The organism is Salinivibrio sp. IB872 (assembly GCF_001995345.1).
GTDB classification, from domain to species: Bacteria; Pseudomonadota; Gammaproteobacteria; order Enterobacterales; family Vibrionaceae; genus Salinivibrio; species Salinivibrio proteolyticus.
The window spans coordinates 1-57671 of record NZ_MUFO01000016.1 but is presented as its reverse complement, the minus strand read 5'-3'; the positions used below and the strand labels follow the sequence as shown (position 1 = coordinate 57671).

The 57671-nt window shown below is 48.6% G+C and carries 57 protein-coding genes, 3 tRNA genes and 2 pseudogenes (1 of these 62 running past the window's edge); 26 read left to right on the top strand and 36 right to left on the bottom strand.

Features of this window, described 5'->3' with window-relative positions:
- The 8 genes from BZJ18_RS08635 to thrS all read right to left on the bottom strand — a co-directional run.
- Window positions 1-408 carry the 5' portion of a PhzF family phenazine biosynthesis protein gene (locus tag BZJ18_RS08635; protein ID WP_077456128.1) on the bottom strand. The gene continues 396 nt to the left of window position 1, outside the view, so only the first 408 of its 804 coding nucleotides appear in the window; its start codon is at window positions 406-408; its stop codon lies off the left edge, out of view.
- Complete coding sequence (locus tag BZJ18_RS08630; RefSeq protein WP_077456127.1) at window positions 405-695, bottom strand: hypothetical protein; 291 nt, start codon at window positions 693-695, stop codon at window positions 405-407. Before BZJ18_RS08630 ends, BZJ18_RS08635 begins: the two co-directional genes overlap by 4 nt.
- On the bottom strand, window positions 692-1636 hold the full coding sequence (locus BZJ18_RS08625) for a phosphotransferase enzyme family protein (RefSeq protein ID WP_077456126.1): 945 nt from the start codon (window positions 1634-1636) through the stop codon (window positions 692-694). Before BZJ18_RS08625 ends, BZJ18_RS08630 begins: the two co-directional genes overlap by 4 nt.
- Before the next feature lie 61 nt (window positions 1637-1697).
- Window positions 1698-2108, bottom strand: coding sequence for a hypothetical protein (locus BZJ18_RS08620; protein ID WP_077456125.1), 411 nt, complete (start codon window positions 2106-2108; stop codon window positions 1698-1700).
- A 255-nt stretch (window positions 2109-2363) separates the two neighbouring features.
- Window positions 2364-2717: a 50S ribosomal protein L20 gene (gene rplT, locus BZJ18_RS08615; protein WP_069587639.1), complete on the bottom strand. Its 354-nt coding sequence runs from the start codon at window positions 2715-2717 to the stop codon at window positions 2364-2366.
- A gap of 38 nt (window positions 2718-2755) precedes the next feature.
- Window positions 2756-2950: a 50S ribosomal protein L35 gene (rpmI, locus tag BZJ18_RS08610; RefSeq protein ID WP_069587638.1), complete on the bottom strand. Its 195-nt coding sequence runs from the start codon at window positions 2948-2950 to the stop codon at window positions 2756-2758.
- 95 nt (window positions 2951-3045) lie between these two features.
- Entirely contained in the window at window positions 3046-3591 is a 546-nt protein-coding gene (infC, locus tag BZJ18_RS08605; RefSeq protein ID WP_069587637.1) for a translation initiation factor IF-3, read from the bottom strand.
- Between the two features lie 3 nt (window positions 3592-3594).
- Window positions 3595-5523: a threonine--tRNA ligase gene (thrS, locus tag BZJ18_RS08600; protein WP_077456124.1), complete on the bottom strand. Its 1929-nt coding sequence runs from the start codon at window positions 5521-5523 to the stop codon at window positions 3595-3597.
- Window positions 5524-5775: 252 nt separating this feature from the next.
- Here thrS and hutC point away from each other — a divergent pair, with 252 nt between their 5' ends.
- From hutC to BZJ18_RS08575, 5 genes are all read left to right on the top strand, one after another.
- Window positions 5776-6480 carry a histidine utilization repressor gene (gene hutC, locus BZJ18_RS08595; RefSeq protein WP_077456123.1) on the top strand — a complete coding sequence of 235 codons (705 nt, stop codon included), beginning with the start codon at window positions 5776-5778 and terminating at the stop codon, window positions 6478-6480.
- A 104-nt stretch (window positions 6481-6584) separates the two neighbouring features.
- Window positions 6585-8561 carry an imidazolonepropionase gene (hutI, locus tag BZJ18_RS17690; RefSeq protein WP_077456122.1) on the top strand — a complete coding sequence of 659 codons (1977 nt, stop codon included), beginning with the start codon at window positions 6585-6587 and terminating at the stop codon, window positions 8559-8561.
- Window positions 8562-8563: 2 nt separating this feature from the next.
- Window positions 8564-10252: a urocanate hydratase gene (gene hutU / locus BZJ18_RS08585; protein WP_077456121.1), complete on the top strand. Its 1689-nt coding sequence runs from the start codon at window positions 8564-8566 to the stop codon at window positions 10250-10252.
- Window positions 10253-10262: 10 nt separating this feature from the next.
- Complete coding sequence (gene hutH, locus BZJ18_RS08580) at window positions 10263-11801, top strand: histidine ammonia-lyase (RefSeq protein ID WP_077456120.1); 1539 nt, start codon at window positions 10263-10265, stop codon at window positions 11799-11801.
- 199 nt (window positions 11802-12000) lie between these two features.
- On the top strand, window positions 12001-12873 hold the full coding sequence (locus tag BZJ18_RS08575; RefSeq protein ID WP_077456119.1) for a fructosamine kinase family protein: 873 nt from the start codon (window positions 12001-12003) through the stop codon (window positions 12871-12873).
- Between the two features lie 43 nt (window positions 12874-12916).
- Here BZJ18_RS08575 and srlR read toward each other — a convergent pair whose 3' ends face one another.
- The 6 genes from srlR to srlA all read right to left on the bottom strand — a co-directional run bounded on the left by srlR (window position 12917) and on the right by srlA (window position 16924).
- Window positions 12917-13684, bottom strand: a complete 768-nt coding sequence (gene srlR / locus BZJ18_RS08570; protein WP_077456118.1) for a glucitol operon DNA-binding transcriptional repressor SrlR — start codon at window positions 13682-13684, stop codon at window positions 12917-12919.
- Between the two features lie 73 nt (window positions 13685-13757).
- Window positions 13758-14111: a transcriptional regulator GutM gene (locus tag BZJ18_RS08565; RefSeq protein ID WP_077456117.1), complete on the bottom strand. Its 354-nt coding sequence runs from the start codon at window positions 14109-14111 to the stop codon at window positions 13758-13760.
- Window positions 14112-14165: 54 nt separating this feature from the next.
- Window positions 14166-14945 (bottom strand): sorbitol-6-phosphate dehydrogenase, encoded by a 780-nt coding sequence (gene srlD, locus BZJ18_RS08560; RefSeq protein ID WP_077456116.1) that lies wholly within the window; start codon window positions 14943-14945, stop codon window positions 14166-14168.
- 18 nt (window positions 14946-14963) lie between these two features.
- Window positions 14964-15329: a PTS glucitol/sorbitol transporter subunit IIA gene (locus BZJ18_RS08555; protein WP_077456115.1), complete on the bottom strand. Its 366-nt coding sequence runs from the start codon at window positions 15327-15329 to the stop codon at window positions 14964-14966.
- A 12-nt stretch (window positions 15330-15341) separates the two neighbouring features.
- On the bottom strand, window positions 15342-16355 hold the full coding sequence (gene srlE / locus BZJ18_RS08550; RefSeq protein ID WP_077456114.1) for a PTS glucitol/sorbitol transporter subunit IIB: 1014 nt from the start codon (window positions 16353-16355) through the stop codon (window positions 15342-15344).
- Between the two features lie 17 nt (window positions 16356-16372).
- Window positions 16373-16924 (bottom strand): PTS glucitol/sorbitol transporter subunit IIC, encoded by a 552-nt coding sequence (srlA, locus tag BZJ18_RS08545; RefSeq protein ID WP_077456113.1) that lies wholly within the window; start codon window positions 16922-16924, stop codon window positions 16373-16375.
- Between the two features lie 325 nt (window positions 16925-17249).
- Here srlA and BZJ18_RS08540 point away from each other — a divergent pair, with 325 nt between their 5' ends.
- The 4 genes from BZJ18_RS08540 to BZJ18_RS08525 all read left to right on the top strand — a co-directional run bounded on the left by BZJ18_RS08540 (window position 17250) and on the right by BZJ18_RS08525 (window position 20904).
- Window positions 17250-18224, top strand: a complete 975-nt coding sequence (locus BZJ18_RS08540) for a KpsF/GutQ family sugar-phosphate isomerase (protein ID WP_077456112.1) — start codon at window positions 17250-17252, stop codon at window positions 18222-18224.
- Window positions 18225-18324: 100 nt separating this feature from the next.
- Window positions 18325-18969, top strand: coding sequence for a hexitol phosphatase HxpB (gene hxpB, locus BZJ18_RS08535; protein ID WP_077456111.1), 645 nt, complete (start codon window positions 18325-18327; stop codon window positions 18967-18969).
- Between the two features lie 187 nt (window positions 18970-19156).
- Window positions 19157-19360 carry a CPXCG motif-containing cysteine-rich protein gene (locus BZJ18_RS08530; protein ID WP_069587628.1) on the top strand — a complete coding sequence of 68 codons (204 nt, stop codon included), beginning with the start codon at window positions 19157-19159 and terminating at the stop codon, window positions 19358-19360.
- A gap of 173 nt (window positions 19361-19533) precedes the next feature.
- The gene (locus tag BZJ18_RS08525; RefSeq protein ID WP_077456110.1) at window positions 19534-20904 is read left to right on the top strand and encodes an MATE family efflux transporter; all 1371 of its coding nucleotides are present in this window, start codon (window positions 19534-19536) and stop codon (window positions 20902-20904) included.
- Window positions 20905-20962: 58 nt separating this feature from the next.
- On the opposite strand, the gene BZJ18_RS08520 is transcribed toward BZJ18_RS08525, so the two are convergent.
- From BZJ18_RS08520 to BZJ18_RS08490, 6 genes and pseudogenes are all read right to left on the bottom strand, one after another.
- Complete coding sequence (locus tag BZJ18_RS08520; RefSeq protein WP_077456109.1) at window positions 20963-21622, bottom strand: HAD family hydrolase; 660 nt, start codon at window positions 21620-21622, stop codon at window positions 20963-20965.
- A 2-nt stretch (window positions 21623-21624) separates the two neighbouring features.
- Entirely contained in the window at window positions 21625-22644 is a 1020-nt protein-coding gene (locus tag BZJ18_RS08515; RefSeq protein ID WP_077456108.1) for an ABC transporter ATP-binding protein, read from the bottom strand.
- Window positions 22644-23429 carry an ABC transporter permease gene (locus BZJ18_RS08510; RefSeq protein WP_077456107.1) on the bottom strand — a complete coding sequence of 262 codons (786 nt, stop codon included), beginning with the start codon at window positions 23427-23429 and terminating at the stop codon, window positions 22644-22646. Before BZJ18_RS08510 ends, BZJ18_RS08515 begins: the two co-directional genes overlap by 1 nt.
- A 2-nt stretch (window positions 23430-23431) precedes the next feature.
- A pseudogene (locus BZJ18_RS08500) lies at window positions 23432-24148 on the bottom strand (ABC transporter permease).
- On the bottom strand, window positions 24145-24966 hold the full coding sequence (locus BZJ18_RS08495) for an alkaline phosphatase family protein (RefSeq protein ID WP_077456104.1): 822 nt from the start codon (window positions 24964-24966) through the stop codon (window positions 24145-24147). Before BZJ18_RS08495 ends, BZJ18_RS08500 begins: the two are co-directional and overlap by 4 nt.
- Before the next feature lie 12 nt (window positions 24967-24978).
- Window positions 24979-26064 (bottom strand): ABC transporter substrate-binding protein, encoded by a 1086-nt coding sequence (locus BZJ18_RS08490; RefSeq protein ID WP_077456103.1) that lies wholly within the window; start codon window positions 26062-26064, stop codon window positions 24979-24981.
- Window positions 26065-26275: 211 nt separating this feature from the next.
- On the opposite strand from BZJ18_RS08490, the gene BZJ18_RS08485 reads away from it, so the two are divergent.
- The 5 genes from BZJ18_RS08485 to BZJ18_RS08465 all read left to right on the top strand — a co-directional run bounded on the left by BZJ18_RS08485 (window position 26276) and on the right by BZJ18_RS08465 (window position 28597).
- Window positions 26276-27016, top strand: coding sequence for a UTRA domain-containing protein (locus BZJ18_RS08485; RefSeq protein WP_077456102.1), 741 nt, complete (start codon window positions 26276-26278; stop codon window positions 27014-27016).
- Between the two features lie 150 nt (window positions 27017-27166).
- Entirely contained in the window at window positions 27167-28171 is a 1005-nt protein-coding gene (locus BZJ18_RS08480) for a DUF3080 domain-containing protein (protein ID WP_077456101.1), read from the top strand.
- A 159-nt stretch (window positions 28172-28330) separates the two neighbouring features.
- Window positions 28331-28407, top strand: a tRNA-Val gene (locus BZJ18_RS08475).
- A gap of 23 nt (window positions 28408-28430) precedes the next feature.
- Window positions 28431-28507: transfer RNA gene (locus BZJ18_RS08470), tRNA-Val, on the top strand.
- Between the two features lie 13 nt (window positions 28508-28520).
- A tRNA-Val gene (locus tag BZJ18_RS08465) sits at window positions 28521-28597 on the top strand.
- 170 nt (window positions 28598-28767) lie between these two features.
- Here the strand turns inward: BZJ18_RS08465 and BZJ18_RS08460 are convergent.
- From BZJ18_RS08460 to BZJ18_RS08445, 5 genes are all read right to left on the bottom strand, one after another.
- A complete protein-coding gene (locus BZJ18_RS08460) occupies window positions 28768-29592 on the bottom strand; it encodes a Cof-type HAD-IIB family hydrolase (protein ID WP_077456100.1) in 825 nt (274 codons plus the stop codon).
- A 67-nt stretch (window positions 29593-29659) separates the two neighbouring features.
- A complete protein-coding gene (locus BZJ18_RS08455; protein WP_077456166.1) occupies window positions 29660-30133 on the bottom strand; it encodes an NYN domain-containing protein in 474 nt (157 codons plus the stop codon).
- Between the two features lie 142 nt (window positions 30134-30275).
- Entirely contained in the window at window positions 30276-30440 is a 165-nt protein-coding gene (locus tag BZJ18_RS17370) for a hypothetical protein (RefSeq protein ID WP_198532219.1), read from the bottom strand.
- Between the two features lie 156 nt (window positions 30441-30596).
- Window positions 30597-32345: a formate--tetrahydrofolate ligase gene (locus BZJ18_RS08450; protein WP_077456099.1), complete on the bottom strand. Its 1749-nt coding sequence runs from the start codon at window positions 32343-32345 to the stop codon at window positions 30597-30599.
- 155 nt (window positions 32346-32500) lie between these two features.
- Window positions 32501-34165 carry a methyl-accepting chemotaxis protein gene (locus BZJ18_RS08445; RefSeq protein ID WP_198532218.1) on the bottom strand — a complete coding sequence of 555 codons (1665 nt, stop codon included), beginning with the start codon at window positions 34163-34165 and terminating at the stop codon, window positions 32501-32503.
- Window positions 34166-34413: 248 nt separating this feature from the next.
- Between BZJ18_RS08445 and BZJ18_RS08440 the strand changes: the two genes are divergently transcribed.
- Window positions 34414-35739 carry an ABC1 kinase family protein gene (locus tag BZJ18_RS08440; protein ID WP_077456097.1) on the top strand — a complete coding sequence of 442 codons (1326 nt, stop codon included), beginning with the start codon at window positions 34414-34416 and terminating at the stop codon, window positions 35737-35739.
- Between the two features lie 13 nt (window positions 35740-35752).
- Here the strand turns inward: BZJ18_RS08440 and BZJ18_RS08435 are convergent, their stop codons facing one another.
- Entirely contained in the window at window positions 35753-36694 is a 942-nt protein-coding gene (locus BZJ18_RS08435; RefSeq protein ID WP_077456096.1) for a Gfo/Idh/MocA family protein, read from the bottom strand.
- A gap of 90 nt (window positions 36695-36784) precedes the next feature.
- On the opposite strand from BZJ18_RS08435, the gene BZJ18_RS08430 reads away from it, so the two are divergent.
- The gene (locus BZJ18_RS08430; protein WP_077456095.1) at window positions 36785-37117 is read left to right on the top strand and encodes a DUF3392 domain-containing protein; all 333 of its coding nucleotides are present in this window, start codon (window positions 36785-36787) and stop codon (window positions 37115-37117) included.
- A 98-nt stretch (window positions 37118-37215) separates the two neighbouring features.
- Window positions 37216-38487: a DASH family cryptochrome gene (locus BZJ18_RS08425; RefSeq protein ID WP_077456094.1), complete on the top strand. Its 1272-nt coding sequence runs from the start codon at window positions 37216-37218 to the stop codon at window positions 38485-38487.
- Window positions 38488-38489: 2 nt separating this feature from the next.
- Here BZJ18_RS08425 and BZJ18_RS08420 read toward each other — a convergent pair whose 3' ends face one another.
- From BZJ18_RS08420 to BZJ18_RS08410, 3 genes are all read right to left on the bottom strand, one after another.
- Window positions 38490-39137, bottom strand: a complete 648-nt coding sequence (locus tag BZJ18_RS08420; protein WP_077456093.1) for an esterase/lipase family protein — start codon at window positions 39135-39137, stop codon at window positions 38490-38492.
- 182 nt (window positions 39138-39319) lie between these two features.
- Window positions 39320-40636, bottom strand: coding sequence for a YjiH family protein (locus tag BZJ18_RS08415; protein WP_077456165.1), 1317 nt, complete (start codon window positions 40634-40636; stop codon window positions 39320-39322).
- Between the two features lie 404 nt (window positions 40637-41040).
- Window positions 41041-41883, bottom strand: coding sequence for a hypothetical protein (locus tag BZJ18_RS08410; protein ID WP_077456092.1), 843 nt, complete (start codon window positions 41881-41883; stop codon window positions 41041-41043).
- Window positions 41884-42069: 186 nt separating this feature from the next.
- Here BZJ18_RS08410 and BZJ18_RS08405 point away from each other — a divergent pair, with 186 nt between their 5' ends.
- Entirely contained in the window at window positions 42070-42405 is a 336-nt protein-coding gene (locus BZJ18_RS08405; protein WP_077456091.1) for a DUF440 family protein, read from the top strand.
- 109 nt (window positions 42406-42514) lie between these two features.
- Here BZJ18_RS08405 and emrD read toward each other — a convergent pair whose 3' ends face one another.
- The 5 genes from emrD to BZJ18_RS08380 all read right to left on the bottom strand — a co-directional run bounded on the left by emrD (window position 42515) and on the right by BZJ18_RS08380 (window position 47025).
- Window positions 42515-43726, bottom strand: coding sequence for a multidrug efflux MFS transporter EmrD (gene emrD, locus BZJ18_RS08400; RefSeq protein WP_077456090.1), 1212 nt, complete (start codon window positions 43724-43726; stop codon window positions 42515-42517).
- Between the two features lie 193 nt (window positions 43727-43919).
- Window positions 43920-44381 carry a methyltransferase family protein gene (locus BZJ18_RS08395; protein ID WP_077456089.1) on the bottom strand — a complete coding sequence of 154 codons (462 nt, stop codon included), beginning with the start codon at window positions 44379-44381 and terminating at the stop codon, window positions 43920-43922.
- Window positions 44382-44491: 110 nt separating this feature from the next.
- Entirely contained in the window at window positions 44492-45097 is a 606-nt protein-coding gene (locus tag BZJ18_RS08390; protein WP_077456088.1) for a GTP cyclohydrolase II, read from the bottom strand.
- Window positions 45098-45216: 119 nt separating this feature from the next.
- Window positions 45217-45774, bottom strand: a complete 558-nt coding sequence (locus tag BZJ18_RS08385) for a sugar O-acetyltransferase (protein WP_077456087.1) — start codon at window positions 45772-45774, stop codon at window positions 45217-45219.
- Between the two features lie 3 nt (window positions 45775-45777).
- On the bottom strand, window positions 45778-47025 hold the full coding sequence (locus tag BZJ18_RS08380) for a patatin-like phospholipase family protein (RefSeq protein ID WP_241824937.1): 1248 nt from the start codon (window positions 47023-47025) through the stop codon (window positions 45778-45780).
- 973 nt (window positions 47026-47998) lie between these two features.
- Here BZJ18_RS08380 and BZJ18_RS08375 point away from each other — a divergent pair.
- The 5 genes from BZJ18_RS08375 to BZJ18_RS08360 all read left to right on the top strand — a co-directional run bounded on the left by BZJ18_RS08375 (window position 47999) and on the right by BZJ18_RS08360 (window position 53240).
- Window positions 47999-49486, top strand: coding sequence for a sodium-dependent transporter (locus BZJ18_RS08375; RefSeq protein WP_069587598.1), 1488 nt, complete (start codon window positions 47999-48001; stop codon window positions 49484-49486).
- Window positions 49483-49584, top strand: coding sequence for a MetS family NSS transporter small subunit (locus BZJ18_RS17080; RefSeq protein ID WP_096628241.1), 102 nt, complete (start codon window positions 49483-49485; stop codon window positions 49582-49584). The genes BZJ18_RS08375 and BZJ18_RS17080 overlap by 4 nt, the downstream gene beginning before the upstream one ends.
- A 233-nt stretch (window positions 49585-49817) precedes the next feature.
- Window positions 49818-50537: a response regulator gene (locus tag BZJ18_RS08370; protein WP_069587752.1), complete on the top strand. Its 720-nt coding sequence runs from the start codon at window positions 49818-49820 to the stop codon at window positions 50535-50537.
- Window positions 50527-51975: an ATP-binding protein gene (locus tag BZJ18_RS08365; protein ID WP_077456085.1), complete on the top strand. Its 1449-nt coding sequence runs from the start codon at window positions 50527-50529 to the stop codon at window positions 51973-51975. The genes BZJ18_RS08370 and BZJ18_RS08365 overlap by 11 nt, the downstream gene beginning before the upstream one ends.
- The gene (locus BZJ18_RS08360) at window positions 51975-53240 is read left to right on the top strand and encodes an ABC transporter substrate-binding protein (RefSeq protein WP_077456084.1); all 1266 of its coding nucleotides are present in this window, start codon (window positions 51975-51977) and stop codon (window positions 53238-53240) included. Before BZJ18_RS08365 ends, BZJ18_RS08360 begins: the two co-directional genes overlap by 1 nt.
- Before the next feature lie 9 nt (window positions 53241-53249).
- On the opposite strand, the gene BZJ18_RS08355 is transcribed toward BZJ18_RS08360, so the two are convergent.
- Entirely contained in the window at window positions 53250-54014 is a 765-nt protein-coding gene (locus tag BZJ18_RS08355; protein ID WP_241824938.1) for a DeoR/GlpR family DNA-binding transcription regulator, read from the bottom strand.
- 31 nt (window positions 54015-54045) lie between these two features.
- Window positions 54046-54786 carry a glycerophosphodiester phosphodiesterase family protein gene (locus BZJ18_RS08350; RefSeq protein WP_077456083.1) on the bottom strand — a complete coding sequence of 247 codons (741 nt, stop codon included), beginning with the start codon at window positions 54784-54786 and terminating at the stop codon, window positions 54046-54048.
- 276 nt (window positions 54787-55062) lie between these two features.
- Between BZJ18_RS08350 and ugpB the strand changes: the two genes are divergently transcribed.
- The 3 genes and pseudogenes from ugpB to BZJ18_RS08335 all read left to right on the top strand — a co-directional run.
- A complete protein-coding gene (gene ugpB, locus BZJ18_RS08345; protein WP_077456082.1) occupies window positions 55063-56367 on the top strand; it encodes a sn-glycerol-3-phosphate ABC transporter substrate-binding protein UgpB in 1305 nt (434 codons plus the stop codon).
- A 58-nt stretch (window positions 56368-56425) separates the two neighbouring features.
- Window positions 56426-57307 (top strand): sn-glycerol-3-phosphate ABC transporter permease UgpA, encoded by an 882-nt coding sequence (gene ugpA / locus BZJ18_RS08340; RefSeq protein ID WP_077456081.1) that lies wholly within the window; start codon window positions 56426-56428, stop codon window positions 57305-57307.
- A pseudogene (locus BZJ18_RS08335) lies at window positions 57307-57671 on the top strand (glycerol-3-phosphate transporter); the annotation flags it as partial. The gene ugpA and the pseudogene BZJ18_RS08335, both read left to right, overlap by 1 nt.

The following is a 57671-nucleotide window of genomic DNA, read 5'->3' as shown; positions in this document are numbered from 1 at the left end:
GCTATGTAGACCCAAAGCTTCTAGCCGCGATGGACTTGGCGTTACTTCTGCAAGCTCAGGAACAGGAAATGCCATCGCTATCCCCTCGCGTTTTACGGTCACCTCAAGAGGTCCAGACTGCGTATAAAAAGTGACATTGTCACCCATTTTGACGTCACCACGCTCAGCCAAAACATGTGCTGTGGCGAGTGTGCCATGACCGCAGAGTGCGACTTCTACTGTCGGTGTAAACCAGCGTAAGGACATGGTATCTAAGGCCAGAAATGCCGTTTCAGAGACCGCCATTTCCTCGGCAATAGCCAACATGATTGCTTCATCTAACATGGACGCCGAAATGCACACCCCTGCCGGGTTTCCCTGAAACAATGAAGCACTAAAGGCATCAACCTGATACATATCCACAATCACGATTTCATTCCAAGCCGGCGACGCAGCGAATGATATATTTCCATGATAAAGGTCGTAAAGCCAACGATAGGATCGTGTTGAATGTAATCCTCGATTGCATTGAGATTAATCTGGCGGAATTTTTCAATCGCAGTCTCCGCACAATCAGCAACAATCACATCTCCTTCGATGATCAATCCCTGCTCTAACAGTGCTTCTTTTTCAGCAAGATAGCTGGGGGATTCCTTGATCAAGTAAGTAAACTGGTCACAGTTGTTAGGCTGACAAAAAAAGACGTATTGGTTCATCGTATATCCTTATCGTTTTTGAGGTGGTGAGCGACACGACACCACTGCTGAGAAAAAGGCAGAAAATCCTGATGAGGAATAAAGCGCTTTGCAGCAACATTATTGTGTAAGTACACCTGCTCTAGCGGCCAAATATGATGATCCGCATATATACCCCAAGCTCTGGCTCCATCTATCAGCTCCTCGCCAGTCAATGGTAATTGCGACATATAGCCACCAATAAAGGCACTTGATAGCAGAGGATCCATTTGAAACATATATGCACATGCGCGAATCACATCATAGGCACGTGGCATATTCTGCAATAAATCCCAATCAATCAGCCCTGACACTGCACTATACCTATCGAAAAAGAGATTAGCCTGATGGTAGTCGCCGTGAATTAGCTGACGCTGAGTGGCTATTTTGTATTGGTGCACACCGTTGTTATTCGCTAAGTACTCTTGCTGTTTTTCAGCACGGCGCATTGCCCAGTAGTTGTCAACACTGGTAGGTGCCTGACGAATTCGTTTGATGATCGTTTCCAGTTTGAGTAGCCACGCCTCTTTTTCCCAACTAAGGGTAATAGACGGAAAGGCGCTACCATCATGCTGAACAAGCGCACTATGCACGAGTGCAAGCGCAAAACCCGCCGATTGAGCCTGAACTGACGAGAGTTCACTCACGGATCTCCCATGAGCAGCAGGGTACAAAGCGAAAGATGCACCATTAAATTTGATTAACGTTAACGCTTTGTCCGTGAAGCAGGGAGCAACAACAAACGGCAGCTGGGTTGCTAACGAGCACTGAATCTGATGAGACTGTAAGATTTGATCGTCAGTTAACGTTTGATAGCAGCGTAAAAAGAAAACACGCGCAGCATGAATCTTGTACGTAACATTCACTGCTCCGCATTCAATTTTTTCAATCGACGAACATTGACCGATGTAAGGCCAATGCATTAACAGTCTATGTAAATCTTTAGCATTGATGAGTAGTCCTCCTAGCTCCGAAAATCTGTCATTAACGGCGCGCTTTCACTGCTTCTGCATACAACGCTTTTACTCCATCTCCTAGAACTTCGATTTGAACATCGTCAAAAATCGCCGCATCAAGATATTGCTGTGTTCCTTTCGGCGTGAGCTTTATCGCACCAGCAGGCTTGTTACCGTACATTTTGATATAACGATACATGAGTCCAATCTGCTGGAATAAACCCATGCTGTATTGGGTCATACTCATCACAATCAGCCGACCACCAGGTTTTAATACTCGCTTTGATTCAAGTAGTGCTGCTACCTCAAGTACTACCCCGAGGCTGTCTAACTCAGCAAGTCTCGATTTCACTGTGTCTATAATGGCCTGCCCAACAACGTAGGTATTTCTCTGCTCGAAGCTATCAGAAAATGCTTCCCACTTATTTACAGTTATCATGCCATTACCCTTCTAACCAAGGCCGGAGGCAGATGAAGATTTAATAGCTCAACAAAGCGTCAGTGAAACTTTGCCTACTTAAAGTGCGAAGGCATTATGCAACTTATTATCTAAGCAATATACCACGGTATTTTAGTGAGATGGCGTACCCATCACTCATTTTAATATGCACGAAGTGCAATTATCTAGACACACATCAATAACAAAAAAGGAGAGCCGAAGCTCTCCTTTCTCAGCAATTCTTTACTGTAAAAATTACAGTGAAGCTTTCGCTTTTTCTACCAGCACAGAGAATGCTGCTTTGTCATATACCGCGATATCGGCAAGGATCTTACGATCGATTTCGATAGATGCCTTTTTAAGACCGTTAATCAGACGGCTGTATGACATACCGTTTTGGCGAGCCGCAGCGTTGATACGTGCGATCCACAGTTGACGGAATTGGCGTTTCTTCTGGCGACGGTCACGGTAAGCATATTGACCAGCTTTCGTTACCGCCTGAAAAGCTACGCGGTATACGCGTGAACGCGCACCATAGTAGCCTTTCGCTTGCTTCATTACACTCTTGTGACGTGCACGAGCTTGTACACCACGTTTTACGCGAGCCATTGTGTCTCTCCTAAACTAAATAAACTAAAACTAAAAACTTATGCGTATGGCAGCATGCGAGCTACTTGCGCGGTTTCGCACGCTGGTAGGATCGCGTTTGGACGCAGCTGACGCTTGTTCTTAGTAGTACGCTTAGTCAGGATGTGACGTTTGGTTGCGCGCTTGTACTTGAAGCCACCAGCAGTTTTCTTGAAACGCTTAGCAGCACCTTTGTTGGATTTCATCTTAGACATGATGAATAACTCCGCATTGTGTTAATAACATAGCAATTTGGCGAACAAAACGGCCGCACCTTTCGGCGCAGCCGATCGTTACTTGGAAGCCAAAATTACTTCTTCTTAGGGGCAAGAACCATGATCATTTGACGGCCTTCGATGCGTGAAGGGAAGCTTTCTACTGAAGCGATTTCAGCAGTGTCTTCTTTCAAGCGGTTCAGCACGTCAACACCGATGCTCTGGTGCGCCATTTCGCGACCACGGAATCGGATTGTAACCTTGACCTTGTTACCCTCCTCAATGAAGCGAACCAGGTTGCGTAGTTTTACCTGATAGTCGCCTACATCTGTACCAGGACGGAATTTAACTTCCTTAACCTGAATAGTCTTTTGTTTTTTCTTCTGCTCTTTCGCAGCTTTACTCTTCTCGTAAAGGAATTTGCCGTAATCCATAATACGACAAACCGGCGGCTCAGCGTTCGGACTGATCTCGACCAAATCTAAGCTTTCAGCTTCCGCTTTCGCAAGCGCTTCATCAAAGGGTACGATACCGAGTTGTTCGCCGCTGTCATCAGACAATCGAACTTCTTTGACACCACGAATTTCGTTGTTTAGACGATGAGCGTTCTTCTTTGCCGGGGCTTTTCTTGCGCCTTTAATACCTTATTCCTCCACAATATTGAGTGTTCGATCTTGCACTTCTTGCTTCAATTGAGCTAAGAAATCATCAATCTTGAATTTRCCCAAATCTTTACCTTTACGGGTCCGTACTGCGATTTCACCAGCTTCCATTTCTTGGTCACCACAAACCAGCATATACGGAACACGCTTCAGAGTGTGTTCGCGGATTTTAAAGCCAATCTTCTCGTTTCTCAAGTCCGCAGATGCTCTAAATCCAGCTTTTTGCAGTTTTTTCGCAATCTCTTGCACATAATCAGCTTGGTTATCCGTGATATTCATCACAACCGCTTGCTGTGGTGCGAGCCATGCAGGGAAGTGTCCTGCGTATTCTTCAATAAGAATACCGATGAAACGTTCCAATGAGCCCAAGATAGCGCGGTGGATCATCACTGGCGTATGGCGTTCGTTATCTTCGCCGACATAAGTGGCGCTCAAACGCTCTGGTAGGGCAAAATCGAGTTGCACCGTACCACACTGCCAAGCGCGATCGAGGCAGTCATGCAAAGTAAACTCAATTTTCGGACCATAGAACGCGCCCTCACCTTCTTGAACTTCAAATGGAATATCCATTGAAGTCAGTGCTTGGTTTAAGGCCTCTTCGGCACGATCCCACATTTCTTCTGAGCCAACACGCATTTCAGGACGTGTAGACAGTTTGACTTCAATGTTCTCAAAGCCAAATGTTTTGTAGGTATCGTAAACCATTTCGATACACGCACTTACCTCTTGCTGTACCTGCTCAGGCGTACAGAAGATGTGGGCATCGTCTTGGGTAAAGCCACGCACACGCATGAGACCGTGCAGTGCACCTGAGGGCTCATTTCGGTGGCAGCTACCAAATTCCGCCATACGCAATGGCAGATCGCGATATGACTTCAAGCCTTGGTTAAAGATCTGCACGTGACCAGGGCAGTTCATTGGCTTGAGTGCATATTCACGGTTTTCAGAGTTAGTGGTAAACATGTAGTCAGCGTACTTGTCCCAGTGACCAGAACGTTCCCACAAGATACGGTCCATGATTAATGGGCCTTTAACTTCCTGATAATCGTACTCAGTCAGTTTGTCGCGAATAAATTGCTCAAGCTCACGGAAGATCGTCCAGCCATTGTGATGCCAGAATACCATCCCAGGCGCTTCTTGCTGCATATGGTACAGGTCAAGTTGCTTACCCAGTTTACGGTGATCGCGCTTCGCGGCTTCTTCGAGACGCACTAGGTGTGCTTTAAGTTGCTTTTTATCCGCAAATGCTGTGCCGTAAATACGCTGCAGCATTTTGTTGTCGCTGTTACCACGCCAGTACGCGCCAGCTACGTTCAAAATTTTGAAGTTCTGACAAAAGCTCATATTTGGTACGTGTGGGCCACGACACATATCAATGTATTCTTCGTGGTGGTACAAGCCTGGACGGTCGTCGCGTGATACATTCTCATCCAAGATTTCCATCTTGTATGACTCACCGCGCGCTTCAAACGTATCGCGAGCTTCTTGCCAGCTGACGTTTTTCTTCACAACTTGATATTTGGTTTTTGCCAGCTCTTTCATGCGTTTTTCAATCGCATCGAGATCGTCTTGAGTCAACGACCGCTCAAGATCGATATCGTAATAAAAACCATTGTCGATGGTTGGACCAATCGCCATTTTGGTTTCTGGGAAAAGCTGCTTAATCGCGTGACCTAACAAGTGGRCACACGAGTGACGGATGATTTCTAAACCGTCTTCATCTTTCGCAGTAATGATTTCTAGCTGTGCGTCAGTTTCAATAAGGTCGCAAGCGTCAACACGCACGCCATCTACACGACCGGCAATACACGCTTTGGCAAGGCCTGGGCCAATATCACTGGCAACATCAAAAGTAGAAACGGGGTGGTCAAAAGCACGCTGACTGCCGTCAGGGAGGGTAATTACAGGCATTGATAACAATCCTTCTCAGTGGTGCCACACACCAAGTGGCACATGAATGTATTTCACGGTTTGAGAATAACCGCGCAGAATAAGTAAGCTTCGATTATGAAGATACCGCTTTTGTGATGCAAGTCATCCCCTAAATTAATTCCCTTTTCTTTTCGTCCTTATTAACCCATTTGTGCCTGCCAGTCACTTGATTTTGTTATAAACTTCATCAATGCTCATTTGTATACACAATAAATAACGAAAGGATCACGTATGGCCAAAGCGCCCCGCTTTCAGCAAATCAAAGAYTACATCGTAAATAAGATTGAGCAGCAAGTGTGGCCTGTGGGCGCGCGTATTCCTACTGAGCATGAGCTTTGCGCGCAATTTAATGTAAGTCGCATGACAGTAAATAAAGCGGTACGCGATTTGGTGACCGAAGGCCGGCTAGAGCGTACACCGCGACTAGGCACATTTGTTACGCAACCTAAAGCAGAATCGCCGCTAATGGATATCCGCAACATTGCTGATGAAGTAACGGCGCGAGGCCAAACCTATCGTAGTGATATTCGCACCCTAAAACGGATATCGGCCTCTGCAGATGTCGCGATGCGCCTCGGTGTCATGCTTGGCACGGACGTCTTTTTTAGTGAGATAGTGCACTACGCCGATAATGTCCCTCTGCAGCTAGAGCAACGGTGGGTTAATCCTGCATTGGCCCCCGATTATCTGCATCAAGACTTTAGTCAACACACGCCCAACGAGTACCTGTCGCAGGTATGTCCAGTAAATACCATTGAACACACGGTAGAAGCGATCATTGCCTCGGATTCGGTCCGTCAGGCGCTAGCGATGAAAGCCGACGAGCCGTGCTTGTTGCTGCATAGGAGAACATGGAGCCAACAAACATTGGTCAGTGCGGCACTACTCTACCATCCCGGCACCCGTTACAAGCTGACTTCACGCACCGATCGATAATTAGATCGATTCGATCACAAAACCTTTACATCCCCTCTTGTGCCCAACCACTTATTTGTCTATACATTTGTATAGACATTTAAAGAGGTAGTAAGGCATCACCGATGAGAAAGGTATATACCCACGCCAAATTAGTGACTATGGCCACCGATGTTTATGCATCTGACGGTTACAGCTGCCAAGACAACCAATCTATCGCRGTTGAAGACGGCAAGATTGTCGCCCTTGGACACGACGCTGAAGTGCTGGATTGGCCCTCCCAATCACTGAATGGCAAGTTAGTGACGCCGGGGTTCATCGATAGCCATACCCATTTAGTTTTTGCAGGTAACCGCGCCGGCGAGTTTGAACAGCGCTTAAACGGTGTGCCATATCAAACCATTGCTGCTCAAGGTGGTGGCATTCTGTCGACAGTAAAAGCGACACGAGCAGCCAGTGAGGCAACCTTATTGGAACTGGCTCTACCGCGCGCCAATGCGTTGATACGTGACGGCGTCACAACAATTGAAATCAAATCCGGTTATGGGCTCACGTTAGAAGACGAGCTCAAAATGCTACGTGTCGCGAAATCGATAGACCAACACTTACCGGTCAATGTATCAACGACGCTATTGGCCGCACATGCACTGCCACCTGAATACCGTAATGATGCAGATAGCTACATTGATTTTGTCTGCCACACCATGATTCCGGCTGCGGCAGAACAACAACTGGCAGATGCTGTTGATGTGTTCTGCGAGAATATCGCGTTCAGTGTCGAGCAGGCAGAGCGTGTTTTCGCCGCCGCCAACGCTCATGGCTTAAAAATAAAAGCACATACCGAACAACTTAGCGATCTGGGTGGCAGTGTCGCTGCGGCCAAAGCAGGCGCTTTATCCGTGGATCATATTGAGTATTTGTCAGAGGCCGATATGCAAGTCCTCGCTGAATACGATACCGTTGCGACGCTGCTACCCGGTGCGTTTTACTTTTTGCGCGAAACACAGCAACCTCCTATTGACGCTCTTCGTGAAAACCGCGTCCCTATTGCGCTTGCCACCGACTTTAACCCCGGCACTTCGCCGTTTGCGTCACTCACGTTGAATATGTCGCTCTGGCAAGGACGTACCGATCCTGAAGATGGCGAGCGCGGCCTGCGTTTGCATCAACATATTCAAGCACTGAGTGACGAGAGTCCGAGAGCCGGGACTGTCTTATTTGGCTTTGCGTGTGATGAAGGTGTCGCGCGCAATAAAGGCCGCCAAGGCGCGGCGCTTGCACCCGATGCGATCCGTCAAGCACTCGCGAACCTCGCTTGGCATCAATGCCCACCATTATTTGATGGTGGCACTATCGCCTGTGACGACGGTGACCTTATATTAGCACAGCAAAGCCTAAGCGCACAGATTGCGAATGCCCTTCCCCACCATAATGTACTGACATTGGGTGGCGGGCATGAAACGGCGTGGGCAAGCTTTCAAGGCTTATCCAGTTATTTATCGCGCCACTTATCTGAAAACAACCAACGCGCTCCTAAAATTGGCATTATCAATTTTGATGCGCACTTTGACTTGCGTACGCCCCAAGGGCTGAGTCAGGAAGGTAGCTCAGGGACGCCCTTTGCACAAATTGCACAGTTTTGCCAACAACGAGACTGGCCATTCCATTATGCTTGCTTAGGCGTCAGCCGTACCAGCAATACCCAAGCCTTATTTGATAAAGCAGAGCAGCTTAATTGTTGGGTCGAAGAAGACACCCAGATGCACACTGACGCACTGCCGGCACTCAAAACCAAGCTCACCCAATTTATCCAAGGGTGTGATTATCTCTATCTCACTCTCGACATGGATGTTTTCCCAGCCGCAAGTGCACCCGGCGTTAGTGCGCCTGCCGCTTATGGTGTGCCCGTTCATGTCATCGAGCCTTTGCTCCAACATATCTTTACCGATGCCCACCAGCAGGCCATTCGTATTCCTGTGTGTGACATCACCGAAGTGAACCCAAACTATGACCGCGACCAACAAACCAGCCGCCTTGCCGCACGCATGGCATGGTCAATGTTGCATGCATCGCCAACCCGTATCGACAATCAAGGAGAGTAACCATGACGGATCCACGTTTTGACTCACGGACCATCCAAGCACCAACGGGTACGAAACTAAACGCTAAAAGTTGGCTGACCGAAGCGCCTTTGCGTATGTTGATGAATAACTTACATCCAGATGTCGCCGAACATCCGCATGGACTGGTGGTTTACGGAGGTATTGGTCGAGCCGCACGCAACTGGCAATGCTATGACAAGATTGTCGAGGTGCTAAAGCGCCTGGAAGATAACCAAACTTTACTCGTGCAATCCGGTAAACCCGTTGGAGTCTTTACCACTCATAAAGATGCACCTCGTGTTCTGATTGCCAACTCAAACTTGGTGCCTCATTGGGCAAATTGGGAACACTTTAACGAGCTCGATAAGCAAGGCCTGATGATGTACGGCCAGATGACTGCAGGAAGCTGGATCTACATTGGCTCGCAGGGCATTGTGCAAGGCACTTACGAAACCTTTGTTGCGGTTGCTAAAAAGCACTTTGGCGGCGAAGCCAAGGGACGTTGGATCTTAACGGGGGGTCTGGGTGGCATGGGTGGCGCTCAGCCACTTGCTGCAACCATGGCGGGTTTCTCGATGATTGCGGTTGAGTGTGACGAAAGCCGTATTGATTATCGCCTGCGCACCGGCTACGTCGATCGCAAAGCAACGTCACTCGATGAAGCGCTCGGAATGATTGAAGACGCCAAACAGTCCGGTAAGCCCGTCTCTGTCGGTCTATTAGCCAATGCTGCCGATATCTTCCCAGAACTGGTAGCACGAAACATCATCCCTGATGTAGTTACCGATCAAACGTCAGCGCACGACCCACTGAACGGCTACTTGCCACAAGGCTGGACGATGGAGCAAGCCGTCGCACAACGAAAAGAAAACGAATCTGAGGTCGTCAAAGCGGCAAAAGCATCGATGGCAGTACAAGTTAAAGCCATGCTTGAACTCCAATCTCGCGGCGCGGCAACTCTAGATTACGGCAATAATATTCGCCAAATGGCATTAGAAGTGGGCGTTGAAAATGCGTTCGATTTTCCGGGCTTTGTCCCTGCGTATATTCGTCCTCTGTTCTGTGAAGGTATTGGGCCATTCCGCTGGGCAGCATTATCCGGCGATCCCGAAGATATCTATAAAACTGACCAAAAAGTAAAAGAGCTGATCCCCGATGATCCGCACCTACACAACTGGCTAGATATGGCAAAAGAGCGTATTCAATTCCAAGGGTTACCTGCGCGCATTTGTTGGGTCGGCCTTAAAGATCGGGCACGCTTGGCGTTGGCTTTCAATGAGATGGTAAAAAATGGCGAACTCAAAGCGCCTATCGTGATCGGCCGAGACCATCTGGATTCTGGCTCGGTTGCCAGCCCTAACCGTGAAACCGAGGGTATGATGGATGGCTCTGATGCTGTCTCTGATTGGCCTTTGCTCAACGCGCTACTTAATACCGCATCAGGCGCGACCTGGGTGTCACTTCACCACGGTGGTGGCGTCGGCATGGGCTTCTCGCAACATTCAGGCGTCGTGATTGTCTGTGATGGTACAGATGACGCCCATGCACGTATTGGTCGTGTGCTCCATAACGACCCTGCAACCGGAGTGATGCGCCACGCTGACGCGGGGTATGACATCGCGATTAATTGTGCCAAAGAACAGAACCTAGATTTACCGCTGCTGGATATTCCTAACCAGCCGCTGCGCTAAGGAGAGCAAAATGACCACATTGACGTTACAACCGGGCGAGCTCACGCTTGCCCAGCTACGCCAAGTGAGCCGTGAACCGGTAAAAATTGCATTTGCAGATGACATTGAAGCCACCATGAAAGCAAGCACAGACACAGTTGCAGAGGTCCTTGATCAAGGACGTGTGGTTTATGGCATCAACACCGGGTTTGGCTTGCTTGCCAACACCCGTATCGAACTTGATGATTTGGAAACACTGCAGCGCTCCATCGTATTATCTCACGCAGCTGGCATTGGCGAGTTTATGGACGATGCCACAGTACGATTGATGATCGTGCTCAAAATTGCCAGCCTTGCGCGCGGCTATTCGGGTATTCGTTTTAGCGTCGTCGAAGCGTTGGCAGCACTGATTAATCATGAAGTATATCCCTGTATTCCCAAGAAAGGCTCTGTTGGCGCTTCAGGCGACCTCGCACCTTTGGCGCATATGAGTACTGTTTTATTGGGTGAAGGCCAAGCACGCTACAAAGRCGAAGTGATCTCAGGTGAAGCCGCGCTCAAAATTGCCGGACTGTCCCCGATCACGCTTGGGCCTAAAGAGGGCCTTGCGCTACTTAACGGTACGCAAGCATCCACGGCATTTGCACTAGAAGGCTTGTTTGAAGCCGAAGATTTGTATGCTGCCGCCACTGTGTGTGGTGCCCTATCCGTCGAAGCGGCATTGGGAAGTCGCCGGCCGTTTGATCCTCGCATTCATGCTGTGCGTGGACATCAGACGCAAATGGATGCCGCCGCTGCCTATCGTCATCTACTGGGTGAAACCAGTGAAATTGGCGATAGCCACCAAAACTGTGAAAAAGTACAAGACCCATACTCGCTGCGCTGTCAGCCGCAAGTGATGGGCGCGTGTTTACAGCAAATTCGCCACGCTGCCGACGTATTGACCACCGAAGCCAATGCAGTATCTGATAATCCTTTGGTTTTCCCAGAAGATGGTGACATCCTCTCTGGGGGCAATTTCCATGCCGAGCCGGTGGCGATGGCAGCGGATAACCTCGCGTTAGCCATTGCCGAGATTGGCAGCTTATCTGAACGTCGTATGGCCCTGCTTATCGATAGCAACCTCAGCAAGCTGCCTGCATTTTTGGTTAACAATGGTGGCGTTAACTCGGGCTTTATGATCGCGCAAGTCACCGCCGCCGCGCTTGCAAGCGAAAACAAAACCTTAGCGCACCCAGCCTCGATTGACAGCTTGCCCACATCGGCCAACCAAGAAGATCATGTATCTATGGCTACCTTTGCCGCCCGTCGCCTCAAAGACATGAGCAGTAATACACGTGGGATCCTCGCCGTTGAGTTGCTTTCTGCTTGCCAAGGTATCGACTTCCGAGCACCGCTGAAAAGCTCAGAGAAATTGGAGCAGGCGAAGGCGGAGCTACGTGGCGTCGTGCCTTTTTACGACAAGGACCGTTACTTTGCCCCTGATATTGAAAAAGCAAATGCACTCCTCCAAACAGGCACCTACAATCGTTTGATGCCTGCTGGCGCGTTGCCAAGTTTGCATCAATGATTTGCGCGTTATCTACATAATCTAACCATGAGTGAAACGGCCCTGTCCTAACGAATCGTGTTAACACACGCAGAACTAAGGATTTGGGTCGTTTTTTATATAAAGTGTCGCCATCTCCACAGATATTGGGCGAAATCATAGGCTAATATATAACCAATCGCTGTTACTTCCCCCTGACCTCGATGTAACGGAGTCGCTTATGTGGCATGCACTGTCGGTTCACCTTTCAGATCAACTCAATATTGATTTTGAAATCACAGAAAAAACGCCGGTTTCTGGCGGTGATATTCACGACGCTTATTGTGTCAGTGACGATAAAGCACAGCGGTTCTTCGTTAAAATTAATGAACGCGAATGCCTACCCGTTTTTGAGGCCGAAGCAGAAGCACTGCGACAACTGGCTATCAGTGAACAAATACAAGTGCCACAGGTCCATTATGTTGGCCCGGTGAAAGATCAAGCGGCATTAGTATTAAGTTATCTCCCGATTAAACCTCTCGATGACACCCAAGCCTATCTACTGGGCCAACACCTCGCTCGCCATCACCGTTGGGGCGAACAGGTTGAATATGGGTTTGATGATGATAACTACATCGGCATGACGGAGCAGCGTAACTGCTGGCACCGCAAATGGTGTCAGTTTTTTGCTGAGCAACGGATTGGCTGGCAGTTGCAACTTGCTGCCGAAAAAGGCCTCCATTTCGGCGACATCGAAGCCATCATTCAAGGGGTAAAACTCGCTTTAGCGGGCCACTCTCCCAAGCCATCTCTGTTACATGGTGATTTATGGCATGGCAATGCCGGATTATCGGTGAACGGCCCAGTCGTCTTCGATCCTGCCAGTTACTGGGGCGATCGTGAAACCGATATCGCACTGACGGAGCTGTTCGGCGGCTTCCCCGAAAGTTTCTACAATGGTTATCACGCCGAATGGCCGTTAGATGAAGGCTACCAACGGCGCAAAGACATTTATAACCTTTATCACGTACTCAACCACGTAAACCTATTCGGCGGCGCTTATTTAACGAAAACAGAGCAGTTGCTAGATAAGCTATTTTTAGGAAGCCAATAGGTTGAGGTTTATAGTAAACGTTGCTTTCCTTTAGGTAACTTAACTAGACAATGCGTACGTCTATGCCCTGCTGTGTCAACGTTTTAACATGCTCTGGATCGATGCCAGAATCCGTGATCAGCACGTCTATTTGGTTAATCGGTACAACCACATTAGGGCTACGTCGACCAAACTTACTCGAATCAGTAACAACAATGATGGTCCCTGCTGCCTGACACATAGCCTGGCTCACTTGGTAAGCTTCATTATATGTCGTGGTACCTTGAGTAAGATCGAAGCCATCAGCGCCAATAAATAGTTTATCAAACGAGAATTTCTGAAATGCCTGCTCTGCGAGAGCACCGTGGAACGAGGCTGATTTGTGCCGATATGTTCCTCCTGGCATCAAAACAGTATGCGGCGACTCAAGTTCAGCGATAGCGTTCACAATATGAATGCTATTTGTCATGATCGTGAGTTCTAAAACATGTTGAAGATGGCTTACCATTTGTAGTGTGGTGCTACCACAGTCAAGGATAATAGACTCCCCATCCTGAACCAGTCCCGACGCAGTCTGCGCAATAAGAGACTTATGCTCAAGGTTTAAGGTTTGCTTGATATCCATCGGCCAATCCTCATTGCTGTGAGGAAATGTTGCAGCTTCAGCCGCGCCATAGCGGCGAATCACCAAGCCGTCTTCTTCCAACGATCGGAGATCACTCCTGATTGTTGCGCCCGAGGTGTCAAACGTAGACGCGAGTTGATTGACTGACGTTTTACCATTAGCCTTGAGAAATTCTAGCAATCTCTCTCTTCTTTTATCCAAATTCATTACATCATCCACCTTTTGATATACTTACTACTGTAAACACATAGCTTTCAGAATGAAAGATGTAAAAATCGAATCATCTAAGGTTTGCGACACTTATCGCCTCTTGAAGCGGCGAGCTTAGTTGCGATAACACGTTGTTTGATAAAGGAAGAGACTGGCCGATAAGACACGGTTTACGCTTTGGGCGAGAGAAAATTGAAACGCCACTCATGTAAGCAAAATCAACAATCTTTTCATCGTCGCCTGTCACGAGAATAACGACCGTTCTAGGCTTCCATCGACTTTTCGTCCGTCCAATTCTAACACTTCCTTTTCGAGACAATTCCCTTAATATTTGGTTAAACGCTCTTACTTGAAAATAGCCAAAACTAATTTGAAGCCCCCATGCGACTATCGCCACATAAATCATCGACCAAGTAGTATCCATAACGCTCCTTAAAGTAAAGGGGCCTTCCACCCCTTTATTTTTAAAATCATCAAATTAAAACATAACTTGTCCACCAGTTATGTTAATGGATTGCCCCGTGCAATAGGACGCTTCATCACTGGCATAGAATTTAAGCACATTTAGAACATCTTGATAATCACAACCGGATTTCAAAGGCACTTTATCGATATATATCTGTTCGACATCCGCCTCATCAACATTCAGCTTTTTGGCATATTGTGGAATAAGCGACTGAAACATTGGACTTTTAAGTAAATTACCCAACATTAAAGAGTGAACAGTGACACCGTGTTCAGCTAAGTCAAGTGCTAAAGACTGGGTAAGTCCAACTCCACCAAATTTGGCAGCAGAGTATCCACTATTGTGCTTAGACCCTACCTTTCCTGACTTAGAGTTGATTTGTATAATACGTCCACCACGGCCTTCTCTTATCATTATCTTAGAGACTTCTCTTGCGCACAAGAAATACCCAGTCAAATTAACATTGATTGATAGTTGCCAGTCTGAAAACTCAAAACTATCAATCTTAGATGCGGTTGCCACACCAGCATTATATACTAAAAGATCAATGCGACCGACAAGGGAGTCGACTCGCTCGACCATTTCTTTAACGCTAGATTCATTGGTCGCATCAACACCGATGCCAAAGGCAGTTTCGTCGCCATACTCTTGGCTAATTTCCTTGCTAACACTAATGGCGTTCTTTTCATTTAAGTCAGCAACGATTACACGGTAACCATCATCGGCTAATCCTCGGCTAATAAACTCACCCAATGTTTGGCCACCACCGACAACTAATGCTACTTTACTCATAAATACCTCTAGACAACTCTAGTTAATATAAAATGTAATTTCATCGCCACATACGATATTATCAGGTCGATTACCTTCGACATGTACACAACCTGGAAACTCTGCAGAATGTTCACCATCAAAGCGAATCGTTATATGACCTAACTCACTTAAGTTTTTATTCACAACATCGCCCACTGCTGTGATAGAAAATGAGCGATCTGAAATCTTTAATGTATTACCTGGTTTAATCTCACCTTTCAATTGATCATGACAATGAATAAAGCAATAGTCTTTTACTTCCTCGGGAGCAATGTTAGAAAATAGAATCATCATATTCTCTTCTAACGCGTCGCTAGCAAACTCGCCGAGACTTTCTATTCTTACTTGATATAAAGCTGACATACGCCCCTCCTACTATTGATAAATAAACATCGAGGCAAACCAAGCAATCAATACAGTTGGCGCACCAGTTAGGAACCGTGAATAAAGAACCGACGGCACACCGATCTCCACTGTCTTTTGGTCAGCTTCAGCAAGCCCTAACCCCACAGGGATAAAATCACAAGCGGCTTGCGAGTTAATCGCAAATAATGCGGGTAATGCCAAGTGAGGCGGAATGGTTCCCATGCCAATCTGAGTACCTACGAGTACGCCAATGACTTGCGCAATAACGGCGCCAGGACCCAAGAAAGGTGAAAGCAAAGGAAAAGAGCAGATCAATGCTAACGTCACTAGTCCCAAAGGGTTTTGTGCAAGAGGTGTCAGTCCATGGGCAACTAAGTCGCCGAAACCTGATGCCATAATAACGCCAATAAGCATCGCGACAAACGCCATAAAAGGAAGGATTGTCTGGATAATGGTATCAATGGTTTCCCGCCCCGCTTGGAAGAATGTCGACATCACACCTCCCATCGCCAAGCCTACCCGTGCTAAAAGGCCATCACTTTGCTGACTCAATTTTTTATTAGTATCAATAGAGGCTCCTCCTGTGCTTGATACTTTTTCTTCTACATTATCAACGTGATTACTTGCTTTATCTTTAGCAACAGATTCATTCCCTACTGCACTGACAACTTTTATTCCCGAAGGAGTCACACCCGAAACATAAATATCTTCAGTAATATGCTGGGCTAGCGGACCACTTTTTCCCGTAGAATGAATATTAACTGTAGGTATTCTTTTTTTAGGATAAAGGCCACACCTCAGTGTGCCGCCGCAATCAATTACCGCAACGCCAATCTCTTCTTCTGGCACACTTGTTTTAAAGCCATCTACAAGCTCATAACCAGTCACCTCTGATATTTTATGTGCAATCTCAGGACAAGATCCGCCAGTGATGTACAGAACCTTTTTACCCTCTTGAACAGGGAGCTTCAATGGGCCACCCCAACCACTACTGCCTTTTTCTATCACCAGTAATTTAGACATCTTTATTCCCCTTTTCATTATTGGATAATATGCACATTTCTATCGAGTTGTACGCCTTGTTGACGTTCAATAAAGTAGGTAGTGAGATCAGTTACCCAACCACGGAAGAAATTAGTGAACATACCCACTAATAAATAGCTCACAGCTAAAGGCCCAAGCGGTAATCCTAGTGTTGTGATACCACCTGCCACACCCAGATAGACGAACAGCTCTCCGGGGTTAACATGAGGAAATAATCCATTCATTGAATGACAACTATAAGAAGCCGCCGCATAGTAGGAAGGTTTATAACGCTCTGGTAAAAATCGGCCAAGACTTAATGTCATTGGATTACAAAAAATAAAAGTACCAATGACAGGTAGCACTAAATAACGTGTAATTGGATTTCCTGCACATCTTTGGGCTAGCCACTCAACTCTTTCTTGCCCAACAAACCGAATTAATGCGTTCATTGCTACAAGTAGAGAAATGAGCAGAGGAAGTATCCCTGTGACCATCCCTAAAAAAACCTCTCCTCCCTTTTCAAACAGCCCGATAAACCATTCCGCACCATGAATTATCCACTCCATAAACAACCTCTTTCATTATGATTTTGTGTTTAACCACACTCATATTTTCACTTTGAAAGATAAGTTAAAAGCAAAAAGTGGATAAGCCGTGACCAACCTCACGATGTTTTTTATTATGAAAAGCTGAAGTTGGATTTCAGCACCAAATAAAAGTGAAATTCAGTTTTATTTCATATCAATTAGTGACGATAATCACATAAATGTCTATTTTAGGACCAGTTACAGCTATGAACTCGCTATTATCTGCTCATTGAGACGTTTAGAACATTTCAATAAGAGCTTTTACAATAAAAATCTAGGCATATATTAGGAGAAGTGTATCAGTATGATTTATACGGAAAAAGAGGTGATTGAAATAGGTAAAAACTATATAAAACAAGAGATTAATCAAGCCAAGAGGTTGTATTCCTCTATAGGCATCTCTTTTGTTGCAACAACCACATTGCTTTTAGAGTGCAAAGGAAAGGCCATAGTCTCAGGCGTAGGAAAATCGGGCCATATTGGCAAAAAAATTGCGGCAACATTAGCTTCTACAGGCACACCAGCCTTCTTTATTCATCCAACAGAGGCGCTTCATGGTGATCTGGGCATGATTGGGCAAGAGGATGTCGTCATCATGATCTCGAACTCGGGCAACAGTCATGAGCTACAAAAAATACAAACGCTGATGGGAATGAAAAAGATTACAACTATCGCGGTAACGGGCAATCTCAATAGTCCGTTAGCGCGTAGCTGTGATATAGCGCTTGATATCAACACAAACCAAGAAGCCTGCCCACTAGGACTTGCTCCCACTTCTAGCACGACGAACACGTTACTGTTAGGGGATTCATTGGCACTCACTGTGATGACACTACGCCAGTTTGATAAACACGATTTTGCCCTATCTCATCCTGCAGGTGCATTAGGAAGCCGGTTGATTACACGCATTGAACACTTAATAGAAGAAAAACATCAGCAAGCATTTTGCCTTCCCGACACTGAGTTACAGGACGCAATAACTATCATGTGTCAAACAGGACTAGGCCTCATCACGGTAATAGATAATAGTAAACACGTTTTAGGTGTGTTTACCGATGGAGATTTAAGAAGAGCTTTTGCAAAAGGTTGTTGCCACAGGGTAAAAATGCACACTTTAGTTCAGTCTCATCCTATCCTCATCTCTGCTTCTAGCCTTTGTACTGAAGCATTAGCGCTAATGCTTCGCCATGGCGTGACAGCGATACCCGCGATCGATGACAATTCGTGCTTTACTGGCGTTATCAATCAACATACCATTCATCGCGCAGGTATTTGTTGATAAGTCTTCTAAACACCTAGTACCACTTTATGTTCGAAATCGGTGCTTATGCGTCGAATAAGTTCCTCACATTGATTATTCCCTTAAAACGAGGTTGGCAATGTTATCTGCCGCGATATTTGATATGGATGGTTTATTAGTCGATTCCGAACCATTCTGGCAACGCGTTCAAACCGAAGAGCTAGGAAAGCTAGGAGTTTCCATTAGTTTGCAAGACACCCGTGACACCACTGGTGTTCGAATCGATGAAATTGTAAAACACTATGCACGTACGCAACCTTGGCAAGGCCCGTCAAATGCCGAGGTTAGAGAGCGTATCGTCGCGCGTGTGGTCGAATTGGTTCAGCAAGAAAAACCCATGATGCCGGGCGTGAAAGAGGCATTGGCCATTTGCCGCCAAGCCGGCCTTAAAATCGGACTTGCGTCTTCGTCTCCCCTGTCGCTCATTCACCCAACGCTAGATGCATTAGGGTTAAGTGATCAGTTTTCTATTATTGAATCCGCCGGTGATTTAAAGCACGGAAAGCCCCATCCAGAAGTCTACCTAAATGCTGCGCAAGCACTAGGCGTTGAGCCTGAGCAATGTGTTGCCTTCGAGGACTCATTCACTGGTCTACTCGCCGCCAAAGCGGCCTCGATGAAAACCATTGTGGTACCCGCCGCTCATGAATGGGATGATCCACGCTTTGCCATTGCGGATCACAAACTTGAGAGTCTTGGCGACTTTACCTCAGAGATGCTGTAACACCGATATCGTTCATGGGCGTTTCCATAAGGCGGCATTGGCCGCCTCTTTTATTTCCATCACTTTGCCACCTCCCTCAGCACCTCGATATACTTTGCCCGAGGAGAGCCGCGCCTCATCATATCTTCTATACTTATCAAGAAACCCTTATTGGAGAGAAAGTGACGTCCCATCATGAGGAGGAATAATGAAAGACATCACTGACCGGATCGTGAGCTGCCCCCATTGTGGGCACCGTTTTGATATTACGCTTGATTTAAGCGGCGGAAACCAAGAGTTCTATGAAGATTGCCCAAATTGCTGCAATGCCATTCACTACAATATGCAGATTGATGAGTTGCATAAAACGGTCAATTTATTTGTCGATGCAGACGACGAGCAAATCTTTTAACTGATAAGACGCGCTCGGGCCTATCTAACGCGACACACTCAACGTTGTCCCGTCTGTCAGAAATACAGGCGCCGTGCCGAGTTTTGCTTTCTCTTTCACCGCTCTAGCACGTATAATCTCCCTCGTATTATCTGTTCCCTCCTTCCCTTTTAGACAACCGTGTTGAGGCAGTCGTGCAGCAGTATCGTGATGAAGCGAGCGCCATAATTAGGCTCAGTATTCCAGTTTTTATCGCGCAAATCGCGCAAACGTCGATGGGCTTTGTCGACACCGTCATGGCCGGTGGCTATAGCGCGACCGACATGGCCGCCGTCGCCGTTGCATCCAGTGTGTGGATGCCAGCTATTTTGTTTGGTATTGGCCTGTTGATGGCTATGGTCCCGATGATTGCTCAGCTTAATGGCGCAAGCAAGGACGACCAGATCCCCTATCAATTTCAGCAAGGCCTCTATATGGCGCTGTTTCTGAGTATTCCTATCGGGTTGGTTTTGTATAAAGCTGGCGTCATCATCAACTTGATGGATGTTGAAGCTGCATTAGCCGATAAAACAATCGGTTACTTACACGCCGTGATTTGGGCGGTTCCGGCCTTTTTGGTGTTCCAAGCGATTCGTAACCTTTGCGAAGGCATGTCGATGACCATTCCCGCGATGGTCATTGGTTTTATCGGCCTTGCCGCCAACATTCCGTTAAACTGGATGTTTGTGTATGGCAAACTCGGTGCGCCTGAGCTTGGCGGTGTCGGCTGTGGGGTCGCAACCGCCATTGTGTATTGGCTGATGGCCGTATTGATGTGGATTTATGTGGTATTCAGTAAAAAACTGAGCACCTTACAGCTGTTTGTTTCGCTTTATGCGCCCGCGCTTAAAGAACAAATCCGCCTGTTTCGCCTCGGTTTCCCTGTTGCCGCGTCACTCTTTTTTGAAGTGACCTTGTTTGCAGCAATTGCGATTTTGATTGCTCCGCTGGGGCCGATTACCGTGGCCGCTCACCAAGTTGCGATTAACTTTTCGACCATGATTTTTATGCTACCTATGAGCCTCAGTGCAGCGGTCAGTATTCGCGTGGGTCATTTGCTGGGCAAACGCACCACGGTAGGTGCGGGCAATTCGGCCAAAATTGGTATTTGGCTTGGCGTAAGCACCGCGTGTATTACGGCTATTCTTACCGTTTGGCTCCGCGACCCCATCATCGCACTCTACTCGGACAATGTGGAAGTGGCGACACTGGCCTCATCCTTGATGTTATTGGCAGCGGTATATCAAATTACCGACTCTATTCAAGTGGTTGCCGCCGGTGCACTGCGTGGTTATAAAGATATGCGCGCCATCTTCCAACGAACATTGGTGTCTTACTGGGTGTTTGGTTTGCCACTCGGCTACGTATTAGGCATGACAGATTGGCTGGTACCGGCAATGGGCGCTCACGGTTTTTGGGTTGGGATCATTATTGGTATTTCCACCGCCGCCCTCTTGCTCGGTCTGCGATTGTTTTGGATGCGCAACCAATCGTCTGAGTTTCAACTTGCCATGTCAGAACGCTAATCCTATCGCCCTGCTGAGGTTTTCTGTCAGCAGGGCAACCTCCTCCCCTACATTTAACTTATTCCCAACTTAAAATCGTCCAATTGGGCTGGTCAGCTTGGGCGCGTAACTGCGAACAAGGGTTGACCAAGTAAACATAATCAGCGTACTGGCATAAAGGCAAGTCGTTGATCGAGTCGGTGAAAAAGTGAATCGCTGAATAGTCGGTTGACTGAGCATTTAGCCATGCCTCTAAACGTGCCACCTTCCCTTCTCGATAGCTTGGTACGCCGGCAATGGTAGCGGTATAACGATTGCGCGCTGTCACTAAATCAATCCCCAAGGCGTCAGGGATCCCAAGGTGGTGCCCCACCGCCTCGACAAGAAACGTGACGCTGGCTGAAATAATCACTCTATCGATGCCATCACGGTCTAACTGCGCCAGCAATGTTTTCGACTCGGCAAACTGCTTAGGTAAAATTTTGGTGTGCAAACACTCTTCTACCAACGCATGGACCTGTTCGACGGATAAGTCGGTCAGGGGCGCCATCGCAAACTGAAGGTAGCTCGCCATGTCGAGCTTTCCTTGCGTATAAAGCTGCATTAAACGCTGATCTTCCTTTAAAAAATCGGATTGCGTCACCACGCCTTTTTCTACCAAAAACGCGTTAAACAACATGGCACAGTCACCATTAATCAAGGTATCGTCCATATCAAAAACGTACAAAGGTGACGACATAGCTAAGGCCTCACGGGTTGGAGTTCATTAAGGTTAAAAAGCAGCTCGAGCTGACTACCGTTCGCCAACAAACGCTCAGATGAGCGATTGAGAAGATCCACGGTGAGCTGGCAGTCATCGACCGCCACTTGGTAGCGAATCACATTACCAAGCAGTTGATGGTTATGGATCCGACCGACACGTGGCGCGGAAATATGTGAGCCATATTGGCGTCCCGGTTCTTTGATATAAATGGACTCAGGGCGAATCGCCACTTTCCACTCGGTATCCAGATTAAACAGCTGTTTCGCTTTCTTGGCCTCTATCAAGTTGTAATGGCCCATAAAGCCGGCAACAAATTCATTGGCCGGCTGGGTATAAATGGCTTCCGGCGTGCCCGCTTGTACGATTTCACCTTTGTCCATCAAGAAAATACGATCTGACATGATCATCGCTTCTTCTTGGTCATGGGTAACAAAGATCGTGGTCAAATCCATCTCTTTTTGAATGTCACGGATTTGCTGGCGAAGGTGTTTGCGAATTTTGGCATCCAGTGCCGAGAGTGGTTCATCTAGCAATAAAATTCGCGGTTTCACGACCAAAGCGCGAGCAAGGGCAACACGTTGACGCTGTCCGCCAGATAATTGGTGTGGATAGTGTTTTTCCTTCCCCGTCAGATCAACCAGCGCAATAACCTTAGCCACTTCACGTTGGATGTCAGCCGTCCCCCACCGCTTCATTTTCAATCCAAAAGCAATATTGGCTTCAACCGTCATATTGGGGAACAAGGCGTATGACTGAAACACCATGCCAATCCCTCGCTGCTGAGGCGTTTGGTGAGTAATATTTTCACCATTTACCCATATCTCACCATCATCAACGGGGTTCAAGCCAGCCAGGCTGCGTAGCAAGGTTGATTTACCGCAACCACTCGGCCCCAACAAAGTAATAAATTCGCCTTGCTCAATCGTGAACTCAATGTCTTCAAAGACAGTGTTATCACCAAAGCGTTTCGTCAGATTATTGGCACGAACGTAACTCATTATTTCACCCCTCGGCTAAAACGACTTGCGAGCCAAGTCAGTAAGAAAATAAACAGGAAATAGGTCATGACCAAGGCGGAAGTAAAGTGACCACTGGTTTGACGCATATTGTAGAGATATATTTGCAGAGTCTCGTAACGGGTTCCCACCAAGATATTGGCGAAAACAAACTCGCCAAGTAGAAAAGAGAACGATAAGAACAACGACGACATAAGGCCTTTTTTCACATTCGGTAGTACGATCAGTAAAAAGGCTTGGCGAGTGTTCGCCCCCAGTAAATGAGCGGCATCCATCAGATCATGCAGGTGAATTGCCTCGAAGCTATTGGCAATCGCACGGTACATAAAGGGCAACGCAATGGTGAAGTAGGTGCCAATCAAAATCCAAGGAGTGCCAATCAGTGCTATCTCGCTGTCAGCGTAAAGCTGAAGTAAGCCCACCGAAGACACCACAGGTGGTACGGCAAAGGGAAGCAGGATCATCACATTCATAAGCTTGTCGAGCGTTGGGAAGTAGTAAAACACCACAAAGATAGCCGGCAAGATCAACACCACACTGAGCGTCAACGCGGCGACACAAATAAACAGTGAGCGGCCAAACGCCTGTAAAAAACGCGGATCGGTGACAAGCTGAGCATACCAATCCAACGTTAATCCATCGGGCAAAATGGTAGCGCCCCAACGCGATGAGAATGAATAAATTAAGGTCGCTAAGATCGGGACTAGCATCACGCCAACAATGCCGTAAACCACGGTTTTGTGGTATCGAGTATTCATCGCATCCATCGCTATTTTCTCCCCTTTTTGCCCGCGTAGCTTTTTGCAATAAGCCATTGGTTGACGACGGTAATAAACGCCAGTAACACCATCAAAATGACAGAAATCGCCGCTGCCAGATTGGGCTCAAGGAATAAATCGCCCGATACCAAACCCAAGCAATACGGTGTACTGGGCGAGTTTGACCTTTACGGCAAGTGGGGGTTGTTGGCGATCTATATTTATTTTCAAATTCCACTGCCGTAAAGGTCAAACTCGCCCAGTACACCGTATTGCTTGAGGAGCAAGGTAATGGCGCCATTGGTGCCCAAAATAATGATAAAGGCAAACGCCAATGGAACGCCGGCAAAGTTGCTGCTCATATTGGTAAAGGCAATCACGCCATCACGAAGTTTAGAATCGACGCGATGCAGCGAAGACACTAACAGCGTTGCGATGGCCAATCCCACCACACTCGACCAAAACGCTAACCACAAGCTATTGCTAAACGCTTGAAGCATAAACGCTGAGTCGATGATTTCGACATAGTTATCGACACTTAATGTGTCATCGTAAATAAAGCTATTAACGAACACCCAGACCATGGGCGCAATTTGAAACAGATAAAAAAAGTAGCCAAAAGGGACTAACCACAGTGCGGGCTTCCACCGTTTTAGTCGAGTCACCCAGGTGATCTTGGCTTTGGCCGCTGCATGGGTGTGCGTGGGAGTAAGAGAACTGTCCATCATGCTAACAATTCCTGAGTAAAGGGTTTGTGGTGGTCGAGCTGCAATAGCTGACACACAGTGCCGCACAGTTCGGTTTGTTTTACCTGACAGGCTTGATGGCTAAAACGCTCACCGATAACAAACAAAGGCACATCGCGCTCTTCTGCCAACGTGCCACCGTGCGATCTGTCATTATTCATCCCGTGATCGCTAGTGATCAGCACTTGATAACCGTCGGCGACCCAAGCTTCGATGTAATTTGAGAGCAAACTATCGATATGCCGTGCACCATTACGATATTGATGAGAGTCCAAGCCATGTTTGTGCCCAAGGTCATCCATATTCATGGGATGGATGAGCAAAAAATCGGGCCCGAAAGTACGACGTAAATACTCTGCGTCCAACAACAAGGCTTCATCTGGGTAATGATCCCAATGGTAGAAACAGCCATGCTGAATATTGAGTGATGTGTCATGCGTAAAGCGATCTCTAACCGGCTCAAAAGGCGCACGATTATAGAGCTCGCTGACCCAATGATACGCCGCGGCCGCGGTTACCTTACCTTGTGCGCTCGCCAAGCTAAAAACTGAATCATACTTGGATAAACGCACAATCGCATTATTGACGATGCCACTTTCTATCGGGCGGATCCCGGTTAAGATGCACTCGTAAAGCGGACGTGACATGGATGGCAATTCACTTTGCAGCTGATAAAGCGTGGTGCGCAGCGCTGATTGGGAATGAGGTTGTTCTACAAGACCGTTCAGATAGCCCATGCAATCACGGGCTACCTGATAATTCAGTCCGTCAAGAACAACAAGGATCACCTTATTATTCATACTAACCGACTTCTATTGCTGGTGGATAAGCACACTTTCTTGCCATTGACGAGGTAGACGGCGCGCTGACTTTTCCCATGCCGAGAAGTTTGTCACTGGGCGCACATTGCTGTATTGGTCATTGGCGATCAGTTTGTCTTGGATCGACTGAGGTAAGGCGACATTGGTACGAATCGGACGAGCATATCCCTCGGCAAGATTAATTTGCCCTTGGTCACTAAAAATGTACTCACGCGCCAACTTCGCCGCGTTGGGGTTTTTCGCGTATTTGTTGATAATGGTGGTGTAACCAGAAATCACGGAGCCATCTTGAGGAATATTTACTGTGAAACGCTCACGATCAATTTTGTCGCGGTAATTCAGCGCGTTAAAATCCCACATAATGGCAACTTCAACTTCACCTTTTTCAAGATTTGCAATGCTTGGATTAGTAAAAGACAAGCGTCCTTGTTTAGACAGTTTCGCAAAGAAATCAATCGCAGGTTTTAGGTTGGATTCATCCCCGCCATTGGCAAATGAAGCCGCTAAAACGGCATTGTTTGCCTGAGACGCAACGCCCACATCCCCAACCGTGACTTTATAATCGCCTTCGAGTAGGTCCTGCCACGATGTTGGCGCATCTTTCACCAAGTTATTGTTGGCGATAAACGCGATCGTGCCGGTATAAGCCAACGCCCAGTGGCCCTCTTTGTCTTTCGCCCAGTCAGGAATATCATCCCAGGTACTCGGCTTATAGGGCTGGGTCACGCCCTTTTTCACCGCAACACGCGCAAAAGCAAACCCAACATCACCGATATCCGCGGTGGCATTTTTCTTCTCAGCTTCAAATTTGGCAATTTCTTGTGCCGAGCTCATATCCGTATCTTGATGGGTTAAGCCGTAATTTGCCTTCAAGTCCGCCCAAGTGCCTTTCCAGTTCGCCCAACTGTCAGGCATGCCTACGCTATAAACAGCGCCTTCTTGCTGGGCGGCCTTGGTCAGAGATTCAAGATTGGTCTCTTTCGCCACGGCGGGGAACGCCAGTGTTGCGGCGATCAGTGCTGCTGGCACCATACGCTTCGCCGGTAAAGCAACGGAACGACTTAGCAAAGTTTTCATGGTCTTCATCCTTCTGGACTAGGTCAGTAAGTTCGTTTTGCATGCTAGGGCGCGAATGTGACGATTAGGCATCAATCGATTGACATTTCTGCTTACATTTCATGTCACTTTTATTGCAAGCAGGGAGTGTCCAAGCGACTTATCACTGTCATCTTTTTGTTAACTCTTTGACTTATCTTGCAGAGATTCTCTTTTCTGGACTCGATCACCGATGAGTGTTATCAAGACTCGCCAATACGGCACGCAACTGACATATATCAAGCAAAATTTGCGGGAGCAGATCCAAGCAGGCGTGATACAAAAAGGACAAAAGCTTTCTTCGGAACGAGAGCTCAGTGAGCTCTACGGCACCACGCGTATCACGGTTAAAGATGCACTGATTTCACTGGAGACCGAAGGCCTGATTTATCGCGAAGAGCGTCGAGGTTGGTATGTATCCCCCGCGCGAATTGGCTATAACCCTTTATCTCGGACCCACTTCCACCAAATGATCCGCGAACAAGATCGCAGCGCGGATACTCGATTAATCAGAGTGCGCAACGAAGTCGCATCCGGTGAGTACGCTCGTGCGCTAGACGCAGGCCCTATGTTGCCCATTCATATCATTGAGCGGTTACGTTATATCGATGGTCGAGCGGTACTGTTTGTCGAGAATGTGCTGAAAGCCGCTTTGTTTGAAGGTATCTTAACTGAGGATTTAACCCAGTCACTGACAGGGATTTACCGAGACAAATATCACTACGAAACGAAACGCTCGCGGTTTGAAGTCATCCCCACCTCAGCCCCCGCTCACGTTGCCAAAGCATTGAACCTTGCCAATGGACAACCCATCCTCAAAATCTGCCGAATCAACTACAAGCAAGATGGTGAGTTGATGGATTGCGAATTTGAATATTGGCGACCCGACGCGGTGGTGATCCGTATCGACAGTGTCGACCCCGCTGTTCGATAATCGACCTTATCGGTTCTAGAGCGATGTAACGGGAATAAAACCATCCTACTGACATAAACTCAGTAAGGCGCGTAAACTATGAGACGTGGCGATCGGGTTGCGGGTCGCCTTCGTATCGACTGGCRTCGACGCTAAAGGAATCACCGTGTTATGCGCTTACTCGCTCCCCTTCTGATTGTTCTATCGATAAGCTTGCTGACTGCTTGTGAACCAGCCGATCCGGCTAAAGCCATGATGGCCGACTACCAACAACGCCTCGGAAATGTGTTGGATGCGGATCCCTCTCCCCTTAGCCTACCGGCGCTGCCCTCTTTGCCTCGTAAACGGGAGCTGGTACAACCCATCGCCGATCTCCGTTTAGGGTTACTCGATGCCTATGAACTGCGCCAATGCGGGCTGTTTAATTTAATTGCCGAGCGTAATTCCTCACTGGGAAAAGTCGCCGATCGCTTTCGTCAGCTTGATTACGAACTCAGTTTTATCCGTGTCGCTAAGCAGTGCCTGCCAAAGGTGAAAGATGACAGCATCCGAACCGCGCTCAATGACGCCATCGTAAGCAAAACCCAGCAACTTCCCACCGTTATCTGGAATACGGTGATTGATAGCAGCGCCTGGCAAGCACAGTGGTCATTGCCGATTCACACGTTGCCGGTTGAACTTCCCGCGCATAGCAATGCGGTCAGCGCGATGACGCAATTCGGCCGCTTGGTTCAACAGCCATCGTCGACTTATGAAAGCATTCTTGAGTGGCAAGAAAGTATTGAAAAACAACCGATTTTAGGCGCATTATTCGTCAGCCTGACAGCACATACGGATTGGCTTAATCAAACCAGCCAGTTGATTGCCGACAATCAATCCAAAGTACTGTGTGGTGAAAATTTTGATACTACCCGCCTCGAGCGATTAAAAACCGTGTTTTACAAATATTACGTGGGTGAAGTACAACCTTATTTAGCGCGCGTAGACGGCTTGTATCGTGATGTATCGCCAACATTAAACCAACTTGCCTCCCTAGAAACGCCTCCGCCTTTTTCTGCGTATAAATCCGCCTATTGGCAAGGCGAGGCATACACGACGTATAAACAGGCCATTCGTCATCATGCCGATGTATGGCAACAGCTGTTCCAACGCTGTAACGTGACCTTAGGCGGGTAAGTGTCCGCCTGTCACGTCGCGATCATAAAGAAAAATGGTGAAAAACCATCAATTTGACCACCAAATCGCCAAACAGACGTCAATGTGCAAAAAAGTGCGCTCAAGCGCTTGCGTGACACAGATGAACTCGCTACTATTCATCCCGCTTTCAAGCACTGTGCGTCCGTAGCTCAGCTGGTTAGAGTATCGCCTTGACATGGCGGGGGTCGGTGGTTCGAGTCCACTCGGACGCACCACTTTGCTTGAAACAAAAAATTATGCGTCTGTAACTCAGTTGGTTAGAGTGTCACCTTGACATGGTGGAAGTCGGTGGTTCGAGTCCACTCAGACGCACCACATTTTGAAATTCGCGTCCGTAGCTCAGTTGGTTAGAGTATCGCCTTGACATGGCGGGGGTCGGCAGTTCGAGTCTGCCCGGACGCACCATTTCCAGAGAGCCTGCTTTTTAGCAGGTTTTTTTGTTTTCCGCGAATACCGCTACCTGTTCTTTAAAGCAAGATAGGGTCACACCACATCAGTAAACAACACCATCAATACCATGAAATTAAAACGAGGCAGGCACAAACACCCGCCCCATTGATTCATGCTTGTTCGTTTTACGCTACGGCGCTATCCGCTGCTAACACAAACTTTTCAATCGCTTTGGCCACACCGTGCTCATCATTGCTTTCGGTAATGTAATCCGCGATTTGCTTGGTTGCTTCCATGGCATTCGCCATCGCAATGCCAAGGCCCGCGTATTCCAACATCGCGTGATCATTTTCAGCATCGCCCATGCAAATCACTTCATCGGGTTGAATACCTAGATGCGCTGCAATGGCGGCCACTCCCGCCCCTTTATTGCTCGCAGGGTTTAAAAACTCAAGGAAGAAAGGCGCACTTTGCACGACCGTAAATTCCTCGCGTAGCACGGATGGTAACGCACTGATCACTTCGTTTAACTTGCTTGGCTCTGCCACCATCAACACTTTGATAATCGGATGATCATCGCTTAGGGTCTCGAAATCCATCACGGTAATATCTAGGCCGTTGATCTTGCCCTCAATCTCGGTATACGGATTCTGTGCTGGTGTAATTAAACCGTGCTCAGTACTAAACGCGTGCACGTAGGCACCCAATGCTTCAGCATGTCGAGCCAGCGCTTTGGCGGCTTTGCCGTCTAGCCCTTTTTGCAAGATCACCTCATCGGTCCCTACGTTTTTCACCATCGAGCCATTGTAATAAAGCACAAAGTCTTTATCCGACCCGATTCCCAGTTCGTCTAGCTTAGGCTGCATGCCTTCAAGCGGACGGCCAGACGCTAATACCACAGTCACGCCTTTCTCACGCGCGCGGGCAATGGCTTGCTTGTTCTCAGCAGATATTGCTTTCTCGCTGTTTAACAAGGTGCCGTCCATATCCAGGGCGATTAATTTGTACATCGTTTACTCACTTCAACATCAACATAAAATCAGAAATTGTCCCAGAACCGCAAACTAAACGCCGTGCCTACAACAACATATCGTCTTCAATCGCGATAAAGCGATCGACGCTATTCACCAAGGAATTAGCCGTTAGGGAAGGCACACCAAGTACCACCGCTTCAGTGTGATATCGCGCGCGGATTTTGTTCATCAGCAAATCAAAATCTCCGTCGCCGGATAACAGCACCACGGTATCAACCTCGGGTGCTGTTTCCATCACATCAATGGCAATCCCCACATCCCAATCGCCTTTGGTACTGCCATCGGCGCGTTGAATATAAGGTTTAAGCTTGACGGTAAAGCCAATGTGGCGAAGGGCATCTTGAAATTTGATTTGCTGATCGTCATCGCGGCGAATGGCGTAGGCATACGCGGTTACCACCTCCCCCATATCATTGAGGGTTTGCCACAACTGGCGATAATTAAACTGACGCCCGTAGGCTTGGCGTGTGGTGTAGTAGATATTTTGAACGTCGACAAAAACCGCGATTTTTTTCAAGTCAGGCTCACAGTCGGTGGGAGAATTAAGGTCAGAGAGGATACCACACCACGCTACCATGAAGACAATGACGAGCGTGGCCGCATCTAGCAAAAACAAAAAAGCCGCTGACAACAGCGGCTCTCGCGAGGTATATAAACGATCACTGACATTTAGCTATTTGCTCTGCTTTTGTGAGCATGTCTTGCTGCTCTTTGATCGTTTCTTTCACTATCTTATCAAAAAACTTTCGCTTTTCTCTCGACGATGAGTGACGCACGAAGTCAGAGAAAGCGGTAGATTTTACCTTATTACGCTTGTTTTGCATGGCTTCCTCCTCTCGTTATACCGACGATACGTTCAAGCGACTCTCGATTGTACTTTTTGCGCAATAGTGCGTCAATGTCACTGACGTTAAAGTGTGGTCTCTTGTTATTGCCATCGACGTTTTTCTCAATAAAAGTGATATCAAGACGCTAAGTCATTAACTTAACCCAACAATATTACCCTCATCATCAAGGTCAAGGTTCATAAACGCTGGTTTTTCCGGTAGACCGGGCATGGTCATCACGTTGCCACATAAGGCATAGACAAATCCGGCACCCGCGCATAATTTCAACTCGCGGATCGGTACATCAAAGCCTTTGGGAGCGCCTTTTATCGCACCATCGGTTGAAATAGACAGTGGCGTTTTCGCCAAACAGACTGCCAAGCCGTCATATCCTTGCGCTTTAAATTGTTGCAGTTGCTGTTTCGCGGTCTCACTTAACGTCACGCTTCCCGCACCATAACCAACTTCCGCAACCGCCATTAGTTTTTCTTCCAAGCTTTGCTGGGCGTGATACAAGGGCGAGAATGATGTATTGGTTTCACATTGCGCGACCACTTGTTCCGCCAGTTCACGCGTACCCTCGCCACCTTGGGCAAAGCCTTCACTGATCGCTACCCGCACCTTGTTGGGCAGCGCTTCAATCATCGCCTTGAGTGTCGCAAGCTCCGCATCACTGTCTTGTGGAAAGCGATTAATCGCCACCACCGCCGGCACACCATATTGAGTCACATTATTGATATGCCATTTGAGGTTTTCAAACCCTGCTACTAATGCCTCGTTATCATCCGCAAAGAGCGCGTCGGGCATAGGCTGACCAGGCTGTAAATTGTAGTGACCCGAGTTGGCTTTTAAGCCGCGCAATGTCGCCACAATCACTGCACAGTCTGGCGCTTTACCGGATGCTTGCGCTTTAATGTTGCAGGCTTTTTCAAATCCCATGTCCGAGCCAAAGCCACCTTCGGTGACGGTATAATCACCTAGCTTAAGCGCAATGTTATCGGCGATAATCGACGAATTGCCATGGGCAATATTGGCAAACGGACCGGCGTGAATCAGTGTCGGCACACCTTCTAGGGTTTGCATCAAGGTGGGTTCAATCGCTTCTTTCATACTGACCGCCATCGCGCCAGCTACTTGTAAATCTTCGGTGGTGATCGGCTCACCGGTATGGCTATAAGCCAACACTATGCGGCCGATGCGCTGACGCAGATCGCGAAGATCGCTCGCCAATGCCAGAATCGCCATTAGCTCAGAGGCGGCCGAGATATCAAATCCGCCCTCACGCTCGTAGCCGTTGATGGTTTTGCCCGGCTCGTTTTTACCCACAGTTACCATACGCAAGGCGCGATCGTTGTGATCCATCACCCGCTTCCATACCACGCGATTTGGGTCGATTTTTAACGCTTTTAAGCCACTACGCGCCTCAAAATCGTCATAACCTCGACGTTGCTCGTGATAGATTCGCGCATCAATAGCCGCAGCAGCCAAGTTGTGCGCCGCGGTCACCGCATGAATATCTCCCGTCAGATGGAGGTTGAGCTCCTCCATCGGAGCCACTTGCGAATAACCACCGCCAGCTGCGCCACCTTTCACACCAAATACGGGCCCCATCGAAGGCTGACGAATACATGCTGTCACAGAATGATTCAGCTTCGCCAAGCCTTGCGCAAGACCGATGGTGGTGACGGTTTTGCCTTCACCCAAGGGCGTGGGAGTGATGGCGGTGACCAGGACTAACTTTCCCGTTCGCTTGGGGGCAAGACGCTTTAAGCAATCGAGAGAGATTTTGGCTTTATAGCTACCTTGCGTTTTAAACTCTGAGTCAAGAAGGCCAGCTTGCTTGGCAATGGTAGATATGGGGGCGAGTGTGGTGTTACGACAGATCTCGACATCAGGCAGCATGAAACCCTCTCAATAGCGCACAATATGTTATAAGCAAACGTTTGCGTCAGCATAATACCGCTAAAATAGCTATTGTAAAGCGAAAGGACGCTTGCCGTAAGCGTCCTTTATGACTTTTTATCCCGTGTGCCGAGAATAATGATCATGCTATTGAATTAGGCGACTTTAAATTGCCCCACCAAGGTATCAAGATCTTGACCAAGCGAGCTCAGCTCTTCCGCAGCGTGTGACGATGCCTCACTTGAGGTCAACAAGCTAGCGACAATGTCGCGAATCGATACCAGATTACGATGAATATCTTCTGTGACCGTGGTTTGCTCTGACGCCGCGCTAGCTATTTGCGAGGTCATATCGTTTACTTGCGAGAACGCCGCGCTCACCGAGGTGATTCGCTCGCCAATTTGCGCTGAAATCGTTGCCATGCTTTGGCACTCTTGATCGCTGTCGGCAATGGTTTTCACGGCACTATCTACATGCACGTGTAGACCATCAAGCATGTCACGGATCTCATGAGTGCTGGTTTGGGTACGACTGGCCAAGGTGCGCACTTCATCGGCCACCACCGCAAAGCCTCTTCCCTGCTCGCCCGCACGGGCGGCTTCAATCGCTGCATTTAGCGCCAGCAGATTGGTTTGCTCGGCAATTTCACCAATCACAGACAGTACCGAGGTAATTTTATCCGACTGAGCTTTAAGCTGATCCACTTGCTGACTCGACTCGCTCATTTTCGCCACCAACCGCTCAACCGACGCGATAGATTCATGCACTTGGGTTTGCGCGTTTTGCGCATCTTGGGTGGCAGACGTAGCCGCATCAGCAACCTGCGTGGTGTTTTGTGCTACTTCCTGCGCAGCAGAGCTCATCTCTGTCACCGCGGTCACCACTTGCTCGGTTTCGTTATCATGAGTTTGTAAGTGCTGGGCTACCGTCGCGGTCTGCCGCGCCATATCACTGGCAGTGCTATTCACTTGTGCGGTGACCTGAGCGACCCGTTGAATAGTTTGCTGTAGTTTGTCCACAAAGCGATTAAACGCATGACCAAGTTGGGCAATTTCATCATGGCCGTGCACATGCAAGCGCTGAGTGAGATCGCCCTCGCCACTGGCAATATCATTCAGCTTATCGAGCATGTTTTTCACCGGTTCACCAATGCGCTGCGCAAACCAGCTCACTAGCAACACTGTGATAATCACCGTGCCCAAACCAAGCAAGGTTAAACGCCAGATCTGAGCATCCAATGCTTGCTCTGCTTCACTGCGATAAGCGGCTACCTCTCGCTCGATATCATCGATATAGGCACCGGTACCAAGCAACCATCGACCATTATTGATCATCACCGCATAGCCAATTTTCTCAATCAGCTGGTCAGCGCCGGGCTTATCAAACATAAAATTGAAAAAGCCATCGCCTCGCTGTGCGGCCTCAAGCAGGCCTTGAATAACCTTGTTGCCTTTCGGATCGGTAAAATCAATCAGGTTTTTCCCTTCAAGGGCTGGTTTAACAGGGTGAAACACATTAATCCCCTGTTTGTTGTAGATAAAAAAGTAACCCGCTTCGCCAAATTTCACATCAGTAAGCGCCGTTTTCAGCGCCGCCAGACGTGCCTCACTGGTACCGGGATTGATGCGTTCTACAATGTTCTCGGCCACCTGAGTCACTTCTTCGAGTTGTTTTTTACGCTCGTTGACTAATTTTTCCCGAAACGTGGCAATGTTCTCTTCTATTAATGTCCGCTCGTTATCTGCCGTGATTGCACTCAAAATCAATATCGAGGCAATAAGCGGCACAATGGCAAGCAGCAGTATTTTTGTTTTAAACATCAGCTTCATTAGCATTTACCCTACAGACTAATTTTGTAAGCAAATGCTACTACTTGGCTAGACAGGATAAAACATAACCAGCTGTTTTCTATGAACTAAGCAACACTCAATTAGCGAAGCTGTGATACTGGTTGAAGTGTCATGTAACTGGTAGGAACCGTGTCATATCGTGGCGTGTATTCAGCTCGTCTCCACCAAACCATTCCTCGGTTTATACCGTACACTTAGTGGGTGACAAGGAGACGGTGATGAAAAGTAGCAAGGTTCCTCATGGGCGATATTCTCGGTTAGGAGCGTTGGCTTCCCTAGCGGGGCGTGTGGCGTCGAATGTGGCGTGGGAAGGTGCGAAGCAGTTTGCACAAGGCAATCGGCCGAGCCGTAAAGATTTGGTGATGTCGCCGGCTAATATCGCCCATGTAGCGGACAAACTGGCGGATTTGCGCGGTGCAGCGATGAAGGTCGGTCAGTTACTGTCAATGGATGCGGGAGATTTGATCCCACCCGAGCTCAGTGATTTATTGGCTCGATTGCGCAATCATGCCACGCCTATGCCATCTAACCAACTTAACCAAGTACTCACCGAGCAGTGGGGCCCCGAATGGAAGCAAGCTTTTACCCACTTTCGTTTTTCGCCCATCGCGTCAGCGTCGATAGGCCAAGTGCACGAAGCTTATACTGATGCTGGTGACAAAGTGGCGGTGAAGGTCCAGTACCCGCGGATTAAAGACAGCATCGATAGCGATGTCGATAATGTGATTACCTTATTGCGCTTGAGTGGCCTGATCCCCAAAGAAGCGAATTACCAAGCCTTACTCGATGAAGCGAAGCAACAGCTGCATGATGAAGCCGATTATCGTAAAGAAGCGAATGCAATGATGCGCTTTAACGAGCGGCTGAATGCTCATACGGATTTAGTGGTGCCCAATATCCATTCAACCTTAACCACAGATCGCGTGTTGACCATGGATTTTATGGCGGGTGAACCGATTGAAACCCTAACAAAAGCCGAGCCTGCCGTGCGTCACCGCGCGGTGAGTCAACTCTTTACCCTACTCTTTGAAGAGGTGTTTGTGTTTGGGGAAGTCCAAACAGATCCTAACTTCGCCAATTATTTATACCAACCAGAAAGTGGCCGTATCGTCTTGCTCGATTTTGGTGCCACCCGTCAGTACACCTCACGATTTACTGAGGGCTATCGCAAGTTGTTCTTAGCTGCCATTGAAAAAGATAACCCCGGCATTGACGCAGCGCTGACCCAGATTGGCTTTTTTGCCGAGGCGATCTTACCGGAGCAAAAAGCCAGTGTGCTTGAGCTTGTGAACACCGCTTGTGAGCCAATAGCGGCGGATGCGCCCTTTAATTTTGGTCAAGCCGATTTAGCCACCCGTTTACGCAACCGTGGGATGGCGCTGAGTATGGAGCAAGGCTATTGGCATACGCCGCCGGCGGATGCGCTATTTTTGCATCGAAAAATTGCGGGGCTGTATTTGCTGGCTGCCAAATTGGATGTCACCTTAAATGTGCGAGCCTTATTGATGCCTTACCTCACGGCAGAACGCGTAAAAACAGCGTAACCGTGAAGCCAAATTAACCATTGTCTCGCAGCGCTTCACAATAGGCGACTAAGTCTTCGGCCACCCAATGAGAGGCCACACTGCGTGCGGTGATAGCGGCATCTATCCGGCCCGTTTTGACGACCTCAAACCAGTGGGTCAGCATGGCTTCAAACCCTTTACTGGCCTGCATGCCTGTCCAGTCAGGGAGAGACAATTGCGCGACTTGATTGTCTTGCATACGCTCACCGCGCGTAAATCCATCAAAGAAGTAGCACTCGTTACGGTAGGCTGCGGCAATGGTTTCCTTGGTGGCGCCATATTGGCGATTCATACTGGCTTCAAATAAGCTATTATCGCGATGCCAACGAATATCTAAACGCGCGAGCAGTCCTTCATCAAACTGGGCAAACACATCCAAATCATCAATGTTCATGTCACCGTGCAGGTTAATACTGTCAAGCGGGTGAATAAAGTCATCGAAAATGAATCGACGGGGCGCATCTGGCAGCGCATGACGATGCTTTTCCCACCGTAACGATAACAGGGGCGAGCCGAGTTCATCTTCTGGGCGCTGTCCGTTTAAATGGGCGTTTAACAGCGGCAAATAACGGCGATTAAATCCTGCAAACAAAGGCGTATTATGCTTTTCAGCAAGGTTAAAGAGAGCTTCAACATCCGCCCCCGATTGGGCCACCGGTTTGTCGACAAACACGGGAATACCTGCGGCTAAGAACGGACGCACCAACGCCGAATGAGCATGAGTAGCAGCATGAATCATCACCCCATCCACGTTCAACGCCAAGACTTCTTCAACATTGGCTGCTGTGTGCGCCACCCGATACTGCTGCGCCAGTTCCGCTAGTGTATCGGCYTGGCGGCTGCACATGACCCAGTCAAGTTCGGGCCAACTTGCAAGCAGTGGCAGGTATGCTTTTTGGGCGATGTCACCCAACCCTATCGAGGCAATTCTCATGTTTTCTCCTTACCGCGCGACTTACGTTGAGGCTGGAAGTCGCTAGTAGAAATCAGTAACCTAGCAGCATTCTACAGAGTGTGACGAATTATGAATATTATTATCTCTTGGCTTGCCCAAGGTGGCGCTTGGCTAACCCCTTGGTTAAACGAGATCGCCGTTGCGGTCACCGCATCTTTATTGGTGGTGTTTGGTAACGACATTAATCGTACCCTGCGTCGTTTACTGACCGGCCACAATTTTTTTGTCCGCACCTTGGTGTTTATTGGCATCAATGCATTTGGCTATGGCGCATTTATTGTGGCAGTCTCCCCTTGGCTCGCCGCGAAAATGCGCGCATGGCCTGATCAATGGCTGATGTGCGCTGTGGTAGGCGTCTTTGTGTTTGTTGGCTATTGGGCGCAGCGTCAACGACAGATCTAATCCTAGACCCAATTCGCTGTTTAAAACATCGGCATCCATACTTACTGATCAATCTGGATGTCGATTCTCGGCGTATTGGCGAGAAAAAGGAGATCAACATGCAACGCGGACTGATGTGGTTTCGCCACGACCTTCGAATTCATGACAACCCTGCTCTCGCCAATCTTGCTTCGAGCTGTGACGAGCTCACCTGTGTGTTCGTCATTGATCCACGCTGGTCACGCGCCGATCACTTCCAAAGTAAACATCTCGGCCCTCAGCGCGAAGCGTTTTTGTGGCAAAGCCTTATCGAGCTTCATCGCGCGCTCGACGTCATGGGGCAAAAACTCATTATTAGAACAGGCACACCTTTGGAAGTGCTCGCCGACCTGTGTACTCAACATCAAATTGATGTTATTGGTGTCACCGATCACCCAGGCCCCTTTGAGCGCCAGCAAATAGATACCCTTGTTAGCCGGTTTCCACAACGTGTGATGGTGTCTGATGCACATACACTGTTTAGTCAGCATCAGTTACCCTTTGATTTACCGGATATTCCAGCCACCTTTACGCAATTTAGAAAAGCGGTCGAAAAGCGCGACATTCCGCCACGTCTACCGCTTGCCGTGCCAGAGTCCTTACCGCGTCCTATCGATGGCATAGTTACCGAGCCCGCACCTTTATCGGATCGCCGTATTGCACCATATCAAGGTGGAGAGATTGCTGGCCGCGCGCAACTGAATCATTACTTATGGGATACCCATCGTATTCAGCGCTACAAAGAGACGCGAAATGGTTTGGATGGTTGGGATTTTTCATCCCGTTTATCCGCATGGCTAGCCAATGGTTGTTTGTCTGTGCGTTGGGTCGCTGCAGAGCTGGACCGTTATGAGCGTAATGTGGAAAAAAATGAGTCTACCTATTGGCTCTATTTTGAGCTCCTGTGGCGGGAGTATTTCCAGTGGATGTTGTATCACTACGGAGCGCGCTTTTTCCGTTTTAAAGGCATTGCCGATAAACGTCCGCTCACCACGTTTTACGCCGAAGCCTTTATGGCATGGCGTGAAGGCAACACCGATTTCCCGATCGTCAACGCCGCCATGCGCCAGCTAAAACACACGGGATGGATGTCGAATCGGAGTCGTCAATTAGTCGCGAGCTGCTTGGTGCATGAGCTCGGTGTGGACTGGCGTTACGGCGCAGCTTACTTTGAGCAGCAACTGATTGATTTCGATGTCGCCGCTAACTATGGTAATTGGCAATACCTCGCCGGTGTCGGTGCAGACCCGCGCGGCAGTCGTCGGTTTAATCTCGACAAGCAAACTGCACAATACGACCCTGAGGGGACATTTATTGCTCGCTGGCTCGCCGATGAGGTTCCGTCACATTAGCGTTAGGGTTCAACTTGTACGGCTTGGTCGGAAGCAGGCTGGTAGCTGTCGATAATGGCGATCACTTTATCGCTCACCCGACGAGAAAACAGCAATGTAATGTGGGTGAGCGGAAAGACATCATGGCTGCTCATGCCTTCGATTTTGGTTTCTTCGACCAGCACAGTACCGTCGCAAACTTGGTTCTTTATCAGCAGTGATGCTGGGCCCCACGGGCAATTTCCGGCAATACTGTGTAAAGGCGGTAATCCCTGCCAGGGAATCACCTCATCGGGCAACAAAATAGATTGGCTCCGTTGGAACAGCCAGCCGCCCCACCCTAAATCATCAAACACCTTGGCGAGTGTTGCTCCTTGATGGGGGGTGCCGAGGGTAATCACCGCGTGTACCGCATCAGCAGGGTTATCGTCTAATTGCGCACTCTGCTCCAAATAGCGACGAATAATCAGCCCGCCCATCGAGTGGCCGATTAAAATCGTGGGCTGATGATTAATAAACGCATTGATGCGACGAGCAATTTGTTCAAAGTCCGGATCTAGGGTGTTATAAGAAAGGTTGAGCACCTCATGTCCTTGCTTTTCTAGGCGTTCACTTAGCGGGATCAAAAACACACCGTGCATGTACAGCCCATGAAGTGTCACTATTTTCATCCCATCTCCTTATTAAACCCTTACCGCTCATCATGTCGTGATAGACGAGTGGTGACATGCGAGATAATCCGCGTGCATTTACCATACCAAGCATAACGTGCTACTGCATGGATTCGTGACCCAAAAAAAACGCCCCACGTTGAAAACGCGAGGCGCTTAACAGACTGTTCTGGCCTATCGGCTTAGAAAATCAAATGTGCAACACCAGCGATCACCGGTAAGGTCACCAAGGTGCGCAAAATAAAGATCACAAACAGTTCCCAGATTTTGACTGGGATTTTACTGCCTAGCAGCAAAGCGCCCACTTCTGACATGTAAATCAACTGCGTGACCGACATCGCTGCAATCACAAAGCGAGTCATTTCGCTATCAATTTCCGCGGCAAGAATGGCAGGGATGAACATATCCGCAAAACCAATCACCATAGTTTCTGATGCTTTAACCGCCTCAGGAATATGCAGTAGCTCAAGCAAAGGAACAAACGGTGCACCTAGTACATTAAAGATACTGGTGTACTCAGCCACCATCAATGCCGCTGTACCAATCGCCATCACGACAGGGAGTACGCCCAATACCATGTCAACTGCGTTTTGAGCCCCTTCTTTGAGTACGCTGTTCACCGAGCGAATTTTTTCAGCACGGTTAAGCGCGCACTGTAAGCCGTAGCTCAGCGTAGTATGGCCTTCAGGCAACACTTCTTCGTTCGATTCGCGGGTTGAGCCGTCAATCAACTCGTCTTTTTTCCAGCAAAGTGGCGGAAGACGAGGAACAATAATCGCTGCAGCAATCCCCGCCAGACACACCGCCAAGTAGAACCAAGTAAACATGTGCATCAAGTCAACTTGGGCGATCACAACCAAGCTAAAGCTGATCGATACCGCTGAGAAGGTGGTACCGACAACCGCGGCTTCACGCTGCGTGTAAAAACCTTGCTCGTATTGCTTGCTCGTCATCAAGATACCGACACTGCCGTCGCCTAACCAAGATGCCGCACAGTCAACCGCCGAGCGGCCAGGCAAGCCAAATAATGGACGCATCACTTTGGTGAAAACGGCGCCTAACATCTCCAGCAGGCCAAAACTGGTCAGCAATGGCAACAGCAATCCGGCAAAAATAAACACAGACAGCAGGATAGGCAGCAGATCGTTAAGCACAAACGCGCCAGTAAGCTCACCCATGATCAGTTCAGAGCCGTAACCGAAGAAGGTCATGGCAACAAATACACCACCAATCACACGGGTGGCTAGCCAAATCGGTGAAACATTGAATAGGCCGTTGAGGAAACCGTGACGAGTAATAAAGCGGGGTTTGGCTAGCGTGACAATCAATGAGGTGACCGCACTGAAAACCACCAATGCGGTGACCACAGCGGTTGCCGAGCCGCCCAATAGATCAAGAACACTTCCGGCCATGACCGCAATGGGGATGGTGACACCGTCGCCGAAATTCACCGGCGTCATAAAGAGGAGTAAGCCAAGAAGCGATGGGATGGCGAACATCAGAATATTTCTCATCGAAGGCACCGTCGTCGAGAGAGAGTCAGTTTTTTGCATACGTCTGAATCCTGAATTTTTATTTGTGTCACAGTGATAAAACGACAAATTGTCGATTAATTATTCACTCACGGTGACTATCTGCAATCGAGATTACCGAATCATGCATGCGATGTAAATGTTTATTTAGTCATAAATACTGAATAAATACATCCATGGAGCACAACTGCTACGGCTCAATTGCGTTTTATAGTTCATCAAACCTTCATTTGTGAAAAGTTTGTTACACTATTTTATTGACCAAGATCAGATTCCGTTAGCAACTTGTAGGGTATAAGGTGGGCCAGCTCACAGATTATCGTAACCACGTTTTTGGATAACGGGTTGATATACACTGCGTATTGGTCCTGCTAACCGATTTTAAAGTCAATACGTGCATATTCTTTGATCAACCAGTCACCAAAGTCATTGAGGAGCATCATAACAGCACGTTTTTTTACAGGTTTGCGATCTAGCAGGATAAAAAGTCGCTCAATTGCTTGTTGTTTAGCAGGATAATGCTTAATAAACAATTCTGCACAGTCAGGTAGAGATTCCGTCCACGTTCCTTCTTTATGCAATACCAAACCAAACGCACCACGAATTAAGGTATCGGCAATGCGCTGAGCTGCAGTCAGTTGCGTGTTCCATGTCGTGGCCGCTTGAATTTTATGCTTGGCACGTGCCAGTTTACCGCTCAAATCAGGATTCATCGCTTTCGCTACTTCCCAACTCGCCTCGAAATGGCCAAAACTCTCGGAAAGATCTTGACCATACAAGCACATTGCACGATGTTTGAAAAAGAAGCCCCAGTGAAAGATTTCGGCCAAATCACGAACTTGTGACACTGTCACAGTGTCGATATGACAGCCATCGATGACTTTGCTATGGCTGGTTTTAATTCGCCATAACAAGGTATTCATGGCACTGGATTGGTCAAGCGTTAGTGGTTGGTGGCATACCACGGTTAAATGCAGGACAGACTCCCCCACTGTCGCACGACGCCAGACAATATCGCCGCTCACGTAGACACTGTGAAGCCGCTTACCGATCAAAGCACGAAGCTGTTTGATCGCTTTGACCATGACAGGGATAAATTCAGATTGTAGCGGCGAGCGCCGATCCGGCTCTGGTAAATAAGCCGGTTGAGATTGCAACTGAGTCACGACTTTCACACAAGGTTGAATGCGTGCGCTATTGTTGGTCATCTGCATGGACAAATCAACGCTCTACCACCGAATCTCACGCTGTATCAACGCGCTTGCTTAAATTGAGTACAGGGCTCTGCGTAAAGTTAAGCATAATCCTTGCCAGCTGTCGCGTTGGATAATTGACGTGCTGAGAATTCGTAACCACCGTGGTATAGTCCGAGCACGTCCAGAACGAATAGAGAGCACCCAATGACGCAATCAGCGCTAATGAGCTTGGATGAAATCCTCGAAACCGCCTTTGAGATCTTCGCGGAGATGGCACCGGATAATTTGGAGTATGACGATTTGGCGGCATACGAATCCCATTTTGAGGAAGACGGCGGCGCCATCGTGGTTGAAGTCGGCAGCGATTGGCCTGAGCATGTCGGGTCTGACATCAACCTCGCCCACTGTGCGGAAGTACAAATTGGGATGGCAAAAGAAGGCGCCTTGGCCGATGTGTTTGTGCGTATGCTACTCAGCCGCGATCCGGAAGAAAAATTCTGCCACTTATTGTGGAAACGCAGCCCCACACAAATGCACTGATGGCAGACCTCACGTCTACGATTGACGTGACAGCTCGCCTTTCTCGACCGCTATGGTCTGGATGAAAAGTTAAAAACGGCAGCCCATGCTGCCGTTTGCATTTGTATCCTTAGTGGACCGGTGCCGAGGTAGGATCGTCCCCGTGTTGGTCCGCACGATAACTCATCATCAAGCCAATGCTCGCCAGTATGCCGAGAGCAAGCATCATTGAGCCCAGAGAAAGCTGACTCGCGACACCTAATCGACTGGCCGCTAGCGTCACAAGACCTGCAAGCAGGTTTTGAGCGCCCCCCAAGATAGCACCCGCTGTGCCCGCATGATAAGGAAATGGGCTCAGTGCCCCCGTACTGGCCGCAGGGAATAACACGCCTGCACCGGCAAAATACACACAACCGCCGCTAATCAAGCTATACACAGAAACCTCGCCCATCAATCCTGATACAACAAGGATCCCTGCCCCCATTAATGCCATTACGCTACCCAGCGTCAATGTCGCGTAGTAGCCTATGGTATCGGCAAACCGACTAGATAGGCCCGAGCCCACTAAATAGGCAGGCAGTGGCGCTACAAAAAGGATACTGATCAGCGTCGGTGATAAATGTAATCCATCAGACATAATCACCCCAGCGGCCGCTTCAAAGACCGACACGCCCGAGAAGACCGTAATCAAACACAGCAGGTAACCTCGAAAACGTCGCGAGCTCATGACATGGCGGTAACGACCGATAAAATTACCAGGCTGACGTGCCTCTTGCGGTAACGTTTCGGTAAAACGCAGCGCCATCACTGCATAGACCACGATCGCTAGCAGCAGCAAGAAAAAGTAACTCGCCCGCCAGTTCAACACCTCGGTAAGGTATCCTCCTAATAAAGGCGCCATTAATGGTGAGAAAATAAGCCCCATACTCACCAAACTGTTGGCACGGTGCAACTTCGCGCCAGAGAAACAATCTCGGGTCAAGGTTCGCGCCATGGCGCCACCACAGCCAATCCCAGCGCCTTGCACCACACTGCCCACTAAAAACCACGAATAGGAATGCGCCAACAGCGTGATCCCTGTCCCGACCAAGAATATGGCAAGGCCGGCCAAAATAACGGGCTTACGCCCAATGCGGTCAGAGATGGGGCCATAAATAAACTGAGACAACCCGTACGGGATCAAGTAGCACGCCATCACCGCCTGCAATAGCGCCGGTGATACCGAGAAATCTGCGGCCATCGCTGCAATCGATGGAACATACATGGTTTGAGTCATTTGACCCACCGCAGCCAGCATTACAATGAGCAGCAACAACTTACCCATAGGCATTGCCGAAGACATTCCTACACTCCTAAAAATGAATTATGCGAAATAATGATTTGATAAGTGGGTGTTGCAAAGTTTTACGCTAGGCACACGAAAAACATCACAACAAAAGACAGCGCGATAATAGGCCTGAGCAGTGAGGAAAGCAATGGGCGTTTAGTCGCCGCAACACGATTCTTTATCATGATTGAGATTAGTTTTTCTAATCTCAAATCCAGCGTCTGACTTGTGCCCGATATTTAGCAAAAGCGTCGGGCCAATGCGCAGCGAGTCGCTGCTCTTCAGAGAAGATAAAGGTCATCGACAGATATGTCATATAGGCGGGAACCAAGCCCCAACACCAAAGAGAGTTAAAGTAGAATCCAGCACTAACGATGATCAGTACCAAAGCGAGATACATCGGATTGCGCGTATAGGCATAAATGCCGGTTGTGACTAAGGCTGATGGCTCTTTGATTGGATCAACGGTGGTGTGATGACGATGAAATGCCCACTTCGCCGCCACCAGCAGCCCGATGGCCAGAGCAAGCGGAAACCCAGCCCAATATGGCGAACCTAATCTGAACGGAAAAGAAAAATAGTGGTTGAGCAACACACCGAAACCCACGGTGAGTAACATCGCAATGGGTGGCAAAGGTGGGAAAATATACTGCCAAAATTGCGTTTTCATGACTCGTCCTTGAGTGAAAGCTTATATATCGCGCCGCACTGTATCGAAAAAGGGCAGTGACTGTCACTGCCCCTGCGTAAAGTTTGCGACTAAGCACAACTCACTACCGCTTAATCTTGCTCGATATTCAAACGATGTTTGCCATGCTCAATTTTGGCTTTTAAATAATTGCGATTGCCTTCTTTGAGGTGCGCTTTGGTGCCAATCACTTCTTTGAGATCAATACCGGCAGCTTGGAGTTCTTCGATCTTTTTCGGGTTGTTGGTCACTAACCGAATGCGATGAATGTCCAAGGCTTTTAGCATTTGTGCGGCTTCAGTAAAGTCACGTAAATCGTCTGCAAAGCCAAGATGGTTATTGGCTTCGTAAGTGGTCATGCCTTGGCTTTGTAACTCATAAGCATCAAGCTTATTGTACAGGCCAATTCCACGCCCTTCTTGACGAAGATAGAGGATAATCCCGCCATCTTCCCCCATCTTTTGGATCGTTTCTTCGAGCTGCTCACCACAATCACACCGTGATGAATGGAATACATCGCCCGTTAGGCACTCAGAATGCATTCGCACTAGGGGAGTTGGATCGGTCACGTCCGCTTGTTTAAAAATAAGCGCAACGTGCTCCTGTCCAGACGCTAGTCCTTCAAAAGATAGAATTTCGGCAGGGATGTGGCTCCCTACTCCAACGTTCAGAGGCACCCGAGCCCTTACTTTTACCATTAGAATTTGTCTCTTACTACTGACACCCGAATCAGGGCGTTAACATTACTACAGCGTTACCAGGATGCCAATTAGAAAATGTTATATTATAACATTTTCCACCCAAGTAATGGCTATCTCTATTGTAAACGCCGGACAACCTCGGCTGGATTACCTGCCACAATGGAAAAAGGTTCGATATCTGTATCCACCACTGATCCCGCCTCAATCACCACACCCTCACCAATCGCAACGCCTGCTTTGATCACAGTGTTGCCCTCGATAATGACGTTATTGCCAACAATCACGCTTTGTGAGGTTTCACACTCTCCACGAGCAATGTCGAGCGGCAGTACGCGATGGCGCGTGGTATAGATACCTACATTGGGACCGATGCTGACATTATGCCCGATCCGAACATGGGCCCCATCAAGCATGGTGCAATTAGGTCCAATACTAACGTTATCGCCGATTTCAATATTCATCCCGTAGTGACAAAAAAACGGCGCATCAATGTCCACATTGGATCCGATCCCTGCAAATAGCTTGGTCGTTACTATCGCAAGGTTATCGGCGTCTTCAGGATCGATACGATTAAACTGTTGGCATAAGCGGCGCGCAGCATAGCGAAATAAGGTTAATTCCTCATCGGCTGGAGAATACGGCAACCCCCGCTGCATTTTTTCAAACTCCGTCATCACCTATCCTTGGTGTGGTAACGCTACTGAGGTGGGCTCAAAAGCCTCACTTTTAACGGTTGATATGGTATTGAGAGCATCGCCGTATTGCGCCATAAACTGATTGCCAAGCGATAAGCCCAGTTGATAGTCCGCATCGAGTTGCTCAGGCTTGCTCAATAATGCACTGCTTTGTAGCGGTGCGCTCGGCGCAATTTGTAACACCTGTGCACGAGGTGGTGGCTCGGCTAAAAACTGCAATTCGTTTTGATAGCTTTGATAGTGCGTAGTGAGCATTTTGAGCATCTCGCTGCTCAGCGGTTTACCCGATAACGACTGCAACCGGTAAATCGTGTCGCCGCCAAAGAGCCAGCGTCCACCGTTTTGCATCGCTTTTTCTCTCATTCCATCGCGAACACGGCTCACCCATTGCTCACGGCTAGACTTGTAGCGCTCGGAGAGTTCGGCCAACTGCTTGTTCAACTCCTTCTGAAAGGTCTCAAACCGGGTTAGACGGTACTTAAATTCAAAATTAGAGAGATAGTCAGAGAGCTTAAACTGCGGCTTTTTGGCTTCAAACTTGGTCCGTAATGTATCCAAAAAGTGGCTTTGATCTTCTGGGCCGCCTTTGTCTTGCTCCAACGTCGGCTCGGTGCGAATCACCACAATAATATCCGCCCCACGAGCGAAGGCTTCTTTCGCTGGAACAGCGGCACTCACGCCACCGTCAACATAGCGCTTACCATTAATGCAAACCGGGTGCGGATAAAGCAAAGGGATGGCACAGGTTGCTTTGAGTGCATCTGGCCAAGTGTCATCGGTAATCGAGAAAAAGGCCGGTTTCAGGGTATCAACCTCAGTCACGCACGCGTAGGCCCCTCTTCCGTTCAAGTGTCGCTTCGCTGTTTCAATGTCCAGCGCAGCCTCATGACCCGGCAATGCCGTACTAAGCGCCCAATCTAAATCCATATGGTGTTGGCGACGCACATACTTCATTAGGTGGAAAAAGCGCTCTTGCGTGGTGACCTCAGTGATAAACCGATGCCCATAACGGTGCTGCTGGCATACATATGCCGTCAAGTTGAGTGCGCCGGCAGACGTGCCCAAATAAAGTTGAAACGGATCAAAGCGGGCACTAAGAAATGCATCAAGCACGCCTGCGGTAAAAATCCCGCGTTGCCCGCCTCCCTGCAGTACCAGCGCAATACGCTGTGGCCGGGTAAAATGGCGCGGTGCAATTGGCATTGCCGTACCGGGAGAGTTGTCTGTCAAAGCTTGCTTACTTCTTAACACTTTCGCCCCTTATTCATCGTGCATAACGCTTTATGCGAGCATAGCTATTTATTAGCGTACAGCTTTTGATTAGCGTATCGCCTTCAGTGTATTCGATCACTTCCAGCGCGCTCGCCGCTATGCATGGTAACGCTTACCGCGCAACGTCGCTACTCACAATTAGGGCGCCAGTGTCCATTCTCGTTAACAGCGAACCGATGATAATTAAGACAACACAGCGACAGCAGCAAAAGTGAAAATCATACCCAGCGCGCAAACAGCGGTTGTCAGTGCGTATGCAAGTGTTTTATCCATGTTGATACTCCTTGTTGACATAATAATTAACCCCAAAGACGCCGCGGATCAGGTGCAATACCTATTAATCCAAGTATATACCCTCTCCTGTCAAAGCTGCACCGACGTCGACTGGGCGCGTTCTTACAAATCTAAACTACTGATTAAAAGACAAAAAACATCGCCATTATGTCGTGAATAAAATGGCGAATCTGAGGCGATCATCATGTTTTCCCTATCCTCATCGTGACGATCCGCGAGTAAAGATACCTGTGTGAACTTAAATTCAAGGGGGCATTTTGCTGTTTTTTTCGTCACCCAGACAGCAAATCAAAATAACGATCATTCGCCTCTATTGATAATTTTGATAGCTCAATCGTCTACCTAAAAAATAAAAGCCCAGCATGAAACACCACTTATAACTGTTTACACCAAGTTAACAAAAATTTTTGTGCTAACTGCTTGGTTTTGCGGCTATTGATTTAGGCCTGACCAGTGCTTAATCTGCCATCAATGCCCGTCCTGGATAAAAATTTCAACATACGGGCAACAGGAAGTTAAAACTTATAATTGTGGGAATGTGCTATTTCTTTCATATAAGCCATAAAACGATCTGCAGCCTCACAACACTGCGATACCTATATGGTGAAAGATGGTAGCGATTCGCAAAGGAGTAGATATGAAACGAGAACAATGGGGCTCGCGCGCTGGCTTTATTTTAGCCGCTGTCGGGTCAGCGATTGGCTTAGGGAACATTTGGCGATTCCCTTATATGGCCTACGAAAACGGTGGCGGCGCCTTTTTTATTCCATACCTTTTCGCCATGCTCACCGCCGGTATCCCCTTTATGATCATGGAGTTTGGGTTAGGCAAAAAACTCCGCGGCTCGTCGCCTGTGGTCTTTTCTAAACTCAATACCAAGTTTGAATGGTTAGGCTGGTTCCAAGTTCTGATCGCCGCAACCATCGGTATTTACTATGTTGCCGTTATTGGTTGGGCCATCTCTTATTTTGGCTTCTCGTTTGGCCAAGATTGGGGCACAGATACCAACGCGTTCTTTTTCTCTGACTATTTGAAGCTAGGAGAAAATTCACCCACCAACTTAGGCGATTGGCAATGGCATATTGCAATTCCGATGATCATCGCGTGGGCAATCACTTATGCAGCTGTCTATCGTGGTGTCAAAGGTGGGATTGAAAAAGCCAGCAAGATTATGATGCCGCTGCTATTTATCATGGTGATCTTGCTGATTGGCCGCGTGGTGATGCTGCCAGGTGCCCTTGATGGCTTGAACTACTTATTTGCGCCTGACTTTAGCAAGTTGTTGGATGCAAAAGTCTGGTCGGCCGCCTACGGACAGATTTTCTTCACCTTGTCCGTTGGGTTTGCCATCATGCTGGCCTACTCCAGCTACCTGCCTGAAAAATCGGACGTAAACAACAACGCCTTGATGACAGTGCTGATCAACTGCGGCTTCTCCATTGTGGCAGGGGTATTGATCTTCTCCATTTTGGGCTACATGGCAGCAGAGCAAAGTAAAGGCATTACCGATGTCGTCAGTGGTGGTGTAGGGCTTGCCTTTGTCACGCTACCAGCGGCGATCAATTTACTGCCGATCCCCTATATCCTCGGGCCATTGTTCTTCCTGGCGCTCGTCGTTGCTGGGCTGAGCTCACACATTTCGATTATCGAAGCAGTGACTGCATCGATCATGGATAAGCTGAACCTTGCACGTGAAAAGGCAGCGACAGCCGTCTGCGGCGTTGGCTTCGTGGTTTCGATGGCCTTTGCAACCAATGGCGGCCTGTTGCTTCTCGATTTGGTGGACTACTTCGTCAACAACGTAGCGCTGCTAGCAAGCTGTTTGATTGAACTCATTGTCGTCGGCTGGTTGGTGAAACTTTCCGATATTCGCCAATACGTTAACCGCGTGTCTGAGTTTAGTGTTGGCCAGTGGATGGAAGTGTGTATCCGCTTTGTCAGCCCAATTATGTTGGCCGTGATCATCACCAAAAACTTGATCAACACGGTTAATGAAGGATACGGCGGCTATGCACAGTTCGAACTCATCACCCTAGGTTGGGGGCTCGTCGCTGCCATGGTTGTCGTTGGCATCATCGTGAACTCAACCACAACGCCCGCACGCGATATGGAGACAGAATCATGACCACAGGCGCAATTGTAATGATGATCATAGGTTTCGCGGTCACATGGGGTGGCGCGGCACTGTGTATTCACAAAGCAATGCACAGCGATAGCGAGTAATCCTGTCGAGCATCTCGCTAAGATTTCTAAAGCCCTCTTCGGAGGGCTTTTTCGATTTCGGCTATTTTATTCTTTGTTTGCCTGCATTCTCGTTCGTTCTGTCTAAAGGATGTGGTCTGACCTTGATCAAGTCGCTGATTAATTATGCAAAGTGCGTCATTGTCAGTAGCATCACAGGCCCAAACCACCGATAATGGCGCTCATTGATGTTGGTAAAAAAGGGTATCGGCGCTATGGCTGCAGCCAAACGCATTTTAGTGGTTGATGACGATGTAGAAATTCGCGAGCTTTTGCAGGCCTATCTGTCCAAAGCAGGATATGAAGTGACCACCGCGCAAAATGGTCATGAAATGCGCTCGAAGCTTGCGGTCCAATACCCGGACCTTATCTTACTTGACGTGATGCTTCCCGGTGATGATGGCTTTACCTTATGTAAAGCCATTCGCAAAGACTCCAGCGTGCCAATCATTATGCTCACCGCGGTGTCTGATGAAACCGATCAAATCGTTGGCCTAGAACTGGGCGCAGATGATTATATTGCCAAACCCTTTAGTCCTCGTCAGCTCATTGCTCGTATTCGTGCTTTGCTTCGCCGCACCCAACAATTGCAAGAAACGACCTTATCGCGGCCGAAAGCGATTCGGTTTGGGCAATGGCGCTTGGAGCCGGCGACACAACAGCTACATCAAGTGGTCACCGGCATGGAGATTGAACTCTCGGCATCGGATTATGCGCTGCTGATGTTGTTTATAGATAACCCCCACCAATTGTTAGATCGCAACGCCATTAGCCAAGCCACCCGAGGCCGCGACGCTCAGCCACAAGAACGAGGCATAGACGTCCAAGTGAGTCGCCTACGACAGCGCCTGCGTGATAATGGTAAAGCAAACCTAATCAAAACCGTCCGCGGTGCGGGCTATATGTTTGTCGCTGAGATCCAATATGAATCATGAGTGGTTACAACGGCTCGTGCCGCGCTCTCTCCTCTCGCGTACGCTGCTCCTTACCCTATTGTCCGTCGTGCTCGCACAGGTGATCGCGACATCAATTTGGTACACCCAATCCAAACGCACGCAGCTGGCGGGGTTAGAGTCCGCGTCAGCCAGCTTGGCGAATATGTTCGCGTCGACAACCACCTTTTTTCAGTCCTTGCCCGTCGCGTACCGCCATATCGCATTAAATCAACTACGCAATATGGGCGGAACCCGTTTTTTTGTCTCTTTCAACAAAGAAAAAATCAACATCACCCCTATAGAAGAGACCCAAGCGAAACAGGTAGCGGTCAATACCGTCTCGCAAGTGCTAGAGGCGCAACTGCCCGCGCTGAGCACCATTGACGTGGAATTTTCCCGCCCCGAGACGCTGCGCGTCTTAAACAACGACATATTACTCCGCGACCTACCCAAATCATGGGCGCATCATACTCTGAGCCTTGAGCCACTTAATCCCCCTATTTTGGTGGTGCAAATGGAGCTCAAAAGCAATGAGTGGATTTACATCGCAGCCCTGCTCCCCGCGCCGTATGTCACCTTAGACGATACGTTGATCACGGCGGATCAGGTGGTCTTTATTGTGGTGATCACCGCGTTACTGTTGTTGTTCACTTACAGTTTAATTCGTCAACAAGCGCGGCCACTCAAACGCTTAGCGAAAGCGGCGAACCTGTTTAGTACAGACATTGAACAACCACCACTCAAAGAAGAAGGCGCTGCAGAGATCGCGATTGTGACGCGCGCATTCAACCGTATGCAGCGTCGATTACAACGGCATTTGCGAGAGCGTGAAACCCTATTTCGCTCGATGTCACATGATTTAAAAACGCCGATAACCCGATTACGTCTGCGGGCCGAATTGATTGATGATGATATCCAAGCCGCCAAAATGAACAAAGACTTGGATGAGCTCGAAATCATGGTAAAAGGTGCCGTTCAAACCGTGCGTGATACCGACATTCACGAAAACATGGCCGAGATTGATGTGATTGATTTCTTGGCGGTGATCGCCGAGCCCCACAATCAAGATCGGGTGCGTGTCACCATCGAATGTGAGGCGGTGAAAGGCTTTACCTGTAAACCTCTAGCGTTTAAACGCTGCCTATCTAATTTGATTGATAACGGCGTTAAATACGGCGAACAAGTCACCATCTATGTGATGGATGCCGAACACACGCTGGATATCACTCTAATAGACCAAGGGCCAGGGATCCCAGAAGAAGAGCTCGACTCAGTCTTTGACCCCTACGTGCGCCTTCATACCGATAACGAGGGCTCAGGGTTAGGGCTTGGCATTGCGCGTGATATTATTCATGCCCATGGCGGTGACATGGTACTCAGCAACCGCAATGAAGGTGGCCTGCAAGTCGATATTAGTTTTCCACGGGTAGAAGAATAATGCGATTGACTCTCAAAGCACTGTGCGCCAGCGTCATTCAATCGACACTGCTGTATGTGACGCCTGCCGCCCATGCCAGTGAGGTGGAAGTCCTCCATTGGTGGACGTCGGCGGGAGAAGCCAAAGCGGCCTCCGTTTTACGCGCGGGGATCGAGCAACGCGGTCATCAATGGCGTGATTTTGCGGTCGGCGGACAAGCGGGGATCAGCGCGATGAATACCTTAAGGATCCGCGCAATCAGTGGTAATCCTCCTCTCGCCGCACAGATTAAAGGACCAGAGATTACCGAATGGGCGCGTTTAGGCTTTTTACGCAACCTCAATGACATTGCGGAAGCAGAACACTGGGAAGACAAAATCCCTGCCCCACTTCGTGACGTGATGCAATACCAAGGGGATTATGTCGCGGCCCCGATTAATATTCACCGCGTGAACTGGCTTTGGATCAATCTGCGTGCCTTTGAGGAAGCAGGGGCTGCCATTCCCCATGATTTTGAGAGCTTTTTTATCGCTGCTGACAAGCTACAGCAGGCTGGCTATATCCCACTGGCATTAGGCGGAGAACCTTGGCAGGTGGCGACCTTGTTTGACACACTCGCCTTATCCGTAATGGGGCCTGAACATTATCAGCAAGCCTTTCTCGACTTTGATCGCGAGGCGCTATTAAGTGACGGCGTCACAAAATCATTTTCTCTATTAGCCAAAATGCGCCCCTACACCGACTCCGACAATCTCGGCCGGAATTGGAGTGATACCACACGACTATTGATCGATAACCAAGCGGGCATGCAAGTGATGGGCGATTGGGCGAAAGGTGAATTTCTTGCTGCGGATCAGCAAGAGGGAAAAAACTTTACCTGTGTCGCGGTCCCCGGTACAGAGCWAGCGTTTAGCTATAACATAGATAGCTTTGTCTTTTTTAAGCCAAACAATACCGAAGAGCGACAAAGCCAAACGGATATGGCCGAATACTTGCTAACATCCCAGTTTCAACGCGATTTCAATCGCTACAAAGGCTCACTGCCTATTCGCTTTGATATCCCACTCCCGAACGGGGACACCTGTGCCGAAAAATCGCGTCAGGCCTTTCTCTATGCCGAGCAGCACAACACGCTTAGCCCAAGTATGTCGCATGGATTATCGACCACCCGTTACGTCCAAAGCGCGATTTTTGATGTGATTAATGAATTCTTTTATAACCCTAAGCAAACACCCGAGGAGGCGACCCAAGCCCTCTATCGCGCCATTTTATCTGCACAGGCCTAATTCAACAGATTAGGCCTCATCCGTTGGCCCATCATGCTGACACAGTACGCGGGGAATGGTGGCATCTAATCCGGTGTAATTGGTAAAGACACAATCAAACGTCGCAAGCGATGTCACACGAACCGGCGCTTGGCGTTGCCATTTTGAGCGGTCCGCCACCAGCCATCGCGCGGTTGCATTGGCTAAAATCGTTTCGCTCACCGCCGCTTCATCGGGAGTAAACTCGCACGCCCACCCTTGTTCACTGACAGCCGCACAACCAATAATGGCAATATCAGGCTGAAAACGAGACAAAAATTGGATCACCGAATGGCCAACCATATCTTGATCATTGGCGCGTAGTTTTCCCCCCGCTAACCATACATCAATATGCGGATTCGCCCCCAAACGATGCGCCACCTTAAGGTTATTAGTCACCACCCGTAGATCTTTGCGAGAAAGCAATTGATCCGCAATCGCCGACGCCGTAGTACCGATACCTAGCATCACGGTGACACCATCAGGGATACGCGCAGCAACCGCCTGAGCAATCGCTTCTTTTTCGCGTGAGTGACTTTGTAAGCGTCGCTGATAATCGGTATTGGCCAACGCTGCCGGCACACTGATCCCGCCATGATGGCGTCGCGCTAACCCGAGTGCACACAGTTGATTGATATCGCGACGGATAGTTTGGGTAGTCACCGAAAATTGGACCGCCAAGGTATCCGTTTCTAAGTGTTCTACCTCATTGAGCTGGCGCATAATCGCCTGCTGACGTCGATTTAAATCAGCCACGTCTGTCAACGTATTCCTCTCCTAGATTCGCTCATTCCGTTGGCTCAGAACCTAAATAGTTAGATGGCGCGTCGGTGATCATCATATCGACCCCCCATTCCCAAAGGTGCGCAACCTCTTCAGGGTGATTAGGGGTGTAACATTTAATCTTTAAACCGCTCGCTTTAATCGCTTTGGCTTGTACCTCTGTTATGCCGCGATAGTGACAATGGATACTGTAGGTTGCGAGATCTTGATAACGTTGCCAGTCTTCGGGCACCACATCCCATAAAATCGCTCTTGCCACGCTCGGCATCGTCGTTTGACAGTAGGCAAGCGCCTCGAGAGAGAATGAAGAAAGCAGTACCCGCTCGAGTGGGAATTCGGTTTCACTCAGTGTGGCGGCAACTGCATCACACAAACGTGGAATATCCGTTTCAGGGTAGGTTTTTATTTCGATATTGATGTGCAATTCATCGGCAGCCACTTGGGCTAGCACGGCGGCCAAGGTGGGAACGCGCTCGCCTTGATATTGCGTATCAAAATATCCGCCAGCATCGAGCTGCGCAAGCTGGGCATAAGGTGTTTCCCCTAGCCGACCCACACCATTGGTGCAACGACTCAGTGTGTCATCATGAAACACAACGGGTACCCCGTCTTGTGTCAGTTGGACATCGATTTCAACCCATTTCATTCCCCATAAGCGCACTTGGCGAATCGAAGCCAAGGTATTTTCAGGAGCATCCGCGGCGACACCTCGGTGGCCACAGAGTTGTTTGGGGCTAATTTTCATTTGAACATTTCTCTTTAGTCAGTGATGGCAGCGCCAATTTGGCGATCCTTAGACGCATTGTCGCCGAATTAGCTTACAGTTTTGTTACTTACAGGTGTCAGATATTTCAGCATTTTCATGCACAAAGTCTGCGCTCGTTAACAGAGATTTAACCTTAAGTGCGACCCCAGTCAAAAGTCATCAAATCGTCATCTCCCTTTTCGTATCCGTTCATATTATGTTCATTTTTGTTCATTAAGTTGCGTCATGTTCACACCCACTCAAAAGGAGTTATGCATGAAAACCCAACGCTTAACCGCGATCTCTTCGGCCCTTCTGTTGGCCTCTTTTTCTGCCAACGCAGCAACCGAAATTGAATGGTGGCACGCGATGGGCGGGAACTTAGGCGAAAAAGTGAATGAAATCGCTGAAAAGTTCAATGCCAGTCAGGATGACTATATTGTTAAACCGGTATACAAAGGCAACTATACCGAAACCATGACCGGCGCCGTCTCTGCGTTCCGCGCCAACAAACAACCTCATATTGTGCAGGTGTTTGAAGTTGGCACCGCGACCATGATGTCAGCAAAAGGCGCCGTCTATCCGGTGTACAAGCTGATGAAAGATGCCAACGAGCCCTTCGATCAATCTGATTATCTCTCGTCTGTCACCGGCTATTATTCGGATGAAGACGGCAACATGCTGTCAATGCCATTCAATAGCTCAACGCCCGTCCTGTATTACAACAAAGACTTGTTCAAACAAGCCGGTGTTCAGCCTCCTAAAACCTGGGAAGACGTTGAAACCGCATCGAAAAAGCTCCTCGCGAACGGCGCGAAATGTGGCTTTACCACAGGTTGGCAATCGTGGGTACAAATTGAAAACCTTGGCGCCCGTCACAACGCCCCCATTGCGACCAATGACAATGGCTTTGCCGGTATCGACAACAAAATGTTGATCAACAAAGCACCTTTTGTCGATCACATTCAGAAGATGGCCGATTGGCAGCAAGCTGGCATTTTCGAATACGGTGGCCGCCGCTCTGACAGTGCACCACTGTTTTACAGCGGTGAGTGTGCCATGTACATGAATTCATCGGCCTCTTATGCCGGTGTGAAAGAAAGCGTCAAGGACTTCGAGTTTGGCGTTGCAAAACTGCCGTACTGGAACAAAGCAGTCGAGCAGCCACGAAATACCATTATCGGTGGCGCCACCCTGTGGGTTCTGCAAGGCCACGAGTCTGAAGAATACAAAGGCGTCACCCAGTTCTTCTCTTTCCTCTCTAAACCTGACATCCAAGCTGATTGGCACCAGTTCACTGGCTACTTACCCATCACCCATGCAGCGTACGAGCTGAGTAAGAAACAAGGCTTCTATGCGCAGAACCCAGGGACTGACATTGCTATCAAGCAAATGACAGAAGTAGAGCCAACACCGGCATCAAAAGGGATTCGCTTGGGCAACTTCGTGCAGATCCGCGATGTGATCAACGAAGAGCTTGAAACGGTTTGGTCTGGCGACAAATCGGCACAAGAAGCGCTCGACGAAGCGGTTGAGCGTGCCAATGGTCTGCTGTCTAAATTCGCGAAAGCGAACAAATAAGTTAGTTGTTGTATGAAGGAGCGGTGCCTTAGGCCCGCTCCTGTTATTGAGAAAGCCTATGTCCAATAAACCCACATTTAACCATTGTGCGTTTCCAATACTGCTCCTCACGCCTCAGTTATTGATTACGTTTGTCTTCTTTTTATGGCCCGCCGCACAGGCCATTTGGCAATCAACCTTATTAGAGGATCCATTCGGCCTGAGCACCGAATTTGTCGGGGTGGAAAACTTTATCGAACTGCTCGGTGATTCAAGCTACTACGGCTCCTTTTTTACCACGCTGTTTTTTAGTTTTGCCGTCGCAGGCACCGCGTTGATCTCTGCCCTTATCCTCGCAGTCATGGCCGACCGTGTGATTAAAGGCGCCACAGGCTACAAAACATTATTAGTATGGCCCTATGCCGTCGCACCAGCTGTCGCTGGGGTACTGTGGCTCTTTATGTTTAACCCGACCGTCGGTGTATTGGCACATGCGCTGAAAGCGCTGGGGCTAGACTGGAACCCGTTTACCCACTCGGGAGACGCAATGACCATGGTGATCATTGCCGCAACATGGAAGCAGATCAGCTATAACTTTCTGTTTTTCCTCGCAGGGTTGCAGTCTATTCCTCGCTCCTTGATTGAAGCGGCTGCCATTGATGGCGCCGGCCCGGGTAAACGGTTTTTTACCATTATCTTCCCGCTGCTCTCGCCCACCTCTTTCTTCTTACTGGTGGTCAATTTGGTGTATGCCTTTTTCGAAACCTTTGGCGTGATCCATGCCATGACACAAGGTGGCCCGGGACAGTCCACTACCACCTTGGTTTACAAAGTCTACGCCGATGGGTTTGTCGGTCTCAATCTGGGCTCATCAGCGGCGCAATCTGTGGTGCTCATGCTATTGGTCGGTGCGCTGACCGTTATCCAATTTAAATATGTTGAAAAGAAGGTGGCTTACTGATGGTTGAACGTCGCCCTTGGTTAACTTTTTTCTCGCACTTGGTATTGATGCTGGGTGTTGCGTCAGTGGCCTTGCCAGTATGGCTTGCACTTACTGCCGCTACGCACGATAGCAGTGCGTTTGTGAGTGGCATGACGCCGCTGTGGTTTGGGGATAAAGGTTTGTCGGTGTTTCAAGAGGTCCTCACAGAAGGCACCTCGCGCGAACTGAAGRTCTCGGTCGCAGGCATGCTGTGGAATTCTTTTTTAATGGCGATGGGAATTTCACTGGGTAAGCTGGTCATTTCTATTTTATCGGCCTATGCGGTGGTGTACTTTCGTTTTCCCGGTCGCATGCTGGCTTTTTGGGTGATCTTTATGACCCC

Excerpts from the sequence above, each read along its gene's own strand:
- BZJ18_RS08630 (WP_077456127.1), bottom strand. The coding sequence starts at position 695 with ATGAACCAATACGTCTTTTTTTGTCAGCCTAACAACTGTGACCAGTTT.
- BZJ18_RS08625 (WP_077456126.1), bottom strand. The coding sequence starts at position 1,636 with ATGCATTGGCCTTACATCGGTCAATGTTCGTCGATTGAAAAAATTGAA.
- BZJ18_RS08620 (WP_077456125.1), bottom strand. The coding sequence starts at position 2,108 with ATGATAACTGTAAATAAGTGGGAAGCATTTTCTGATAGCTTCGAGCAG.
- rplT (WP_069587639.1), bottom strand. The coding sequence starts at position 2,717 with ATGGCTCGCGTAAAACGTGGTGTACAAGCTCGTGCACGTCACAAGAGT.
- rpmI (WP_069587638.1), bottom strand. The coding sequence starts at position 2,950 with ATGTCTAAGATGAAATCCAACAAAGGTGCTGCTAAGCGTTTCAAGAAA.
- hutU (WP_077456121.1), top strand. The coding sequence starts at position 8,564 with ATGACGGATCCACGTTTTGACTCACGGACCATCCAAGCACCAACGGGT.
- BZJ18_RS08575 (WP_077456119.1), top strand. The coding sequence starts at position 12,001 with ATGTGGCATGCACTGTCGGTTCACCTTTCAGATCAACTCAATATTGAT.
- srlR (WP_077456118.1), bottom strand. The coding sequence starts at position 13,684 with ATGAATTTGGATAAAAGAAGAGAGAGATTGCTAGAATTTCTCAAGGCT.
- BZJ18_RS08565 (WP_077456117.1), bottom strand. The coding sequence starts at position 14,111 with ATGGATACTACTTGGTCGATGATTTATGTGGCGATAGTCGCATGGGGG.
- srlD (WP_077456116.1), bottom strand. The coding sequence starts at position 14,945 with ATGAGTAAAGTAGCATTAGTTGTCGGTGGTGGCCAAACATTGGGTGAG.
- BZJ18_RS08555 (WP_077456115.1), bottom strand. The coding sequence starts at position 15,329 with ATGTCAGCTTTATATCAAGTAAGAATAGAAAGTCTCGGCGAGTTTGCT.
- srlE (WP_077456114.1), bottom strand. The coding sequence starts at position 16,355 with ATGTCTAAATTACTGGTGATAGAAAAAGGCAGTAGTGGTTGGGGTGGC.
- srlA (WP_077456113.1), bottom strand. The coding sequence starts at position 16,924 with ATGGAGTGGATAATTCATGGTGCGGAATGGTTTATCGGGCTGTTTGAA.
- BZJ18_RS08540 (WP_077456112.1), top strand. The coding sequence starts at position 17,250 with ATGATTTATACGGAAAAAGAGGTGATTGAAATAGGTAAAAACTATATA.
- hxpB (WP_077456111.1), top strand. The coding sequence starts at position 18,325 with ATGTTATCTGCCGCGATATTTGATATGGATGGTTTATTAGTCGATTCC.
- BZJ18_RS08530 (WP_069587628.1), top strand. The coding sequence starts at position 19,157 with ATGAAAGACATCACTGACCGGATCGTGAGCTGCCCCCATTGTGGGCAC.
- BZJ18_RS08520 (WP_077456109.1), bottom strand. The coding sequence starts at position 21,622 with ATGTCGTCACCTTTGTACGTTTTTGATATGGACGATACCTTGATTAAT.
- BZJ18_RS08515 (WP_077456108.1), bottom strand. The coding sequence starts at position 22,644 with ATGAGTTACGTTCGTGCCAATAATCTGACGAAACGCTTTGGTGATAAC.
- BZJ18_RS08510 (WP_077456107.1), bottom strand. The coding sequence starts at position 23,429 with ATGGATGCGATGAATACTCGATACCACAAAACCGTGGTTTACGGCATT.
- BZJ18_RS08495 (WP_077456104.1), bottom strand. The coding sequence starts at position 24,966 with ATGAATAATAAGGTGATCCTTGTTGTTCTTGACGGACTGAATTATCAG.
- BZJ18_RS08490 (WP_077456103.1), bottom strand. The coding sequence starts at position 26,064 with ATGAAAACTTTGCTAAGTCGTTCCGTTGCTTTACCGGCGAAGCGTATG.
- BZJ18_RS08485 (WP_077456102.1), top strand. The coding sequence starts at position 26,276 with ATGAGTGTTATCAAGACTCGCCAATACGGCACGCAACTGACATATATC.
- BZJ18_RS08480 (WP_077456101.1), top strand. The coding sequence starts at position 27,167 with ATGCGCTTACTCGCTCCCCTTCTGATTGTTCTATCGATAAGCTTGCTG.
- BZJ18_RS08460 (WP_077456100.1), bottom strand. The coding sequence starts at position 29,592 with ATGTACAAATTAATCGCCCTGGATATGGACGGCACCTTGTTAAACAGC.
- BZJ18_RS17370 (WP_198532219.1), bottom strand. The coding sequence starts at position 30,440 with ATGCAAAACAAGCGTAATAAGGTAAAATCTACCGCTTTCTCTGACTTC.
- BZJ18_RS08450 (WP_077456099.1), bottom strand. The coding sequence starts at position 32,345 with ATGCTGCCTGATGTCGAGATCTGTCGTAACACCACACTCGCCCCCATA.
- BZJ18_RS08445 (WP_198532218.1), bottom strand. The coding sequence starts at position 34,165 with ATGTTTAAAACAAAAATACTGCTGCTTGCCATTGTGCCGCTTATTGCC.
- BZJ18_RS08440 (WP_077456097.1), top strand. The coding sequence starts at position 34,414 with ATGAAAAGTAGCAAGGTTCCTCATGGGCGATATTCTCGGTTAGGAGCG.
- BZJ18_RS08430 (WP_077456095.1), top strand. The coding sequence starts at position 36,785 with ATGAATATTATTATCTCTTGGCTTGCCCAAGGTGGCGCTTGGCTAACC.
- BZJ18_RS08425 (WP_077456094.1), top strand. The coding sequence starts at position 37,216 with ATGCAACGCGGACTGATGTGGTTTCGCCACGACCTTCGAATTCATGAC.
- BZJ18_RS08420 (WP_077456093.1), bottom strand. The coding sequence starts at position 39,137 with ATGAAAATAGTGACACTTCATGGGCTGTACATGCACGGTGTGTTTTTG.
- BZJ18_RS08415 (WP_077456165.1), bottom strand. The coding sequence starts at position 40,636 with ATGTTCGCCATCCCATCGCTTCTTGGCTTACTCCTCTTTATGACGCCG.
- BZJ18_RS08410 (WP_077456092.1), bottom strand. The coding sequence starts at position 41,883 with ATGCAGATGACCAACAATAGCGCACGCATTCAACCTTGTGTGAAAGTC.
- BZJ18_RS08405 (WP_077456091.1), top strand. The coding sequence starts at position 42,070 with ATGACGCAATCAGCGCTAATGAGCTTGGATGAAATCCTCGAAACCGCC.
- emrD (WP_077456090.1), bottom strand. The coding sequence starts at position 43,726 with ATGTCTTCGGCAATGCCTATGGGTAAGTTGTTGCTGCTCATTGTAATG.
- BZJ18_RS08395 (WP_077456089.1), bottom strand. The coding sequence starts at position 44,381 with ATGAAAACGCAATTTTGGCAGTATATTTTCCCACCTTTGCCACCCATT.
- BZJ18_RS08390 (WP_077456088.1), bottom strand. The coding sequence starts at position 45,097 with ATGGTAAAAGTAAGGGCTCGGGTGCCTCTGAACGTTGGAGTAGGGAGC.
- BZJ18_RS08385 (WP_077456087.1), bottom strand. The coding sequence starts at position 45,774 with ATGACGGAGTTTGAAAAAATGCAGCGGGGGTTGCCGTATTCTCCAGCC.
- BZJ18_RS08375 (WP_069587598.1), top strand. The coding sequence starts at position 47,999 with ATGAAACGAGAACAATGGGGCTCGCGCGCTGGCTTTATTTTAGCCGCT.
- BZJ18_RS17080 (WP_096628241.1), top strand. The coding sequence starts at position 49,483 with ATGACCACAGGCGCAATTGTAATGATGATCATAGGTTTCGCGGTCACA.
- BZJ18_RS08370 (WP_069587752.1), top strand. The coding sequence starts at position 49,818 with ATGGCTGCAGCCAAACGCATTTTAGTGGTTGATGACGATGTAGAAATT.
- BZJ18_RS08365 (WP_077456085.1), top strand. The coding sequence starts at position 50,527 with ATGAATCATGAGTGGTTACAACGGCTCGTGCCGCGCTCTCTCCTCTCG.
- BZJ18_RS08350 (WP_077456083.1), bottom strand. The coding sequence starts at position 54,786 with ATGAAAATTAGCCCCAAACAACTCTGTGGCCACCGAGGTGTCGCCGCG.
- ugpB (WP_077456082.1), top strand. The coding sequence starts at position 55,063 with ATGAAAACCCAACGCTTAACCGCGATCTCTTCGGCCCTTCTGTTGGCC.
- ugpA (WP_077456081.1), top strand. The coding sequence starts at position 56,426 with ATGTCCAATAAACCCACATTTAACCATTGTGCGTTTCCAATACTGCTC.